Source organism: Xanthomonas nasturtii (genome assembly GCF_001660815.1).
Taxonomy (GTDB): Bacteria; Pseudomonadota; Gammaproteobacteria; order Xanthomonadales; family Xanthomonadaceae; genus Xanthomonas; species Xanthomonas nasturtii.
This window is the reverse complement of sequence record NZ_LYMI01000026.1, coordinates 1-57,546: the sequence shown is the minus strand read 5'-3', so window position 1 is coordinate 57,546 and position 57,546 is coordinate 1. Positions and strand designations below refer to the sequence as shown.

The following is a 57,546-nucleotide window of genomic DNA, read 5'->3' as shown; positions in this document are numbered from 1 at the left end:
GTGGGGGCGCTACCCAGCAAACTGGCGACGTGGAAGCCAAGGATTTCCTCCGCGCGGTCGCCCTGGTCGCTGACGATGTGCGGAACCAACCGCTCCAGTCGTTCCAGCTCCTGCTGCACTTGATACGGGGTTTTCATGACGATCTCCAATGAAAAACAGGTATTGCTCGGTACTGCGTACTCAACTATTGCGCGTGCCCAGACGCTGCCAGCAATCGGTGGCTAGCTGTTCGTAGTTGGACTGGGTGTTGGACGAAATGAAGTGGTGCTCCAAGCGGTCGCGGAACAGGCGCAGACGTTCCTGATCACTCGATCGCGGTGCCTGCAAATAGATATCGCAGGCCATTTTCACCACCGGGGACAACTCGCTGAACTTGCCCGAGCCGAGGTTGCCCTGGGCGTGCCGCGCCTGCCAATGCGCGATTTCGGCTTGTACATCGATGACGGATGGATCTCTGCTCATGACTTGAGGTGTTCCGGGATAAACAAACTTGACGTGCAGGGTAACTGCGGGTATGTCAACGAATGATCATCGAACCCGACCATTGCAGCGCTGTGCGCCGGTGCAGGCTTAATTGGTCAGACTGGTCCGGCGTTTCTACACGCTATGCATGCAGGTGTATCTACGTGATTACATGAAGCACGCGATGACTCCGTGGCCATGGCGTTGATGGCAAGGCGGCCACGTTTTCGCACGCCAGCTCACCGTAACGGATTGCGCCTTGCACGCTGTGAAAGCGCCTCGATGCAAAATCACACGCGCAGTCGCTCACGCAGTGCTGCATTTCACGGAAGATTCTGAACTGCTCCACACCTGTGTAACGTCGCATCCTTAAGCTGTGTGGTGATGTAATGGAAAGAGTACTGAGGATGCAGGACAGCAAAAGCAGTGGTGGTAAGCCGCACCATGCCAGCGGCACTCCCGAAGCGCGGGTGTGGTGGCATGCCTTGGTGGAGCTGCGTGGTGGGCGTGTTGCCATCAGTTTGATCGTGGTGGTGCTGATCGTGCTGGGCCTGTATCTGGCATTGAAATAGCCGTATCGCGCCACTGCGCCGTCCTTTCCGTTCCCCAGCTGCGATGAGGCCAGCAACGACGCGCGGCCTAGCCGCAGGGGGAGAGGTCATGGCTCAGACGCAGTATCGGCAGGTGCGTGGGCACGCTACGCGCCTGGTGGCCGAGCATGGGCATGAACGCGCCACGCATGCATGGGTATGCAGCGAGATCGCCAGGTTGTTGGGCGCGCGCGATGCCGGGGTTGCGGGCGATGGCCTCATCGAGGTTGGAACATTTCATGTGCCCGACGACACGCTCACCACCACGCAAGCACGTGGCCTTGGCATTCGTGGCGCGGGCGATTTGCTTGGTGGGATCGTTCCGCATGCGTTCCTTGCCACCAAGGTGATCGGTCACCCGCTGGTGACCGACGATGCCGCCTGTCTTGCGGGGTGGGATCAGGCGTTGGCTAAAGCATTGATTCCGGCAACGCTACCGGGCTACACCGTGTTTTCGCACCCGGATGCGGTACATGCGTGGCAGGCGTTATCGAGCGGCGGGGAAGTGCGCCTGAAACTGCCCACCGGTGTGGGTGGCAACGACCAGTGGCGCATTGCCGATACAGTACATCTGATGCAGGTGTTGGATAGCCTGCCCGAGGACTATCTGGGCACGCACGGCGCGGTGTTGGAGCGCAATATCCTGCAGCCATTGACCCACAGCGTGGGCGAACTGTGTGTCGCCGGCATCAGGATCGCGTATTACGGCACCCAATGCAGCGTGCGCAATGCAGACGGCGGCGATGTCTATGGCGGCTCGTCGCTGCGCGTGTATCGGGGATCGCTGGAGGCGCTGATGGCGACCGCACTGCCGCCGCTGGAGCAGCGTGTGGTCGAACAGGCCTGCAGATACGATCGATTCATCACTGCTGCTTATCCTGAGCTGCAGATCTCGCGGCGTAACTACGATGTGGTCAGCGGCGAGGATGCCAGCAACACGAGGGTGTGCGGCGTGCTTGAACAATCCTGGCGGATCGGTGGCGCCACGCCCGCCGAGCTCGCTGCAATTGGCGCGTTCCAGCACGATCCTGCATTGCAGTGGGTGAGTGCCTCCACCCATGAGATTTATCAGGGCGAGCCGCCGGCCGACGCGCAGATCTACTACCGCGCAACGCAGCCCGGGCCGGGGCCGCGCTACAAATACAGGAGGGTCGCTACGACGTAATGGAAGCCAAACTTTCCAGCATCGATATCCCGGTCGGCAACGACGCACTCAGTGGCACCTTGCTGACGCCCTCAGGCATGCCTGCGGTCCTGTTCGTACATGGCTGGGGCGGCAGCCAGCACCACAGCCTGGTACGAGCACGCGAGGCCGCGGGCCTGGGGTGCATCTGCATGACCTTCGATCTGCGTGGCCATGAGGGCTATGCATCGATGCGCCAGACCGTCACACGCGCGCAGAACCTGGACGACATCAAGGCCGCTTACGATCAGTTGGCGAGCCTGCCGTACGTGGATGCGCAATCGATCGCGGTGGTCGGCCTGAGTTACGGCGGTTATCTGTCCGCGCTGCTGACGCGCGAGCGCCCGGTGGAATGGCTGGCGTTGCGTTCGCCGGCGCTCTACAAGGATGCGCATTGGGACCAACCCAAGATCAGCCTCAATGCCGACCCGGAGTTGATGGCATATCGCCAGCAGCGCATGGCTCCGCAGGACAACATCGCCCTGGCCGCCTGCGCTGCCTACAAGGGCGATGTGCTGTTGGTGGAAGCCGAACACGATGTGATCGTGCCGCATCCGGTGCTACACAACTATGCGGAGGCCTTCGTGCAGGCACGTTCATTGACCTCACGGGTGATTGCTGGCGCCGATCATGCGCTGAGCATCAAGGAACACCAGCAGCAATACACGCGTGCACTCATCGACTGGCTGACAGAAATGGTGGTCGGCCGTCGCATTGCGCTGGCCAAGGAAGTGGTGGCCACGCGCAAGCAACTGCTCAAGGACCAGCAAGGCGCTGCTGCGACGCCGTCGGGACAGGTCGCTCCCGCATTCCGCGGCAATATCCGTGCGGTGGAAAAGACTTCAGGTTGAGGGTCCGTGACGAGCTGAGGCGCATGCAGTGGCGATGGCCACCGCGCATGCATCGTTCTCGCGGTGTTGCAACGTGCAGCGCGCTTGGCGTTGCCTTGTGCGAATGCGTGGCGTGAGATGCATGCCGGCATCGATTTGCCTTGCCGGCCGCTGATCGCCCTTTTCAACGTGCATAACCCGCGCAACGCAGAACGGGCCCGCTGGGGCCCGTTCTGATTCAACGGAGTGCATTGGTGGCGCTGCGTGTTAGCGCGTGGCTATGCCCAGCGCTTACACCCGCGGATCGGTCGGATTGCGATGGGCCGCTGCATCATGCCGCTCTGAATCGAATGCTTCGCGCACTGCGTGCTTGGCCTTCTCCCAGCTCAGGCGCGAATTGGCCTTGAAACGGTCCCAGCCATCGCCCAGGTCGCGTTCCAGATGGTCGTCCCACTGGCGGCCGGCGTGCTGCTGGCGTGCCTGCATACCGTAGCGGTAAGCCGGGCGATAGTCGTCATAGGAATAGTCGGCATCGCGGTAGCTGGCACTGTCGAAGCGGCCTTCGTAATGCGTGTCGTTGTCGCGATAGACGGTGTGGGTACGGTCTGCACGCTCCCAGGCGTCACGTGCCGCCAGGCGCGCTTGGTCCCATTCCAGCCGCGATTCGCCGCGGTTGCGCGGCCATTCGCCGGCCAGCGTGGCTTCGGTTTCTTCCCAGGTACTGGTGGGGCGGGTTTCGCGTGCCTGCAGACCGAAGCCGTAGACGGTTGCGTAATCGCGATCGTAGTCGGTGCCTTCCTTGTAGTAAGGACGGTTCTGGTGCTCCTGGCGCCAGTATTCGGTTTCCACGGTCGGATCGAGCCGTTCGGCGACGCCCTTGCCGGCTGCGGCGCCTGCGAGTACGCCGGCTGCCGCCCCGATCAAGGTGCCCAATGGGCCGAACACCGTGCCTGCGAGCGCGCCCGCTGCCGCGCCACCGGCGATGCCGCCGACGCCCACACCTACCGGATGCGAACCGGGTGCACCGGAGATCGGGTCGCGGTTCAAATCCTTTGCTTCTTCCTTGCGTTCCTGCTTGTCGAGATTGCTCATACCGCCTCCGGTTGCCTGATGGATGCGTCCTGTGGAATCAGGCCGCGAACGAGGCGCAACGATGGCGTTGGAAGAGTGAAACGTGCGTGCTTTGATGTGAGTGCTGTCGCGACATGACTGAACTGTGCATGCCATCGTGGATGAGCTTGCTGACGCATGCGCGCAACCTGTCTGCGACAAAAAAAGGGCCTCTCATGCGGCCCTTCGCCTATCCCTTGCTGCACACCACCTGGCGCAGGGTGTGCAGGACTTCCACCAGGTCTTGTTGCGCCGCCATTACCGCCTCGATCGACTTGTACGCGGCAGGCGACTCGTCGATCACTGCCTCATCCTTGCGCCATTCCACATGCGCGGTAGCCTGGCGGTGCTGTGCCAGCGTGATCTGCGCGCGTGCAGCGGTCCTGCTCATCACGCGCCCGGCGCCATGGCTGCAGCTATGGAAACTGTCGGTGTTGCCCAGCCCGCGCACGATGTAGCTGCGCGTGCCCATGCTGCCCGGAATGATGCCCAGCTCGCCGGCACGTGCGCTCACTGCGCCCTTGCGGGTGATCAACAGCTCCTCGCCAGCGTGCGTCTCCTTCTGCACATAGTTGTGGTGGCAGTTGACCGCGCGCTTTTCCAGCTGGAACTTGGGCAAGCGGTGACGCATCTCGGCCAGCACGCGCGCCATCATCGCCTCGCGATTCTCGCGGGCATAATCCTGCGCCCACGACACCGCTTCGACGTACTCGTCGAACAAAGGCTCGCCCTGCATGAAGAAGGCCAGGTCCTTGTCGGGCAGATGAAAGCCCAGCACACGTTGCGCCAGTTGCTCACGTGCGCGCTCGATGAAGTAGCTGCCGATCAGGTTGCCGGTGCCACGCGAGCCGCTGTGCAGCATCACCCACACCGCATCGGATTCGTCCAGGCAGAGTTCGATGAAGTGATTGCCGCCGCCCAGCGTGCCGATCTGGCATTCGAGCTTGTCGGTGCGGATGCGCCTGTGCTGCTGTTTGATCGCGTCCAGACGTTGCACCAACCCCGACTGCGCGATGCGGGTTTCGATGCTGTCGGGCAGCGTGCGGTGTTCACCGCCGCGACCGTTGCCCACCGGCACGCTGCGCTCGATGCTGGAGCGCAACTGCGCCAGATTGTCCGGCAGGTCGTTGGCACGCAGCGTGGTACGTACGGCGGCCATGCCGCAGCCGATGTCCACGCCCACCGCTGCCGGGATGATGGCGCCACGGGTCGGGATGACCGAGCCCACGGTTGCACCTTTGCCCAGATGCACGTCGGGCATCACCGCGACCCACGGACCGACGAACGGCACTGCGGCGATGTTGCGCAACTGTGCATGCGCCTGCGCTTCCAGTGGCACGCCGCGCACCCAGCCCTTGATCGGGGTAGTGCTGCCTTCGGCATGCAGAAATTCAAAGTGGTGTGAGGTACTCATTGTCGTCATTCCCTTGCGGCAGTGCGTGGCAGATCCTTCCGCCACGCGCAGCCTTCATTGCCTGATCGTCACCAATTGCTTCAGCACGCCATCCAGGCCGCCGAACACGGTGAGCTTGTCGATCTTTTCGGTGACCTTTTCCAGCGCCTCCAGTTCTTTCAAACGCATCAGCACCGGGCTGTCTTCGATCAGCTTGGCGGTGTTGAGCAACGAACGCGTGGCGTTGGCCTCTTCGCGCCGACGGATGACGTTGGCTTGCGCCTGCTTTTCCGCCTGCACGACCGCATTGAGGATCTCGCGCATTTCGCCCGGCAGGATCACGTCCTTGACGCCGACGCCCAGCACCTCGATACCGAAGCCGCTCACGCTGCCACGCACATACCCGAAGATATCCGCATCCAGGCTGGCCTTGTCGCCCAGCAACTCGTCCAGCGTCTTGGCCGACACCGCACGCCGCAAGCCGTATTGCAACTCGCGGTACAGATAATCGCCGGCCTTGTCCACGCGCGTGCGCATCGCCACGGCATCGGTGACGCGCATGCTGGCGGCCAGGTTGACCCGCAACGACACCTTGTCGCGCGTCAACAGCTCCTGCCCGGACACCTCGACCGACTGCACGCGCAGATCGATCACTTCGGTGGCGATGTTCTTCTGGAAATTCCAGAACGCATACGCCCCCGGGCCGAACGGTGCAACCAGCTTGCCATCGACGAACACCAGCCCTTGCGACCCGGCGGGCACGTCCATGCACACCGCCACCCGCGACAGCGTGCCGAGCTGACGCAACCTGCGCTGCACATCGGTCGGCACCTGCAGCCCATCGCCCAGCGGCAGGGTCTGCACTTCGATCGCTGCCGGGCCACGCCAGTACAGCGCGCGCGTGCCTGGTGGCAGCACCTCCTCAAGCTTGCCGTTGCGGATCAGCAGGCCGACCTGCGCGGTCCCGATATCGGCCAGCACGAAGTGCTGCGCCAGGGTGCTGCCGAGCGTGTCGATCAGCATCTCCGCATCGGGGCCGACATAGATGGCGTGGACGATGATCTCGCTGCGGCCCAGTGGGTCGAACAGGCGATAGACACCGGGGACGAGCACGCGCGCGAACCGACGGTTGCGATACACCAGGCCGCGCTCGCCGTCACCGATCACGACCCTCTTGGTCCAAAACATGGCATTACTCCTGTTAGGTTTGGCTCTGGTGGTCCGATCCAAAGTGACTGCCGTCGCGCCGCCCGGATCGGACTGCTGGCGAAACGTGTGCCGATGCAACGCGGCGTTGAAAGGTGGAAACGCCGGTGACGGCGGCCGTGCGGGGCGCGATGCGCTGTTGGCGCCTGCATGCGCGTTGCTGCCGCTGTGCGATGTAGTGCGTAGCGGTCGCGAACGGGGCAGCACGCGCCTTCAGGGCAAGGGCCCGGCTACGGCGCCGCTGCTGCAGGCAGTCAGGCGATGGGTTGCCTGTTTGCCTGCGGCATGGGCGTTTCCGTAAAGGGACTTGCGTCCCGAGAGATGACCAATAAGGTCATGCATGGAGCGGGATTCGAACCCGCGACAGACAGATTACAAATCTGTTGCTCTACCCGCTGAGCTATCCAGTGGTGAGTATTCCGGAATTGAACCGGGCCTGCGTACTTGCCGCCGCTCCACCAGGAGCCGATACCCATAACGAGAAACATGAGAAAGGCTTCGGTATACGCCACGGCACAGCCGCGCGCACCAGCTGGAATAAACTCCAGGCCGCTGAATCTCTTTCGCAGTGTTTCTGATCACCGTTTTATTCAAACGGTAATTCTAGTGTGTGCATGACCACGCGCCGCCCGTGCCCGACACCTGGGCACAGCGCTTTCGCGCCTGACCGCTTTGCAACGTCCATGTTGTCGGGCAATCCATGCTCGGGTGTCTGGAAGGTCATCCACACGATGCGATGCGAACGCATAACGAAAAACGCCCCCGGATGCAGCATCCGAGGGCGTTCGCTTGCCTCGGAGATCGGGTGACCGATCTCCTTGTCAGGACATCAGTCGAATCGGGTGATGCGCACGGCTGCTTTTTCCGTGCGCACAAACGATGCTGCGCGGTGTGCGCTGGGCAGTCGATTGAATGTGGCGGAATGGAGCAGGCGCATGAGGTCGGTTCGGTAAAAGCGCAGGCGTTCCTGCTGAGGGCGCGAACATTACCTGCGTCTTTTTCATTGCGCAAGCACTTTATTCAATTATTTTTCGGATTATCTTTCTGGCAGTCGAAAGAGAATGCAGTTGTGTAACGACCGCAAGGCGGTATTGGATTTGAATGAGACGGTCGTTGTCTGGCAATGACTTGATGTCAGGTATTGCAGATGACGCACGCCGACAGCATGTAGCGAGCAGTCGTCAGACGGTGTGTATGTCTTGCTCAGAATCGGCGTGCACGCTGTTCCATGCGCCGATGCCACTGCCCCTGCGCACCGACGCCAACGCAGACAATCAACCGCCGTGCGTGCCCAGGGTGCGCGCGCCGGTCAGGATCATGCGCAGCATCTGCGAGATCTGTTCGACCAGCTCGGGGTCTTTCTCTGGCGGGGAGTCCATCGCCACTGCGCCCATGGCAAACACCAGCCGCGTGATCGCCTTGGATACCAGTGCCGGTGCATGCAGCTTGGCGTTGTCGGCGGCGGCCAGGCGGATCAGGTCCACGCGCAGCTCGTCTTCGAAATAGCTGAGCTCGCGCTCCACTGCCTGCTTGAAGGCGTCCGAACCCACCGCGCCTTCGCGCAGCAGCACGTGCAGCAGCTTGTCGTCGGCGCGCAGCTGTTCCATGAACGCCTCGACCGAAACGCGGATCACGCTGCGGTCGGTGGAGGTGGCGCGTTGGCGGGCCTGGCCGATGATGGTGCGCAGCGAACGCCCGGCCAGGTCGATCAAGGCCACGGCGAGCTCGTCCATGTCGCGGAACTGGCGGTAGAAGCTGTTCGGCGCGATGCCGGCCTCGCGTGCCACTTCGCGCAGGCTCAGCGTGGACAGGCTGCGGTGCGGGCCGATCAGCGAGAGCGCCGCGGCGATCAGGTCCTCGCGTGAAATCGCCGGCTTGCGTGACGGCGGCGCGTCGTGGGAAGGCAGGGCGATGGAGGTCATGAGGCGGCAGCCGGGCGTGGGCGTGAATCATAGCCCCTCCAGCCGATATACAAGTGTATACACGGCTGTGCATGCATGCGTATAGTGCACCCCATGAACCTGGCATCTCCTCCCAAGTCCAAGTCCCCGCTGCCGGCACGCCTGGCGCGTCGGTTGGTGTCGCCGCAGTTGTTCGATTTCTGGGCAACCCGGATCAACCCGCTGTGGACGCTGGAGCGCCCGATGGCGCGGCTGGTCGAGCGCAGCCCGGCCAGCCGCGACGCAGTGACCCTGGTGTTGCAGCCCAATGGGCATTGGCAGGGCCTGCAGGCCGGCCAGCATGTGAGCCTGGGGGTGGAGATCGACGGCCGCCGCTTGTTGCGCAGCTATAGCCCGACGGTGCTGGCCGACGGCCGCCTTGCGATCACCGTCAAGGCGATCGAGGGTGGGCAGGTTAGCCGGTACCTGGCGCGCGATGCGACGCTGGGCACGGTGGTGTCGCTGGACCCGGCCTTCGGCGACATGCTGTTGCCGACCACGCCCGCCCCGCTACTGCTGCTGGCCGCCGGCTCGGGCATCACCCCGATGCGCGCGCTGCTGCAGGCCGCCGCGCAAGCCGGCATGCCGATGGACGTGGACCTGCTGTATTGGGTGCGCCAGCGCGACGAAGCCTGCTTTGTCGACGAATTCAACGCGCTGGTGGCCGCGCATCCGCGCCTGCGGGTGCGGTTGCTGACCACCCGCGAAGGCGAGACGCCGGCCGCACGTATCGATACCTATCCGTTGGATCACATTGCCGCGTTGGACCAGCGCCATGTGATGGTCTGCGGCCCGGGCGGCTTCGTGCAGGCGGCGCGCGAGCGCTTGCAAGGGCGCGTGGCCGCATTCCAGGCCGAAGCCTTCAGCGTGCCGGCACTGGACGAAAGCGAGGCCGGGCACGTGCAGGTCCAGCTGTCACGCAGCGGCCGTACGCTCACCCTGGCGCGCGGCCAGTCGCTGCTGGAAGGACTGGAAGCGCAAGGCCTGCGGCCGGCACATGGCTGCCGCATGGGCATTTGCAACAGCTGCGCCTGCGCGCGCCAATCCGGCACCACGCGGCACCTGTTGACCGGTGAGCGCAGCAACGAACCCACCGCACAGGTCCGCCTGTGCATCAGTGCCCCGAGCACTGACCTGATCCTGGATCTGTAAGGAATCTTCATGAGCCGAGTCCATAACCGTGCCCTGTCCGCTGCCGAACTGCAGTCCTTCGGCGACGAACTCGATGCCATCCGCGCCCGCGTGCAGCGCCAGGTGGGCGCCGACGATGCGCGCTACATCCGCCGCATCGTGGCGGCCGTGCGCTGGACCGGCGTGGCCGGCCGCGCGCTGCTGTTCCTGGGCGCGTTCGTGCACAGCGTGCTGATTCCGGCGTGGATTGCCGGTGTGGTGCTGCTGACGCTGTCCAAGATCCTGGAAAACATGGAGCTGGGCCACAACGTCATGCACGGCCAGTACGACTGGATGGGCGACCCGCAGCTCAACGGCAACACCTACGAGTGGGACATCGTTGCCACCGGCGACAACTGGCGCAAGACGCACAACTTCAAGCACCACACCTACACCAATGTGCGCGGCATGGACGATGACATCGGCTACGGCCTGCTGCGCATCTTCCCCGAGCAGCGCTGGCGCCCGTTCTACCTGCTGCAGCCGTTCATCGCGGTGGTGTTTGCGCTGCTGTTCGAATGGGGCGTGGCGATCCAGGACCTGCGTCTGGGCCGCTGGTTTGCCGGCAAGATGAAGGCGGCCGAATTGCGCGCTTCGTTCCTGCCGGTCGGCCGCAAGATGGGCCGCCAGATGCTCAAGGACTACATCGTGTTTCCGCTGCTGGCCGGCCCGTTCTTCCTGACCGTGCTGCTGGGCAATCTTGCCGCCAACGTGCTGCGCAGCATCTGGACCTTCGTGATCATCTTCTGCGGCCACTTCACTGCCGATGCGGAAGTGTTCCCGAAGGAATCGATCCGCAACGAGTCGCGTGGCCACTGGTACCTGCGCCAGCTGCGCGGTTCGTCCAACCTCACCGGCGGCAAGCTGATGAACGTGCTGTCGGGCAACTTGAGCCACCAGATCGAGCATCACTTCTACCCGGACCTGCCGGCCAATCGCTATGCGCAGATCGCCGTGGAAGTGAAGCAGGTCTGTGCGCGCTACGGCCAGCACTACAACACCGGCTCGCTGCCGCGGCAGTTCGGCCAGGTGATGTGGCGGATCGTGCGTCACGCGTTCCCGAGCCGGCCCAAGCCGGTGCGCCAGCGCAGCGGGGCATTGCAGAGCGCGTAACCGCATTGCGCAGCGCGTGATCGCCATCGAAAGGCCGCCCATGGCGGCCTTTTTTTGTTGCTGCGGTCAATGCGTGCCGCTGCGCGCCTGTGCGTGATACGCGATGAAGCCGGTGGCCGGCAATGCGCGCGAGAACAACCAGCCCTGCGCCAGGTCCACGCCGTGGGCGCGCAGATAATCAAGCTGCTCTTGCCGCTCGACCCCTTCGGCGATGGTGCGCAGCCGCAGCGTCTTGGCCATCTCGATGATATGCGCGGTCACCGCGCTGGTGGCCGAGTGGGTGCCGATGGTGTCCACGAACGACTTGTCGATCTTCAACGCATCCAGTGGCAGGCCCTGCAGATACTGCAGGCTCGAATAGCCGGTGCCGAAGTCGTCGATCGACACCGTGTGGCCGGCGCCACGCAGATGGGTGATGGTGGTGCGCGCCGCGTCGATGTCCATCAGGCTGCGTTCGGTCGCCTCCACCCACAGCTGCCCGCTGTCCACGCCGGTACCGCGCAATGCCTGCGCTAGCACGCTTTGCACGCGGCCGCTCTTGATGTCTTCGGCAGAGACATTGATGGCCACATGCAGGTCCGGGTCGGCCGCCAGGGTGAGGCCGAGTTCGCGGATGACTTCGGCCACCACCAGGTCGGTGATCGGCAAGATCAGGCCGCTTTCTTCGGCCAGCGGAATGAAGGCGTCCGGCGGCACCAGCACGCCGTCGGGTTGCTGCCAGCGCACCAGCGCCTCGGCGCCGACGCAGGCACCGCTGTCGAGCGCGATGATCGGCTGGTAGTGCACGATGAACTCGCCGCGCTGCACTGCAATCTCCAGACGCGCCAGCGGTGAAAGCCGACGTCGCGATATCCACAGCACCACCCCGACCAGCAGCAGCGCCACCGCGACGCCGGCCGGCACCACCTGCAGCCGTGCCGCTGCCAGTGGCCCGCGCAGATAGGCTACCGGCTCGGTGACCACCGCGGCCCAATCGCCCCGGCGGTCGCGGCCGGACAGTACCTGCGCTCGCTCAGGGTCTGGCGCGCTGTCTGCCGGCGGCTCGACCAGCAACTGTTCGGCGGCGGTCCCGGTGCTGCTGAGAAGCTGCCCGTCCGGTGTGCCGATCGCCAGTTGCAGGCCTGGCGGGATATTGAGGTCGGCCAGCGTGTTGGGGTTGATCAGGACGTTGTAGTCGTCCAGTTGCAGCGCCATCAGGGGATGCTGCGGGTTGGCCAACGGCAGCAGCCGCGTGGTCACCGCGATGCCGCGCTTGACCACGAAATCGGCAGCGGTCTGCGGAATGCTGTCGGGCAGTTGCCCCCACGAGGTACAGCGCAGACGACCTTGCTGGAAATGCCCAAGCTCGACGATGTAATGGCTGGTCAGCACCAGTGCGCGCATCTGCGCCAGGTGCGCGGGCGAACATGGCGGCGCCTGCGAGGCGGCCATGCTCAGCAATGCGCCATGCGCCTCGTCGAAGGCAGTTTCGGTGCGCCGGATCGACAGTGCGGCCAACTGGCTGAGCCTGCTCTCCTCGCGCGACAACGCCAGCCGCCAGGCCAGGTAGTACGACAGACCGATCGGAAGTGTTGCGCACAGCAGCACCAGCAGCACGGTCACACTGATGATGCGTTGACGCTTCACCTCACCACCCGGATCGACGCTGCGGCCAGTTCACGCACAGCCCCCGGGGCAGTGCGGACAGCGCGGGCGTTGGCGGACGGCCCACACCGGCCCGGAAGGCGAGCGGGCGCGTCGCACGCAGCGATTGGTGACACAGGGCATGGGCTGATGAGGCTGCACGTCGCGAATGTACGACACACGCGTGCATTGCGCGCGTCGGTGGAGCGAAGCGGCTGTGATTTTTTTGCCGATCATCCCGCCGTAGGTCGTGGCAGTCGGGCTCGCCGGTGGATTCACGCGCCTGCACGCGACGCCGCGCTAGGGTCGGCTCGCCTGCGCTGCCGCACGGCAGCGGCGGGACAATCCGGTCCCATGCAAGGCGCTTTCACCTGGAGGAATCACCCATGACAACGCAGAAAGAACGCGTCGGCGGCACCGATGCAGTGCCGATCTTCAAGATGCAGGAAACCACACGCGACGGCGAACTGACCAAGTACGTGGTCGGCGACACCGGCGTGGCTTTCGACAGCCTGGAAGGCGCTCAGGCCGCCGCCAAGGATCTGGGCACGCTCAACGGTTGAGCCGGGCGGCATTCGAGATGCACACCGTCATCCGAACAACCCACGTCTTGCCCTGTTTGCGCCGATGTACAGCGACATCTTGATGGGTCTTTGACTGCCCACTATCGCGCGACCCTACGCGGCATGGATGCCGCATCAGAGCTTTGAGGAATGGATCCACGGCGTGTGCCGCGATGGTGGGCAGGCAGGGGGCCTGCAGCCCGGCAGCGGTTCAGCCGTCTACGGTTGATCTATCCGTGCACCCCAGTTCCCTGTGCGAACGAGACACTCGCCGCGCAAGGGTGCGGGCTCTCGCCGTGAGAGTGCTGGCAGCCTTTGGAGCTGCGCGCAGCCGTCAGGGAAGCGGTTGCTCGGTCAGTCGCCCGGTGTGCGGGGTATGGATCAGCGGGGCCAGGTCGAAGCCCTGTTCGCGTGCGTGCGCCAGATAGGCCTGGGCGATGTTTTCGTCCAGCTTTGGCAGCCTTGCCAGCAGCCACAGGTACTTGCGGTCGGGACCGCCGACCAGCGCAGCGGTGTAGCCCGCATCGATACGCATCACCCAGTAATCGCCTTTGGTGAAAGGAATCCAGCGCAGGCCTTCGGGCAGAAAGGTGACTTCCAGCCGCGCATGGCTGTCGTCGATGGCGCGCGCCTCGCCGATTGCTTCTTCCAACGCGCCTTCGGCGGTCAGGCAGCGGTTCTGCACCCGCACCGTGCCATCGTCCTGCAGCGAATAGTGCGCCGAGACATCGGTGCAGTCCGCATCCTCGAAGCGAATCGGCAACCGTGCAATTTCGTACCAGGTGCCCAGATAGCGATTCAGATCCAGCGAGGGAACGGTAGCGAGTTCGCGGTGGTGGCTCATGCGGGCCTCAGCACAATGGAGTGGCGCCCGTTGTACGTGCATCGCCATGAAATGAATGTTGGGATGCCGGACAGGGCGGGAGCTGGGCGTGCTTGGGTATTGATGCTGCGCCTTGAACACGTTGAACCATCGACCAGCGTGTCCCCCACTGATTGAGCGGGTCAGGAGTTGAACGCCATATGGGCGGCGAACGACGTAGCACCCTTGCGACGAAGTAACACCCTTGGAAGTTACGTAGCGTCCTAACACTGCGCGTGCCATGCATGTGCAGCCCAGTGTGGCCGTGCCTGACCCCAACATCGCACGCCGCTGGATGACCCCACCCAGCGCGCTATGCGGCGCTGGCGGCGCTCAGCGCGCGATCCAGTTTGCGGTAGCCGATGGCTTCGGTGAGATGGCGCGTGGCGATGTCTGCGCTGTCGTCGAGATCGGCGATGGTGCGTGCCACGCGCAGGATGCGGTGCATCGAGCGCGCGGACAGCTGCAGGTGTTCGATCGCGCGCTCCAGCAGCAACTGATCGTCATGCTGCAGGCGGCAATGGCGGTCGGTGTCGGCTTGATCCAGTTGCGCATTGGGCAAGGTGCTGCGCGTCAGTTGTCGCTGCCGTGCGGCGATCACGCGAACACGTACGCTGGCGCTGTCCTCGCCCAGGTTGCCGCTGCGCAGCGCCTGCGGTGGCAGCCGTGGCACTTCGACATGCAGATCGATGCGGTCCAGCAACGGGCCGGAGATGCGGCTGCGATAGCGGCGGATACTGTCGCTGCTGCAGCGGCACCGCCCGCTGCCATCGCCCGCCCAACCGCATGGGCAGGGGTTCATGGCCGCGACCAGCTGGAAACGTGCCGGGAAATCCACGCTGCGCGCCGCGCGCGAGATCGTGACCAGGCCCGATTCCAGCGGCTCGCGCAGCACTTCCAGGGTCTGCCGTTGCCACTCGGGCAATTCGTCCAGAAACAGCACGCCGTTGTGGGCCAGCGAGATCTCGCCGGGGCGCGGATGCGTGCCACCGCCGACCAGGGCAACCGCGCTGGCAGTGTGATGCGGGGCGCGGTAGGGCCGTTGCCGCCAGCGGGCCAGATCCAGTCCGCGGCCGCTGATCGAGGTGATCGCGGCCGTTTCCAGGGCTTCGGCTTCGCTGGCGTCGGGCAACAGGCCGGGCAAGCGCGAAGCCAGCAAGGTCTTGCCGCAGCCGGGGCTGCCGACCAGAAGCAGGTGATGGGCCCCGGCAGCGGCGATCTCCAGCGCGCGGCGGGCGTGCGGTTGCCCGCGGACATCGGCCATGTCGGGCAGGGCGCGCGCGCCGAGTGCCTGCACCGCCAGTTCGGCGGCGGGCGCCCTCTGGCTGCCGTTGAGTGCGGCGCAGACATCCAGCAGGGTGCGTGCAGTGAAGGCTTCGACGTGCCCGGCGATGGCGGCTTCGGCACCGTTGGCCAGCGGCACGATCAGCCCTCGCCCGGCCTGCGCGGCCGCCAGCGCGGCGGGCAGGACGCCGTCGACACCGCGCAGCTCGCCGGTGAGTGCCAGCTCGCCGAGGAATTCGTACTCGGCCAGCGCCTGGCGGTCGATCTGCCCGCTGGCGGCCAGGATGCCCAGTGCGATCGGCAGGTCGAAACGGCCGCCTTCCTTGGGCAGGTCGGCCGGTGCCAGGTTGATGGTGATGCGCCGGGCGGGGAATTCGAACTGTGCGCACAGCAGCGCGGCACGCACGCGTTCGCGTGATTCGCGCACTGCTGCTTCGGGCAGGCCCACGATCTGGGTGGAGGGGAGACCGCCGGAGAGATGCACCTCCACCCGAACTTCAGGCGCATGCACCCCCACGCGGGCACGGCTGTGCACCAGCGCCAGACTCATGATGGAAGGCCTTAACTCAGGGAGTGGTGGGCGGTGCGGCGGGCGGCGTACCGGGCGCGCGCGCTTCCAGTGCGGCGACCGTCTGCTCCAGCGCGTCGAGTTTTTCGCGGGTGCGCAGCAATACCGCACGCTGCACGTCGAACTCTTCGCGGGTGACCAGGTCCAGCTTGCCCAGCCCGGCCTGCAGCGCGCCCTTGAAGGTGCTCTGCAGTTCTTCGCGCGATTGGCGCAGGCCCGGTGGCACCAGGTCGCTGAGGCGGCGGGCGAGGTCGTCGAGCTGATTGAAATCGATCATGGTGTTCTCCGCAGGTCCGTAGGAAGCCTAATGCAGGCCGGGATATGCGGGACATCGGCAAGGCAGTCGGCAGGCAGTAAGGATAGTCCCATTCGGCTGTGGTCCGAGGTGACGGCGCTGCCGCATTGGATGAGTGTTGCCTGCGTCCACGGTATGCTGCGCGGCCGTCATGCCCTGGGATCTGCACCGATGAAAATGATCATGGCCATCGTCAAACCGTTCAAGCTCGACGATGTGCGCGAAGCGCTCGCCGGCTGCGGCGTGGCAGGCATCACGGTGACCGAGGTCAAAGGCTTCGGCCGGCAGAAGGGTCACACCGAGCTGTATCGCGGCGCCGAATACGTGGTCGATTTCCTGCCCAAGGTGAAGATCGAGGTGGCGGTGACCGACGACCAGGCCGAACGCGTGGTGGAGGCGATCGTGGCGGCGGCCGGCACCGGCAAGATCGGCGACGGCAAGGTGTTCGTGTACGACCTGGGCACGGTGGTGCGCATCCGCACCGGCGAGCTGGATAGCGACGCGCTGTAGGTCGCGGCTTAAAGCTGCCCGGCAAGGAGTCGTCAGGTGGGTGTTGGCGACACGCAGGAATGCAGCGTGCGCGTGGCACATGCCGATGCCGGGCACCGGTCGTCTGCGCCCGGCGATTGTCGTTATGGCGATGGCTGACGGGCCGACGAGTGAGTGCATGCCCGAGCCGGCGACAGCGCATGGGGACCATCCCGGCCAACGAAGCTCATACCATTTCAATACCGCACATGGCGCCGCCGGGCTCGCCCTGATCGGCGCTGGCGCTGGGCGGACGCGTAACTAAACCGTGCTAAGTGGTCCGGCCCAGACGCGAATGCGGCCGCGCTTGTCGCCACTGCGCGACTTGCCTACTCTAGGGCGTAATACCATTCCAATACCGGAGTTCGACATGAAGCGACGCAACAGCAAGCCGGGCATGCGCCTGCTTTCGGTATTGGTCGGGCTGGGCGTGGCCGCCCCGACATTCGCGCAGGCGGTGATCGACCCGGTGACCCAGCCGGCGATCTATCCGACGCCGGTGTCGATCACGCTGGACGGCGCGACGGTCAGCTTGGGCCGGTCGGTGGTGCTGGTGGTCGCGCCGGGCGCGGACAAGGCCACAGTCGCGCTGGTGCGCAGCATCCTCACGACGGCCGGCGTCAGCAAAATTGCCACTGCCACGCGTCTGCCTGCCACGCTGGACCGCCCGCACATCGTGCTCGGTACCGGCGATGCCGCAGTGGTGCGCGACGCGCTGACGCGCAGCAGGGCGGTGCAGGACACGCACAAGGAGGGCTACACGCTGGCCAGCATTGCCCTCGATCGCGGCAGCCTGATCACGCTGGCCGGTCACGACGGCGATGGCCTGTTCCACGCGGCGCAGACGCTGCGTCAGCTGCTCGAGCGGCCGGCCATCCCGACGCTGACGATCCAGGATTACCCGGCCATGCCGATCCGCGGCACGATCGAGGGCTTCTACGGCGCGCCGTGGTCGATGAGCGACCGCAGCAAGCACATCGACTTCCTTGCCCGCACCAAGGCCAACACCTTCATCTACAGCCCGAAGGACGACCCCTACGCGCGCGATCGCTGGCGCGAACCGTACCCGAAGGCGACCTTGAAGGCGCTGGGCCAGCTGGCTGCCACTGCCAAGCGCAATCACGTCGATTTCGTCTATGCGATTTCGCCGGGCCCCACCGTGTGCTTCTCCGATCCGGCCGATGCCAAGGCGCTGCTGCGCAAGTTCGATGCGTTCCGTGCATTGGGTGTGCGCAGTTTCTATGTGGCGCTGGACGATATCGAATACACCAAGTGGAACTGCGAGCGCGACAAGACCACCTTCGGTGAGTCCGGCGCGCAGGCGGCGGGCATCGCGCAATCGCATCTGCTCAATCTGGTGCAGGCCGATCTGGTTGCGCGCCACGATGCAGCGTCGGAATTGATCATGGTGCCGACGGAGTATTACGACGCCAAGGAAAGCCCGTACAAGGAGGCGCTGCGCAAGCATCTGGACCCGAAGGTGGTGGTGCAGTGGACCGGCACCGACGTGGTGCCGCCGGCCATTTCCATCCCCGATGCGCGCGCGGCCACCAAGGCGTTCGGCCGCAAGACGCTGCTGTGGGACAACTACCCGGTCAACGATTTCGAGACCTCGGCCGGGCGCCTGCTGATGGCGCCGTATGCGCGGCGCGAGGCCGGCCTGTCGGCCGAATTGTCGGGCATCGTCTCCAACCCGATGAATCAGGAAGTGCCCAGCCGCGTGGCGGTGATGGGCGTGACCGCATTCGCCTGGAACGACAAAGGCTACGACGCACAACGCACCTGGCATGCGGCGGCGCGCGATCTGGCCGGCGGCGATACGCGCGTCACCGCAGCGTTGCTGACCTTCTTCGATACCCAGCACCTGGCGCCCACCTTCGGCAGCCAGCCGTGGCAGGAGCAGGCGCCACGGCTGAAGGCCGTGCTCGACCATGTGCGCGAAGCAATCGCGCTGGGCGATACGGCAGCGCGCACGCAGGCGATCGCCGAACTGGCGCGCACTGCCGACGAGCTGGCGGCCGCGCCGCAGATCATCCGCGACGGCGTGGCCGACAAGGGCTTTGCCGCGCAATCGCGTCCCTGGCTGGAGTCAATGGAAGGCTGGGGCCGCGCGCTGCAGAAGACCGCAGCCGGGCTGGATGCGGCCAGTCGCGGCGACACGCAGGCGCCCGCGTTGTTTGCGCAGGCGGCTGCGCTTGCAGCCAACGCCGCGGCCATCCCATCGATTCCCGGCGCCACCCGCTTCGGGGGCCCGGTCAAGATCGCCGACGGCGTGCTCGACCGGTTCGTCACCGATGCACCGAGCTTGATCGCCTATCGCGCGCCGGCAGTTGCCGCTTCGGCACCGGCAAAGTGATGGGTTGATGCGCAGGCACCGCGACGCGCATGGGTGCCTGTTCGCGTCGCGGTGCAGGCAAACGCGGCAGCGCCACTGCCACTGCATCGCAGCACATGGCGTGGCATAGAGCGCTCGAAGGATGTTGCGCTCTGCAGATCAAACCGATGCAATCAGCGCAGCGGATGACGTAGCAAGTTGGCCAGCCGCTCCAAGAGCGGCTTTCGGTCAGCAACGCTGGTTATGCAGTGCCTTTCAAACGCCGATACAGCCGCTTCCAGCCGCTGCGAATGGCATGCACCCAGCGCGGTTCGGCACTGCGTGCCGCCTCGTCGGCTGTCGGTGCGATGCCGGCCAGGCGCTGGCGCATTTTCTGGAAGTTGGCCACGTCGCTGCGCTGCAGCTGACGCGTCAGCGTGCCGCGACGCAACCAGCGCGGGAATCGCCACGCCGAAGTGAAATCGATCAGCACCGGCACGCCTGCACTGACCACCACATTGGTGCCATGCAGGTCGTTATGGGTGATGCCGAACGCATGCAGCCGGCGTAACGCCTGCTGCAGTTGCTGAAAGACCTCCTGACCCACTACCGCGCTGGCGCTGAGCGTGTCGCCGGGAATGAACTCCATGCCCAGCGCCAGGCCGCCCAGCGTGCCGAGCAGGGCCGGCGCATGCCGCCAGCCCTTCAGCTGCGCCAGCATCCTGGCCTCGTGGCGCACCATCAGCCGCGCGATCGGGGCCAGCAGCGTGCGGCGATAGCGGCCGTAGTCCTTGACCACCGCCAGCTGCCCATCCACTCCCTTCTTGACAGCTGCTGAGACTCCAGACACTGTGCCGGCTGCGGTCAGGGGGCTGCATCACGCGTGAGTACGCGCACGTTCTCAGGGACGGCGCCTGGATTGATGTCGCACGACATCCGGTGATGCGGGGAAAGCCCCCGAATTCGACAGCAACTGCGCCACTTCCAGACGCCGTCAGGTGACCCCTGCGTGCGCAAGGATGCGGGAACGATGGAGTACGACTCATTGGGGGAAGCGATGAAAAGGACCGCAACACTGCTGTTGGCCTGCACGGCCTTCGGCGTCACGGCACAGGCCTCGGCGCAATCGTTGTCGCGCGGCTGGGACAGCTACCGGCAACAGCAAAAGCAGCAGACCGGCACGCAGGACGCGAGTGCGCCGGCAGCGCAGTCGTCGCGCCCCTCGCAAGCCGGCATCGGCGGCGCGCCGGTTGCCGTCGGTGGAAGCGGCACCAGCCAGACCGGTGAGGCTGGCGGGTTCAGTACGGTGGCCGAGCAGGCGTCGACAGTAGCGGCGCCGGTCGCGCCTGCCTACGTACCGCCGCCGCTGCGCGAAGAAGAGCAGCGCCTCAAGAGCGGCCTGTTCCTTGGCGTGCAGAGTGGCAAAGCCAAGGTGTTTGAAAACGGCAAGCAGGATATGCAGGGCTTTAACGTTGGCTACCGCTGGCGCGCAGGTCCGGTCACATTGATCGGCATCGAAGCGGCAACCGGGAAAGTGGACGGTTCCAAGGATGCGGATGGCTTTGTCGTCATTCCCAATGTGGATTTTGGCAGCATCGGTGGAACGGCACGCTTCAACTTTGGCGATGTTCCCCTTTTTGCGCTCGTGCGGCTGGGCTATTGGGGCGGCAAGGCGAAAGGTGAGGACTACAACGAGCGCGTCTACGGCGCCTACGTCGGCGCCGGTCTTGGCGTAGATATCGGCAAGCACGTCAGCTTGAGCGCGCTGTACACGAATTATGTCTACGCTGACGAGTATTACGACGACTACGAAGACCTCACGATCAATCGTGCCGAAGTGATGAGTTTCGGAGCCGAAGTCCGCTTCTGATGCAGGGCGATGGTCACGAAGGGCGGGCGGCAACGTCCGCCCTTTTTCGTGAGCTGGCATTGCATCGGCTGCGCAGTTGAGCGCAGCGAAGGTGACGCCGTGCCGCCGGCGCTCATCGGCATTGCACACCCATCCATGCGGGTTGTTGTAGTGTCGCGCTCAACGCAGTGAATCAGCCGTAGGCGAGGGCAGATGGACGCATTGGCGCAGTTTTTGACAGACGAGCAGGACCCTGTGGCAGTCGGCAAGATCCTGCCCAAGGTCACCGAGTTGCTGACCCGCGACGAGCAGGTCGAGTACATCGCCGTGCAGAAGAAGATGGTGATGAACCTGTCGCCGGATGCGGTGGTACTGACCAACCGCAGGTTCATCGTGGTCTACCCCAAGTTGTTCGGCATGACATTCCGCGATTTTCCCTGGCGCGAGGTGCTGGATGTGCACATGAGCGAACAGATGCTTGGGGCGACCATCATGTGCCGCACCACGCAAGGCGCGTACGCATCCATCGACAGCCTGCCCAAGAAACAGGCGCGGCGCGTCTATGCCTATGCGCAGCAGGTGGAAGAATCCGCCTACGAAAAGCGCCAGCAGCTGGAGATCGACAAGTTGCGTGCGGCGGCCGGCGGTGTGGTGGTGCACGCGCCCACTGCGCAAGGCGCGGTGCCGCCGCAGGCCAATCCCGCACCTGCCGCTGACGACCCGATGCAGGTATTGAGCAAGCTCAAGCAATTGCTCGATGCAGGGCTGGTCACGCAGGACGAATTCGATGCCAAGAAGGCCGAAGTGCTGGCGCGGCTATAGGCCGCTCAGACATCCGCGCAGGTCCTGGCCTTGCAGGGCCAGCGTGCATGGATCTCTGGGGTGATGCGGGCGCAAGGGACGCCACTCACTAGCGCATCCAGCATGCAGCTGTGCCTCGGCTGATTGCCGCTCCCGGGCGTGCAGCGCAGCGGCGTCACCATCGACCACCGTGGCGCAAGCACTGCATGTGCAGGCGGTTGCGCCGCGCTATCAGCTCACGCGCTGTAGATCTGCACGCCGTGTCGTACCGAAAGCAGCAGGCCATGCTTGCGCCCATCACACAGCGGGCGCGGCCGGCGTCTTGCACCGACTGCGCCCGCCCGGCGGTGAGCGCAGTCGTGCTGTCAGCTGCGCTTACTCGCCCAGTGCCTTGGCCACAAACGGCGGGGCGACCAGCACGCCGGTGTGCAGGTGGGCGGTGTAATACAGCGTCTCGAAGCCCTTGGCCTGCGCGGCGTCCTGACGGAACGCGAAATCGGCCTTGGCCTGCTTGCTGGCCATGGTCACGCTCCACCAACCGGTGGGGTAGCACGGCTGCGGGAACGGCAGGGTCTTGAACGACTGGAAGCCGGCCTTGCCCATTTCGGTGCGCATCTGGTTGATCAGGTCCAGCAGCGCCAGCGGCGATTCGGACTGCTGCACCAGGATGCCGTCGCCCTTCAACGCCTTGAAGCAGCTCTCATAGAACGCCTTGTTGAACAGGCCTTCGGCCGGGCCCACCGGGTCGGTGGAATCGACGATCACGATATCCACGCTGCCGGCCGGGCAGTTGGCCATGTAGGCCACGCCGTCGTCGAACAACAGTTCGGCGCGCGCATCGTGGTTGGAGTCGCACAGCTCGGGGAAATAGGTCTCCGACATGCGGGTGACCTGCTCGTCGATATCGCACTGGGTGGCGCGTTCCACGCCCGGGTGCTTGAGCACCTCGCGCAAGGTACCGCAGTCGCCGCCGCCGATGATCACCACGCGCTTGGGCGCGGGATGGGTGAACAGCGCCGGGTGGCTGATCATCTCGTGATAGAAGAAGTTGTCGCGGCTGGTCAGCATCACCGCGCCGTCGATGAGCATCAGCTTGCCCCAATCGGTGGTCTGGTAGATCTCGATCTTCTGGAACGGGGACTGCACCTCGTCCAGCTTGCCGCTGATGCGGAACCCGATCGCCGAGCCGGTCGGCTGGAAGTGTTCGATGTACCAGTTGTCGTTGGCGCTCATGCAAAAAATCCTGAAAAGAAGGGAACTGTTCCTTCTCCCACCGGGAGAAGGTGGCGCAAAGCGCCGGATGAGGGTCGGGCGCAGCCTCGTACAGTCAAACTGCGCGGTGGCTGAACCTGCATTCCACCCGCTCCAATCAGGCGAGGGGCGTGAATCGGCGCGGATTGTAACGGACCCTGCGCATGCCAGGCGTTACACTTCACGCCCTTTTTTATTCCAGCCGAGACAGCGAAATGAGCGATTGGTCCCTCGACCAAGCCCGCAAGACCTATTCGATCCCGCATTGGGCCGACGGGTATTTCGATGTGAATGCTGCCGGCCACGTGGTGGTCAGCCCGACCGTCGACGGCCCGGCGGTGTCGCTGCCCGAGGTGGTGGACGCCGCGCGCGCGGCCGGCGCCAAGCTGCCGCTACTGGTGCGCTTCCCGGACATCCTGGGCCAGCGCCTGGGCAAGTTGCAGGCGGCTTTTGCGCAAGCGCAGTCGGAATGGGATTACGCCGGTGGCTACACCGCGGTGTATCCGATCAAGGTCAATCAGCATCGCGGCGTGGCCGGCACCCTGGCCGGCCACCACGGCGACGGTTTCGGGCTGGAAGCGGGCAGCAAGCCGGAGCTGATGGCGGTGCTGGCACTGTCGCGTCCGGGCGGGCTGATCGTGTGCAACGGCTACAAGGATCGCGAATACATCCGCCTGGCGCTGATCGGGCGCAAGCTCGGCCTGCAGACCTTCATCGTCATTGAAAAGCCTTCCGAGCTGAAGCTGGTGCTGGAAGAGGCGCGCGCGCTGGAGGTCAAGCCGGGCCTGGGTGTGCGCATGCGGCTGGCCTCGCTGGGCGCAGGCAAGTGGCAGAACAGCGGTGGCGACAAGGCCAAGTTCGGGCTCTCGCCGCGCCAGGTGCTGGACCTGTGGAAGACCTTGCGCGACACCGAGTACGCCGATTGCCTGCAGTTGCTGCATTTCCACATGGGCTCGCAGATCTCCAACGTGCGCGACATCGCCAACGGCATGCGCGAGGCCACCCGCTATTTCGTGGAGCTGTCGCGCCTGGGCGCGAAGATCAGCCACGTGGATGTCGGTGGCGGCCTGGGTATCGATTACGAAGGCACCCGCTCGCGTAGCTATTGCTCGATCAATTACGGCCTGCATTCGTATGCCAGCAACATCGTGCAGCCGCTGGCCAGCGCCTGCGAACAACACGGCCTGACCCCGCCGCGCATCGTCACCGAATGCGGGCGCGCGATGACTGCACACCATGCGGTGCTGATCGCCAACGTGTCCGAAGTGGAGCAGGCGCCGGAAGGCCGCGTGCCGGATGCGCACGGCGACGAACCGGCGGCGATCCGCCACCTGCGCGAGATCCACGACGAACTGGATGTGCGCCCGGCGGTGGAACTGTTCCAGGAAGCGCAGCACTTCCATGCCGAAGGCTTGAGCGCGTATGCACTGGGCCAGATCGACCTGACCCACCGTGCGCGCATCGACGACCTGTTCTATGCCATCGCGCACGGCGTGCGCGCGCGCTTGAGCTTCGACGAAAAGAGCCATCGCCCGGTGCTGGACGAGCTCAACGAGCGGCTGGTGGACAAGTACTTCGTCAACTTCAGCGTGTTCGAGTCGATCCCGGATGTGTGGGCGATCGACCAGGTATTTCCGATCGTGCCGATCGAGCGCTTGAACGAGGCGCCGCAGCGGCGCGGCATCATCGCCGACATGACCTGCGATTCGGACGGCATGGTCAAGACCTATGTCGAGAACGAAAGCCTGGACAGCTCGTTGCCGTTGCACACGTTGAACCCGGGCGAAAGCTACCGCATCGGTTTCTTTCTGGTAGGTGCCTACCAGGAAATCCTGGGCGATATCCATAACCTATTCGGCGATACCGATGCGGTGGAAGTGGCCGTGGATGGCGATGGCTATCGCATCGCCCAGCAGCGCCGCGGCGATACCACCGATGTGATGCTGGACTACGTGGGCTATCAGCTGGATACGCTGCGCGCCACCTATGCCGAGCGCATCGCCGCCGCGCAGCTGTCGCCCGAGCGCGCACAGGAGCTCAGCGCGGCGCTGGAAGCCGGCCTCACCGGCTACACCTATCTGTCCGACGAACCGTTGGGCTGATCGTGCACGCGCTGCGGCAGGTGCCGCAGCGCCGAGGGAAGCACAACACGCTGGTGCAGCGGTTGCGGGCGTGTTTGAAGCATCGCCGGATAGGCGTGCCGGTGGGCTACCGGCGCCGCCGAGCTGTCCTGATGCGTTGCTGTGCCCCGTGTCGTATTGCCTTGCGCAGGCCGCTGCGGGCCTGCGCAGCCTGCTGCTACGCAGGCCCGCAGCGAGAAATGCGGCTGGTGCGGACGGCATGCCACGCGTCGCAAGCCATGGCGGTGCACGTTTTCAGTGCGTTGTGCTGCAGACCGATGACAACCGGACGACCGTTGCGTGATCGTTGCCCGCAACGGGCACTGACGCCGTAAAACGCACTTCTCTCTCAAAGTGATTTACCGAATAACGTAATTGCAGCAACGTCGATGCATCACTGGTCTTATTCAAACGCTCATCGGATATACCAAGCAAAGCGCGAATTCCGCTTGAAAGCAGCATTTATCGCCCACGACGCATAAGGCGAGCTGTCGTTGTGGTCCATCTGGACTTTGGTGCCGGAGTTGAACGTATGTATGCATCCAGAACACTAGTTGAAATCACACTTCGGTAAAAATATTTCGTGCACCACGTGTGTTTCGTGATTTTTTGCACGGTTTCAGACCTGCGCGAATTGTTAGTGTTCGTTTTACTTGTAGGAATGTAAGCGCTGCAAATAAGACAGTTGCGCATCGTGGTTTCGATGGTGTGCGTTGCTTCGCTGGGCATCTTTAATTGTGCGTTTCCATCGTGTATTGCCGGCACTCGCTGGTAGTCGGCGGTGTTTCTTACCTCTCATTTTCTTAGGCCAGGTGCTGATTCGGCGTTCATTGACCGCATGACGGTCAAGGTGCATCGACGGACTGCGCGCCACACCAGAAGGATGCACGCAATGCACGCTGACGCCTCTCCTGTTTTTCCTTTGACCAAAGCGCAACGCGGCCTGTGGGTGGCCAGTAAATTGCACACCGACAACACGCTGATGTTGTCCGAGGCGCTGGAAATGTTCGGCCCGCTGGATCCCGCGTTGCTGATCCGCGCCACCTTGCAGCTGGCGCGCGAGTTCGACACCTTGCGGCTGTGCATCGTCGAAGAAGACGGGGCGCCGCGGCAGGTGGTACTGCCCGAGTACACCGCCCCGGTGCCGTATTTCAACGTCAGCGAAGATCCTTCGCCGCGCAATGCTGCCGAGCATTGGGTGGATGAAGAGATCCGCAAGCCGGAGGACCTGCACAACGGGCCGTTGTGGCATTGCGCGGTGTTCCGCCTGGGCGAGGATCACCACATGTGGGTGCAGTGCGTCAGCCATCTGGTGATGGATGGCTATTGCGCATCGATCATGATGCAGCGCATGTCGGTGCTCTATAACGCCTACGTGACCAACGTGGAGCCCGAGCCTGCGCAATACGGCAGCGCGCTGTCGCTGATCGAACTGGAGCAGCAGTACCGCGAGTCCGATCGCTTCCAGCGCGATCGCACCTACTGGATGCAGCAATTGGCCGATCTGCCGCCGCCGGCCACGCTGGCGCGGCCGGGCAATCATCTGTCCACCGGGTTGTTGCGCGGCACCGGGCAGTTTTCGCCGCAGCAGGTGGTGCGTTTGCGCGCGTTGGGCAAGGAGCACGGCGCCAGCCTGCCGCAGATGCTGATCTCGCTGATTGCCGCGTACTACTACCGCTGCACCGGTGCCGAGGATCTGGTGCTGGCCATGCCGGTGACCGGCCGCATCAATGCGCGCTACCGGCAAACCGCAGGCCTGGTCGCCAATGTGGTTTCGCTGCGCCTGAAAATGGATCCGCAACAGCCGATCCACAGCCTGTTCGCGCAGGTCTCCTCGGTGGTGCGGCATGCCTTGCGCCATCAGCAGTATCGTTTCGAAGATGTGCGCCGCGACCTGGGCATGTTCGGCATCGAGCAGAAATTCGCGCGGCTGGCAGTGAACATCGAGGCCTTCGATTACACCTTGCGTTTCGGCGAGGCGTACGCGGTGCCGCACAACCTCTCCAACGGCCCGGCCGACGACCTGACCATCTTCTGCTACGAGCGTGGCGATGGCGCGGCACTGCGGTTCGATCTGGATGCCAACCCGGCGTTGTACGACAGCGATGAGCTGGCCGAACATTGCCGCCGTCTGACCCATCTGGCCGAGGCGGTGCTGGCCGACCCGGAATGTGCGCTGGGCCAGGTCGATGTGCTCGGCGACAGTGAGCGCCGACGCCTGCTGCACACCTGGAACAACACCGCAGCGCCGCTGCCGGAACCGGCCACGCTGTTGCATGGCATGCTGCAACGTGCCGAGGTGATGCCCGCCGCGGTGGTGGTGCAATACGACAACCGCACGCTGGATTACGCCACGCTGTGCGAACTCGCTTCGCGTATCGCTGCGCAATGGGTGGCCGATGGCGTGGGCCCTGGCGATGTGGTTGCGGTGGCCTTGCCGCGTAGCGAGCAACTGCTGGTTGCGTTGCTGGCGGTGATGTGGAGCGGTGCGGCGTACCTGCCGCTGGATCCGGAAAGCCCGGCCGCGCGCAACCGCCAGATGCTCAACGATTCCGGTGCGATCGCCCTGGTGTGCGAACCGGCCTTGTGCGAGCGCTACCTGCTCGGCGGCATGGTCTGGCTGGATCCGCGCCCGGCCGTGTTGCCGGAAGCGATCGCACCGCTCGCCACACCGGACGGCACCGCCTACGTGCTGTACACCTCCGGCTCGACCGGCGCGCCCAAGGGCGTGGAAATCAGCCACCGCAACCTGTTCAATTTCCTGCATGCGATGGAGCACGAGCTGGCATTGCGTCCGCGCGATCGTGTGCTGGCAGTCACCACCATCACCTTCGACATCGCCGGGCTGGAGTTGTATCTGCCGTTGCTGGTGGGCGCGCGGGTGGTCATCGCACCGGCCGGCATCACCCACGACCCGCGCAGCCTCGCGCGCCTGATCGCGCACGAACAGATCAGCGTGGTGCAGGCCACGCCATCGCTGTGGCGCATCCTGCTGGCCAACCAGGATCTGGCGCTGGATCGCATCCACGCGTTGATCGGTGGCGAAGCGCTGGTGCCGGAGCTGGCCACGCACTTGCTGAGCCGGGTGGGGCGCCTGACCCAGTTGTACGGCCCCACCGAAACCACCATCTGGTCCACCATCATGCCGTTGCAGCTGAGCGATGCCGGCGCACCGCCGATCGGCAGGCCGCTGCTCAATACGCGCGTCTATGTGCTGGACGCGCAGCGGCAACCGCTGCCGACCGGTGCGATCGGCGAGTTGTACATCGGTGGCGCCGGCGTGGCCAAGGGCTATCGCGGCAAACGCCAGCTGACCAGCGAGCGCTTCATGCGCGATCCGTTCGCCGACGATGGCAGCAGCATGTACCGCACCGGCGACCGCGTACGTCAGCGGTGCGATGGTCTGCTGGAATTCATCGGGCGCGCCGATGCGCAATTGAAGATCCGCGGCCATCGGGTGGAGCCGGCCGAAATCGAAAACGCGTTGCTGCTGCATTCGCAGGTGGCGCAGGCGGTGGTGGTAGGCCACAGCGATGGCGATCACGCCTTGCAGTTGCTGGCCTATGTGGTGGGCAAGCACGGCAGCACGCCATCGACCGAACTGCTGCGCGCGCATCTGCAGCAGCGGTTGCCCGCATCGATGATTCCCACCCTGTGGGTGCCGCTGGCGGCATTGCCGCTGACCTCCAACGGCAAGCTGGATCGGCGCGCATTGCCGGCGCCCGGTGCGCTGCCGCAACGCGCGCACCTGGCGCCGCGCGATGCGCTCGAACGCCAGCTGGCGGCAGTGTTGCAGGACGTGCTGGGGATCGAAGTGGTGGGCGTGGACGACAACTTCTTCGAACTCGGCGGCGACTCGCTGCGTGCGGCGGAAATGGCTGCGCGTTTCCCGCAGCTGTTCGGGGTGGAATTGCCGCTGGGTACGCTGTTCCATGCGCCGACGATCGCCGGCCTGGCCGAGGTGATCAAGCGCAGCGCGCACACGCCCAACGACCCGTTGAGCGTGCTGCTGCCGCTGCGTGCGGGCACGGACGGCATCACGCCGCTGTTCTGCATCCACCCGGTGGTCGGGCTGGGCTGGTCGTATCTGACCTTGCTCGGTCAGCTGGATCCGCAGTGGCCGGTGTATGCACTGCAATCGCCGGCATTGAGCGACCCGCAGCATCGCCCGGAAAGTATCGAGGCGATCGCGCGCGACTACCTGGCGCGGCTGCGCAGCGTGCAGCCGGCCGGGCCGTACCGGTTGCTGGGGTGGTCGTTGGGCGGGCTGATCGCGCACGCCATGACCGCCGAGTTGCATGCGCTTGGAGAAGAAGTCGAGTTGCTGGCCATGCTCGACAGTTACCCGCATCTGGAGCAGGCCGCATCGCTGCCGGAATCGGAGAACGTGCGCGCCTCGGTGCACGCGCTGGGCCTGCATCCGGCACCGGGCCAGCCGATGCCGACCACGGTGGCCGAACTGGCCAGCCTGCTGTGCGCGCACTACGGGCTGGACGATCTGCCCGCGGTGCGCCAGCTGCTCGAACAACGCCCCACGCTGCTGGACGATATGGGCGGTATGACCCAGCATCACCTGCAGCTGGCGCGGCGTCATCGGCCCAAGCCGCTGGACCAGGACGTGCTGTTCGTCGAAGCCAGCGTGCGCATGAGTTCCGGCGGCGATGAGGCGGTGTGGGTGGATTACCGCCCGCAGGCCTGGCGCCCATACGTGCGCAACCTGCACCTGCACGCGCTGGACAGCGATCACCATTCGATGCTGTCGTCGGCGCATTCGGCCACGCTCAGTGGTTTGCTGCATGCAGCCACCGCGCAAGCCGCGCAACGCAGCGGCAGCATCGCCACCGCCAGCGACGGGGTGGCCGAATATGCCTGAGTCTCTTGCTGGCATCACGCCCACCCGTCCGGTGGTGATCGCCACCCTGGGCACCCACGGCGATGTGCGGCCGATCATCGCGTTGGGCCGCGGCCTGCAGGCGCGCGGCTACCCGGTGCGGGTCCTGACCAGCAGCAATTTCGAAGCGATGATCCGGGCCAACGGGCTGGAATTCTTCCCGCTCAGCGGCGATCACCAGAAGCTGCTGCAGGGCAACCCGGAGGTGGCCGAGATGCGTGGTGGCTGGCGCGGCATCTGGGGCACCTTGCGCGCGCAGCTGCTGAGCTGGGCACGCGACTGGGCCGAGCAGGGCCGCGCGGCCTGCGCCGATGCCGGTTTGATCCTAGGCGTGGGCAGTGCGAGTTTTCTGGCGCATAGCCTGGGCCAGGCGTACGGCGTGCCGGTGGTGTTCGCGCAACTGCAGCCGCTCACCGCGTCGCGCCATCTGCCGTTGATGGTGATGCCCAGCGTGCGTCTGCCGGGGCGGGTGAGCGTGGCGCTGCATCACCTGGTGCGCTTTGCCGGCTGGCAGCTGCTGCGGCCGGCGCTCAACGACATCGTGCGCCCGGCACTGGGGTTGCCGGCGTATCCCTGGACCGGCCCGGATCGCAGTGCGCTGCGGGTGATCTATGGCTACAGCGCGCAGCTGTGCCCGCGCCCGCCGGATTGGCCGCCCAGCGCGCAGGTTTGCGGGTTCTGGCAACTGCCGCAGCCGCAGTGGCAACCACCGGCGGCGCTGCAGGCGTTTCTGCAGGCCGGCCCGCCGCCGCTGTACATCGGCTTCGGCAGCATGACCAGCAGCGATGCGGCGCAGCTCACTGCCACGGTCAAGGCGGCAGTGCGGCTGACCGGGCAACGCGCCTTGCTGGCCAGCGGCTGGGGCGGGCTGGCGGCCGGGGAGAGCGCTGCCGACGAGGATGCCGAGCGCTTTTTCAATCTGGAACAGGCCCCGCACGATTGGCTATTCCCGCGCGTGGCGGTGGCGGTGCATCACGGCGGCGCCGGTACCACCGGCGCGGCGCTGACGGCCGGGGTGCCGTCGGTGGTGTTGCCGTTCGGCTACGACCAACCGTTCTGGGCGCATTGCCTGGCCCAGCGCGGCATTGCGCCGCCGGCGCTGGCGCGGGTCGGGTTGCAGCCGGAAACCCTGGCCGCCGCCATCCAGCAGGCGAGCGCGCCGGCCATGCGTGCGGCTGCGCGCGCGCTCGGTCAACGCATCCGCGACGAAGACGGTGTACGCAATGCGGTCGATCAGCTGGAAGCCTGGCAACTGCTTGCACCGGCTGCAGCGCTGCCAGCAGCGATCGCACGCACTGAACAGCACGCTGTCGCGTAACGGATCGAGCAATATGCCGTTGCGTAAGCGTGGGGACGCTGCGGATCAGGCCGCAGCGTTCGCAACGTGCAGTGCAGCGTCTAGCGCGGCACTGCGTGGTTGGCGGCGGCATGCGAGTCGGCGTGCGCGCGTCGCAATCGCCGCCGTTGTAATGCGCCAGCAGCCAGGCACAGGGAGGGGACGCAGCTGCGGTAGCAGTGCGGCATGCTGGTGATTGGCCGCATCGGTTTCGATGTCGGTTTTAATCGCGATCGCAATCGCGCTGCTACGCAGGCCCAGCAACGCGCTGCGCGCCATCGGCATACGGCACAATCGGGCTCCCTCGGCTGCTCGCGCCCGCATGCACTATCGCGCTCTGGACCTGTTGCGTGGGATCGCCATCGTCTGGGTGATGCTGTTCCATTCGTTCGTGGTCGGCGGGCTGGGGCCGGACTGGGCGTGGCTGTCGCGCTACGGCTGGATGGGCGTGGACCTGTTCTTCGTGCTGAGCGGTTTTTTGATCGGCACACAGGTGCTGACTCCGCTGTCGCGCGGCAAGCAGTTGGACTTTGCCGATTTCTACCTGCGCCGTGCCTTCCGCATCCTGCCGGCGTTTTTGGTGGTGCTGGCGATATATATGGCATGGCCGGGTTTCCGCGAGTCGCCCGGGCTGGCGCCATGGTGGATGTTCGTCACCTTCAGCTTGAACCTGTTCGTCGATTACGGCGAGCAGGCCGCGTTTTCGCACGCCTGGTCGTTATGTGTGGAAGAGCATTTCTATCTGGTGTTTCCACTGCTGGCGACGTTGCTGTTGCGGCGCCCATCGGCCAAGCGCGTGGTCGCGGTGTGCGTTGCGGTAGTTCTTGCCGGCATCGCCTTGCGCACCAGCGTCTGGCTGCACAACACGGCGCTGGATCAACTCGGCGGCGGGCAGCAGCGCAACTGGTTTGTCGAAGACATCTATTACCCCACCTGGAACCGGCTGGATGGTTTGCTGGCGGGTGTGGTGCTGGCGGTATTGAAGGTCTTTCGCCAGCATAGCTGGCAGTGGCTGCAGCAGCGCGGCAACACCTGGGCGCTTGCCGGCGTGGCCGTCCTGGCGCTGGCGATGTGGTTGTTTCGCGAACGCACCGGTCTGCTCGGCAACGCGGTGGGCTGGCCGGTGCTCTCGCTCGGGCTGGCGTTGCTGGTATTGGCGGGCACTGCGACCGGCAGCGCACTTGGCCGGCTGCGCGTGCCGGGCGCTGCGTGGCTGGCGGCGATGTCCTACAGCGTGTATCTGACCCACAAGGCGATGTTCCATGTGACCCAGAGCTGGTTTGGCGCCACGCTGGACGGCCGCGGCATCCTGGCATTTGTGGTGTATGGCGTGGTGGCGCTGGCGGCGGGTGCGTTGCTGCATTACGCGGTGGAGCGCCCGTTTCTCCAGCTGCGCGGTGTGCTGCTACGGCGACGTGCAGCTGCGCGCAGTGATGCCGAGCTGGCGTGATGCGGTCAGTGGCTGGTGAGTTCACTCAAGTCTTCGGTGCGCTAGTGGCCACACTGCCCGGGTCGTGGGCGTAGCTCGACGACGCGTTGTACGTGCTGGTTGCAGTCCATCCATCTGACGGGCGGAACCGAAAAAGAAAAAGCCGCGCAGTGCGCGGCTTTTCGATGTTCCGTTGGATGCGGCGTATGGCTTGCGCGGTGCATCACACCGCGTAGCTCGCAGGTTGCGCGCTGACCGTTTGCAGCCGCCTGTCAGGCGTACTGCCTCATTGCGCGTCGCGCGCCACCTGGAACCCGGCGAACGATTGCGTCACCGGCATGATTTCCAGCCGGTTGATGTTCAAGTGCGCCGGCAGGCTGGCGACGTAGAAGATCTGCTCGGCAATGTCGTCGGCCGTCATCGGGGTGGCGCCGCGGTACAGCGTGTCCGACGCGACCTGGTTGCCACCGGTGCGCACCAGGGTGAATTCGGTTTCGGCCATGCCGGGTTCGATCGAGGTCACGCGCACGCCGGTGCCATGCAGGTCCGCGCGCAGGCCCAGCGAAAACTGCTGCACGAAGGCCTTGGTACCGCCGTAGACGTTGCCGCCGGTGTACGGGTAGGTCGCCGCGACCGACGCGATGTTGATGATCGCGCCGCGGCGCGCGATCAATGCCGGCAGCAGGCGGTGGGTGAGCGTGACCAACGCAGTGACATTGGTGTCGATCATCTGCTGCCACTGGCTCAGGTCGGCCTGCTGCGCGGGCGCGGTGCCCAGTGCCAGGCCGGCGTTGTTGACCAGCACGTCGATGTCGGCGAATGCGGCCGGCAATGCATCGATCGCGGCGGACAAGGCCTGCGCGTCGCGCATGTCGAACGCGGCAGTGTGCACCTGCCCGGCAGGCAGTTCAGCAGCCAGCGCCTGCAGGCGCTCGGCGCGCCGGCCGGTGGCGATGACCTTCCAGCCGGCGGCGGCGAAGCGGCGCACGGCGGCGCTGCCGAAACCGGAGGTGGCACCAGTGATCAGGACGGTCTTGGACATGCGGAACTCCAGGGGGACGGGGGCATTCAGGGTTCAATGCAAGGCGGTTTCAGAGCGCAGGGGGGGCGGACTTGCCATTGCGGCACGCCGCGTACGCAGCATCTCTTCGGTCAAGCTCTCGCGCGAGACGACATGGCCACGGCGCAGCCGCAGCACCACGTAGGCGCCTGCTGCGTGCGTGGCAGTCGTCGCGGTGGACGGCAGCTCGACGATGACTTCGCCATCCATCCACACGGCCGGCACTGGCGCTGGCTGGCCGGGGAACAGGACGTCCAACGGCAAGGTCGGTGGCGTATCGGCGCAGGCGCCCAGCACGACGCGATCGAGCACCAGCTGCTGTGCGTCCAGCCGCCAGTCCGCGCGATAGCCGCGCCAGTTGGCGCTGCAGCTGCCCATCGCACTGCGTGCGTGCGCCGCGAAGCGCTTCCAGGTGGCCGGGTCGTCCAGGGGCCCGGACAGCGGTTCGGCCAGCAACGTCGCCTGCTGGCCGTCGATCTGGATGCGGTCGGGAATCTGGTCGGTGGCCTGCGCCGGGCCGGCCCACGCCAGCACGCCCAGCAACACGCCAGCGCAGGGGCGCATCACGCGCGCTTACTGCGCCTTGATCGCAATGGCGGGCAGGCCACTGCCGGTGAGCTTCTGCTTGGCTTCGGCCAGTTCGCCGGCGCTGCCGTAGGGCCCCATGCGCACGCGGTAGACCGTCTTGCCGCTGATTTCGGCCGATTCCACGCGTGCGGCCAGGCCCATCATCGCCAGCTTGGCCTTGGTCGATTCGGCATCGCCGGAGGCGCCGAACGAGCCAGCCTGCAGGATGTAGCGGGTGTTGTCGGTCACCGCCGCTGCAGCGGGCGAGGGCGCAGCAGCCGAAGGCGTTGTCGCAGGCTTTGGCGCCGTGGCCGCTGGCGTGGTGATGGCCGCAGTACCGGCCTGCGCCGGGGTCGCAACTGGCCGTGCCGGAGCGGTTTCCGGCAGCGGCTTGGGCGCGCTGGCGGCAGATTCGTTCAAGGGTACCGGCACGCTTGCGGCCGGCGTCGCAGCGGCGACGCTTGCGGCCGCACCGGGTGCCGGTGGCACCGGCTTGCCTTCCAATGCCGCGCGCGCACGCGCAGCCTCTTCGGCGCGCGCGCTGGCAGCCAGTTCGGCGTCGGACATCTGCACTTCCTTGCCGGGCAGCAAGGTGTAGAAGTCGTACTGGGTCTGCGCATTGCCGGGTTTGCCCTGCGGCTTGGGCGGCTGCGCGCTGGGCTTGGGCAATTCGGCCGGCGTATCCACGTCGGCATCGGCCACCGGCTCGGGCTGCGCATCCGGGTTGGCACGCGGGCCCACACGCAGGAAACCGTCGCCGTCCTTTTTGAACAGGTTGGGTGCCGCCAGGAAGATCACTGCTGCAATCGCGGCGCCAGCCACCAGCCACACCCAACCTGGGGTGCCATTGCTGGTGTTGCGTCGGGCCTGACTTTTACCGCGTCGTGCTGCCATCTACCACTTCTCCGAATCGTGTCGTTGCGAGCCAGCTGGCCCGACTTGCTGCGGCGATCAGCGCTGCTGCACTGATCGCCCGGTGAGCGCCGGCAGCGCCCCAGGTGGCGCTCACCGGGCATTCGCCACGGCGCCATGCACTGTGCCAGCTGCCTGCGTTGGCTCCCTGACGCTGCCGCGCGATTACATCTTTTCCGGAGCGCTGACGCCGAGCAGTTCCAGGCCATTGGCAAGCACCTGCTGGGTGGCGACGGCCAGGGTGAGCTTGGCGTCGCGCTCGGCGGCATCGTCCACCAGCACCTTGCTGTTGTGATACCACGTGTGGAAGGCATGCGCCAATTCACGCAGGTATTGCGCGATCTGGTACGGCTCCAGCGCCTGGCCGGCGATTTCCACAACCTCCGGGTAGCGCGACAGCTCCAGCATCACGGCGAGCGAATGCTCGTCGTCCAGGCGTGCGAGCTCGGCCAGGCCATGGGTCTGATCGTACTTGTAGCCTTTTTCCTGCGCCTGGCGCAGCACGCTGCACACCCGTGCATGCGCGTACTGCACGTAGAACACCGGGTTGTCGTTGCTCTGCGCGCGCGCCAGATCGATGTCGAAGGTGAGCTGCGAATCGGGCTTGCGTGCGATCAGGAACCAGCGCACCGCATCGGCGCTGGTTTCTTCGATGAGGTCGCGCAGGGTGACGTAGCTGCCGGCACGCTTGGACAGCTTCACTTCCTCACCGCCACGCATCACCGTGACCATCTGGTGCAGCACGTATTCCGGCCAGCCCTGCGGGATGCCCAGCTCCATCGCCTGCAGGCCGGCGCGCACGCGCGTCAGCGAGCCGTGGTGGTCGGCGCCCAGCTCGGTGATGGCGCGCTCGTAGCCGCGCTGCCACTTGGTCAGGTGATAGGCCACGTCCGGCACGAAGTAGGTGTAGGTGCCGTCGGACTTGCGCATGACGCGGTCCTTGTCGTCGCCGAAGTCGGTGGACTTGAGCCACAACGCGCCGCCTTCCTCGTACGTATGCCCGGAAGCGATCAGCTTTTGCACCGCTTCTTCGACCTTGCCGTCCTTGTACAGCGAGCTTTCCAGGAAGTAGATATCGAAATCGACCCGGAACGCGGCCAGGTCGTGGTTCTGCTCGTTACGCAGATACGCCACCGCGAAGCGGCGGATCGATTCGAGATCGGCTGGATCCTTGGTGCCAGTGACCAGATGGCCTTCCAGGTCGACGCTGTCGCCGGCCAGGTAGGCGTTGGCCACATCGGCGATGTAGTCGCCCCGATAGCCGTTTTCCGGCCAGCCGTCGCTGTCGGGGGTGAGCCCCTGCGCGCGCGCCTGCACCGACAACGCCAGGTTTTCGATCTGCACGCCGGCATCGTTGTAGTAGAACTCGCGCTTGACGTTCCAGCCATTGGCATCGAGCACGCGCGCCAGGCTGTCGCCGATCGCCGCGGCGCGGCCGTGGCCGACATGCAGCGGGCCGGTCGGGTTGGCCGAGACGTATTCCACGCCCACCGAGCGACCATTGCCGGCGAGCCCGCGGCCGTAGTCGTGGCCCTGCTTGATCACATGCGCCACTTCGCGCTGATACGCGGTGGCGGCCAAGTGGAAGTTGATGAAGCCGGGGCCGGCGATTTCCACCTTGGCCACGTCCTCGCTGGCCGGCAGCGCGGCAACCAGCGCCTGCGCCAGCGCGCGCGGATTGCTGCGCGCGGCTTTGGCCAGCAGCATCGCGGCGTTGGTGGCGAAGTCGCCGTGCTCACGGGTCTTGGGTCGCTCGACCACAAAGTCCGGCGGCAGGGTGTCGGCAGGCAGGGTGCCGTTGGCGCGCAAGGCTTCGATGCCTTGGCCGATCAGTGCGCGGAGTAGGGCTTTCACGTGGGATCTGCTTGGAACCAAACCCGCGATTTTACCCGACCACGCGGCCCGGGGTCCGGCCGATGGTTCAGGTCAGCGCGACGCCGGTCATTCCAGCCAGCCGCGCTCGGCCAGCGAGACGGGGCGTCCATCGCCGATGACGAAATGGTCCAGCAGGCGGATGTCCACCAGATCCAGGCCGTCCAGCAGCCGTTTGGTGACCGCACGGTCGGCCTCGGACGGCTCTGGATTGCCGGACGGATGGTTGTGCCCGACGATCACCGCCGCCGCGTTGTGCAGTAGCGCCCGCCGCACCACTTCGCGCGGGTGGATGTCGGCGCCGTCGATGGTGCCGGTGAACACCTCTTCGAAGGCGATGGCGCGGTGGCGGTTGTCCAGGAACAGCACCGCGAACACTTCGTAGGCCCGCGCGCGCAGCCGCTGCGAGAAATAGCGGCCCACGCTTGGCGGGTCGCTGAGCGCTTCGCCGCGTTCCAGCGCGCTCATCAGGTGGCGGTGGGCCAGTTCCATGGCCGCAGCGAGCTTGCAGGCCGAGGCCGGGCCCAGCCCGGGCAGGCGCGAAAGGGTCTTGGCCGGGCGGTCCAGCAGCAGGCGCAGCGGGCCGTGCCGGTGCAGCAGGTCGCGCGCGGTCTGCACCGCGTCCTGGCCGCGCAGGCCCGAGCCGACGAAGATCGCCAGCAGCTCGGCATCGGAGAGGGCAGTGGCCCCGCGCGCCAGAAGTTTCTCGCGCGGGCGTTCGTGGGTGGGCCAGTCGTGTATGTGCATATGGCCAGATTGCCGGTGCTCATCGCGCACGCCCATCAGGCCAAGCGGGGGCATCGGCTAATCTAGTTGTCCTTGTAACCGTAGGACGACCCCGACGTGATCGGCTCCACTCAGGCCCGCCCCCTGGACGGACAGCGTTTGCTGCTGTGCGTCGGCGGAGGCATCGCCGCTTACAAATCGCTCGAACTGGTCCGTCGCCTGCGCGACGCCGGTGCGCAGGTGCAGGTCGCCATGACCAGCGGCGCGCAACAATTCGTCACCCCGCTGAGCTTCCAGGCGCTGTCCGGGCAACCCACCCGCACCACCCTGTGGGACAGCGCCGCCGAGCAGGCGATGGGCCATATCGAACTGGCGCGCTGGGCCGACCGGGTGATCGTGGCCCCGGCCACCGCCGACCTGCTGGCGCGCCTGGCGCACGGGCTGGCCGACGACCTGGTCACCACGTTGTGCCTGGCCACGACTGCGCCGCTGACCGTGGCCCCGGCCATGAACCATCGCATGTGGCTGCATCCGGCCACGCAGGCGAACGTGGCGACATTGCGCGCGCGCGCGGTTGCCGTGGTGGGCCCGGACGATGGCCCGCTGGCCGAAGGCGAGTCCGGCCCCGGGCGGCTGGCCGAGCCGGCGGAGATCATTGCCGCGTTGGCTGGCGGCGCCCCCGTGAGCGCCGCTCCAATCGGCGCCAGCGGCACGGCTGCGCCGGCGTTCGTGCCCAGCAGCGCGCAGTTGGATGGCCTGCGCATCGTGATCAGCGCCGGCCCCACCTTCGAAGACCTGGATCCGGTGCGTTACGTCGGCAACCGCAGCAGCGGCAAGATGGGCTACGCCCTGGCCGCCGCAGCCGCCCGGCAGGGCGCCGAGGTGGTGCTGGTCAGCGGGCCGGTGCACCAGACCACGCCGGCCGGCGTGCAGCGCATCGACGTGCGTTCGGCTGCGCAGATGCGCGATGCGGTGCTGGGCGCATTCCCGGCCGACATCTACATCGGTGCCGCCGCGGTGGCCGACTACACCCCCAAGCGGGTGGTCGCGCAGAAGATCAAGAAGACCGGTGAGACGCTGACCCTGGAACTGGTGCGCACCCCGGACATCCTGTCCGAGGTCGCCACGCAGACCGGCGCCTTGAAACTGGTGGTCGGTTTTGCTGCCGAAACGCACGACGTGGAGCACTACGCGCGTGGCAAGCTGGCGGCCAAGCGGCTGGATCTGATCATCGCCAACCAGGTGGGCATCGAAGGCGGCGGCTTCGAAAGCGACAACAACGCGGCAACGGCCTATTGGCAGGGCGGCGAGCGCGCGTTTCCCAGTAGCAGCAAAACCGAACTGGCCGACCAACTGCTGGCCCTGATCGCGGAGAGATTGCAGGCATGAGCACCCCAACCCAGTCCTTGCAGGTGAAGTTGCTCGACCCGCGCTTTGGCGATCTGTGGCCGTTGCCGGCCTATGCCACCGAATCCAGTGCGGGCATGGACCTGCGCGCCGCGCTGGAAGCGCCGATGACGCTGGAGCCGGGCGATGCGGCGCTGATCCCCAGCGGGATCGCGATCCATCTTGCCGACCCGCAGCTGTGCGCAGTGATCCTGCCGCGCTCGGGCCTGGGCCACCGGCACGGCATCGTGCTGGGCAACGGCACCGGCCTGATCGATGCCGATTACCAGGGGCCGCTGCTGATCAGCACCTGGAATCGCGGCCGCGCCGCCTTCACCATCGAGCCGGGCGACCGCATCGCGCAGTTGGTGATCCTGCCGATCGTGCGCGTGGGCTTGCAAGTGGTGGATACTTTCGTCGACAGCGCGCGGGGAGCGGGTGGATTCGGCCACACCGGCGTGCGCTGACGGGGGGAAGTCACATGAGCAAGGCGAACGAGCGCAGGCAGTCGATGTCCAGCGTGCGTACGAGTGGTCCGGTGTTGGGGGGCATAGTACTGCTGCTGGCCGCCTGGTTCGGCTGGAGCAGTTATGCGCAATGGCGCGAAGACGTGGTGGCGCATGACCTGGAGCAGGCGCGCGACCGCGCGGTGCAGGACGTGGGCCAGGCGATGGCCGCACAGGCCAGCCAGCTCGACGCCGTGCTCAAACAGCCGCCGGTCGTCGCTGCGCTGGCCGGTGGCGACGCGCTGGCGGCCGCATCGGCCATCCGCGAGCGCTTCAAGGGCGCCGAGGATGTGCAGGTTTTGCCTGGCGACCTTGCCGCCGCGTATGAAAACCCCAAGGATTTCGGCTACGCGCGTCTGGGCCTGCTCGAGTCGGCGCTGGTGGCCGAACGCGCGCAGGTGCACGTGGTGCGCGACACCAAGCAGGTACGCCTGGGCGTTGCGGCGGCGGTGCGCCTGGGTGCGCAGCCGGCGGTGGCGTATGCCCGGCTGCCGTTGTTGCGGCTGACCGGCCCGCTGGATGCGATCGCGGTCCCTGGCAGCGCGTATCTGGCGTTGCGTCAGGGCAGCTACAACGTGGCCCAGCAGGGCGATGCGGGCCTGGCCGATGCGGCGGAGACGCTGGCCAAGCCCTTGGCCAGCAGCGGCCTGCGCGTGGCTGCCGCAGTACCGCAGAACGACAGTGGCCCATTGGGCCTTGGCGCGCTCGGTTGCGCCATCGTGGCGGCGCTGCTGGTCAGCATCGCGGTGCTGCTGGTGCTGGCCAGCCGCGGCCGTGTGGCCTTGCCGCGGCGCCGGGTCGTTGGCGAGTCGAGCGCCGACGAGCCTACCTTCAGTCAGAGCCTGCAACACGACGCCAGCGTCGCCAGCGAAGCACGCGCGCTGGACGCCGACACGTCGCCAGCAGCGCCAGCGCTGGTGCCGGCGGTGCAGGTCGCCACCGGGATGTTCCGCGCTTACGACATCCGTGGCGTGGTCGGCAAAGACCTCAATCCCGGCGTTGCCGCCTTGATCGGCCAGGCCATCGGCAGCGTGATGCAGGCGCAGGGCCTGCGCGATGTGGTGGTGGGGCGCGACGGCCGGCTGTCCGGGCCAGAGCTGACCAATGGCCTGATCGAAGGCCTGCGCCGCGCCGGCTGCAACGTCACCGACATCGGTCTGGCGCCCACGCCGGTGGTGTACTTCGGCGCCTATGAGCTGCGCGCCGGCAGCTGCGTGGCGGTGACCGGCAGCCATAATCCGCCGGACTACAACGGCTTCAAGATCGTGATTGGCGGCGAGACGCTGTCTGGCACCGCCATCGCCGAACTGCACCAGCGCATCAACGAAGGCCGCCTGCATACCGCCGCCACGCCCGGCGAACTGGAGCAGCGCGACATCAGCGACGCCTACATCCAGCGCATTGCCGACGACGTGCAGCTGGACCGCCCGATCAAGGTGGTGGTGGATGCCGGCAATGGCGCGGCCGGCGACATCGCGCCGCGGTTGCTGGAAGCCATCGGCGCCGAGGTGATTCCGCTGTATTGCGACATCGACGGCACCTTCCCCAACCATCACCCCGACCCCAGCGAGCCGCACAACCTCGACGATCTGGTGAAGATGGTGCAGCGCTTCGATGCGGATATCGGCGTGGCCTTCGACGGCGATGCCGACCGCCTGGGCGTGGTCACCAAGGAAGGCGCCGTCGTGTTCCCGGACCGCCTGCTGATGCTGTTTGCCGCCGATGTGCTGCAGCGCAATCCCGGCGCGCTGGTCATCTACGACGTGAAGTGCACCGGCAAGCTGTCCGACTACGTGCTGCGCAATGGCGGTAGTCCGCTGATGTGGAAGACCGGGCATTCGCTCATCAAATCCAAGATGCGCGAGACCGACGCCGAACTGGCTGGCGAGATGAGCGGGCACTTTTTCTTCAAGGGACGCTGGTACGGCTTCGACGACGGCATCTATGCCGCCGCTCGCCTGCTGGAAATCCTGGCCCAGCGCGAAGAAACCCCGTCCGAGGTGCTGGACGCCTTGCCCGAAAGCGTCTCCACGCCGGAGATCAAGGTGCCGGTGGAGGGCGACGCGCACGCGTTGGTGGCGCGCTTTGTCGAGCGTGCGCAGGCTGGGGACGAGTCGCCGTTCGAATCGGCACGCCTGTCCACGATCGATGGGTTGCGCGCCGACTTCGTCGATGGCTGGGGCCTGGTGCGCGCCTCCAACACCACGCCGATCCTGGTGCTGCGCTTCGAAGCCGACAGCGAGGCTGCGCTGGAGCGCATCCGCGCGTTGTTCCGCAGCGAGCTGCAGGCCCTGTTGCCGGAGCAGCCCTTGGCGTTTTGATCGCCAGGTGCCTGAAGCAGCAGCTGTCCAGCAGCTGTGCTGCCTGTTGAGCGGCAGTGCAGCTGAGCGGGTACAGGCGGCGGCGCGACATGCGATACCGGCCATGCAGACACGGTCACCACCGTGCTCTGCTCGTCGCGGTCACCTGAGCAAGATCATCTGCCGCGGCGATCGGTGCGGCATCGTGATCACCCTGCACCAACCACACCGCGTCCCAATACGGATACCCGCCGATCTGCTCGGCCAGCCCTGCACGCAGGGGCTGCGCGACCAGGGCACGGGCGAACTGCCGATGATCGGCATGCACCGGCAACTCGGTTGCCTGCATCTGCGGCTGCCACACCGTTCCGCCACGCCCGCGTGCGCGATTGACCGCATCGGCAGCCAGCTGTCGCGCCGTCGCAGCCGCCTGCAGCAGACCTGCCTTGCCGGGTGCCTGCAGCAGCCCGCACCACGCATCCGGCAGCAATACCCAGCACAGCAACTGCGCATCTTGCCAATGCCTTGGCAGCGCCAAACTTGCCGCTGCCGCGCGGGCGCAGCGCCAGTCCGCGAACAAGGGCACGCTCTGATGCGTGGGCAGCTGTAGATGCCAATACGCCGCAGTGAGCGTTGGCATGGATGTGGGGCAATGGCGGAGCGTGCTGGACATGACCACAGCCTGCACGCAACCGGACAGGGGCAACATCGGCTGGTCATCCGTCATCGCGTCGGCCACTTGCGCGGTGGCGTGTCCGAAAAGCGGGCGTCAACCCTCAGCGCTATCGCCGCGTGTCCGACGATAAGCGGTGCATCGGTTGACGTCCGCGGATCACGTCAATGCGCTCAGGCGCTCATCGATCAGATGAATCGCTGCACAAAGAAACGCGTGAGGGGATGCGATGCAGCCGCAATGCACTCGGCTCGCATCGGTACGCCGAGGCATCGCCACCAACGATCGATCAGCAAAAATCTGCGGCAACAGTCTGCTTTGCATCGACACACGCCAGGACCGCATCACGCGGCCAGGTACTCACCCACTCGGTTCGACCTCAACCAAATATCCGGCCCACACCCTTCAAATCCCCAATCCCCAATCCCAACCTCAATGGCCCGCCCGATCCCGCTTCCAGCCCCGATGTTTCACATCCAGATACAGGCTGTAAAACGCGGTAAACGCCGGGAACAGGTTCTGCAGCACGCCCACCGAATCCTGCTTGGCGGAGAACACGAAATAGCTCAGCGTCATCAGGCTGCCCACTACGCTCATGTACCAGAACAGGCGCGGGATCACCGGCTTGCCGGCGCGCTTGGAAGCGACGAACTGCACCAGCCAGCGGCCGCCGAACATCAGCGCGCCCACGTAGCCGATCAGCTTCCAGCCGGTGACATGGATGCCGGTCCAGTACAGCCAGGTCAGCTGTTGATCGAGGAAGGACGGTTCCATCAATGCTCCTGCACCGCGGTGCGCTTGCTGCGAGTGATCAGCCAGGCCACTCCGCGCAGGTCGCGGATACCCACCAGGGCGCGATTGAGGTTGTTGTACTTGGACACGCCGGCGGTGCGATGGCGGTGATTCACCGGCACGCTCACCGTGCGCCAGCCGGCGCGCTGCATCAGCGCCGGCAGGTAGCGATGCATGTGATCGAAATAGGGCAGGTCCAGAAACGCCTCGCGCTCGAACAGCTTGATGCCGCAGCCGGTATCTGGCGTGTTGTCGTGCAGCATGCGCGAGCGGATCGCGTTGGCCCACTTGCTGGCCCAGCGCTTGGAGCCGGAATCCTGCCGGTTGACCCGCCAGCCGGCAAACAGCTTGACCTGCGCTTGCGCCTGGCTGCGTGCGATCAGCAATTTGGGGATGTCGGCCGGGTCGTTCTGGCCGTCGCCATCGAGCGTGGCGATCCAGCTGGCGCGTGCGGCCTTGACCCCGCTGCGCACCGCGGTGCTCTGGCCGCTTTGGGTGACGTGATGCAGCACCCGCAGTTCCGGCGTGGTGGCCTTCAGGCCTTGCAGCACCGCCAGCGTATCGTCGCGCGAATGGTCGTCGACATAGACGATTTCGAAGGCCACCACGCCGCGCAATGCGCTGACGATTTCGCCCACCAGCGTGGCGACGTTATCGCGCTCGTTGAACACCGGGACGACGACGGACAGCTGAGGTTGGCTCATGGATGCGGGGTGGCCAGATGAAGGCTGAGCGAAAAAGATCGCGCATTGTGCCCTGACTGTCTGAGTCAGGCATGAAGCGAGCACGCGTTATGCGCATTGCAGTAACGAAAAAGCGGCCTGTAGCGTGTGGTGCGGGCGCATGACGACCGCAAAAGACCTGGGTTGGCTAGCAGATCATGTGTTTGGCGCAGCAGTGCAGGGGGGTTGTACTGCAGGCTGCTCTGCCCGCTGCCCGCTGCCACGCGATCAGATGCTGCGAGGGCGACGAGGCGTCAAGGGCCACGCCACAGCGCCTCGCAGCCCGTGCCCTGCAGCCACTCACTCCCATCCACGCCGCGCACGTCCATCAGCCGCCACCCGCCTATCCAGGCCGCCGCTAGACGCGCTCGCCGAAATACTGCCGGCACCATTCCACCACCTGCGGCAATCCGCGCTCGACCGGCGTGGCTGGGTCGAACCCGAAGGCGGCCTGCGCGCGTTGCGTATCGGCCATGGTGCGGATCATGTCGCCCGGCTGCATCGGCCGGTAGACCTTCTCTGCCGGGCGGCCGGCAGCCTGGGCGATCACGTCGATGAAATATTCCAGCTCCACCGGCGTGTGGTTGCCCAGGTTGAAGACCCGGTGCGGGATCGCCTCGCCGCTGGGGGTGTCCAGCGCGCCCAGCACGCCGGCCACGATGTCGGCCACGAAGGTGAAATCGCGCTGCATCTTGCCGTGGTTGAACACCTCGATCGGCCGCCCCGCCAGCACCGCGCGGCTGAAGATCAGCGGCGCCATGTCCGGCCGGCCCCACGGCCCGTACACCGTGAAAAAGCGCAGCCCGGTCGCGCGCAGACCGTACAGTTGCGCGTAGGTATAACCCATCAGCTCGTTGGCCGCCTTGGTCGCCGCATACAGCGAGCGTGGCTGGTCCACGCGCTGGTCTTCGGAAAATGGCGGGGTGGCCGAATCCCCGTACACCGAGCTGCTCGACGCGTACACCAGATGCTGCACGCCGCGGTGCCGGCACAGCTCGAGCATGTTGACGAAGCCGACCAGGTTGCTGTCGACGTAGGCGGCGGGGTTTTCCAGCGAATACCGTACCCCCGCCTGCGCAGCCAGATGCACCACGCGGGTGGGCTGGATCTGCTCGAATAACGTAGCCAGACCCTCGCGATCGGTCAGATCCAGCGTGCGGATATCGATGCCGGGGCACAGCGCCGCCACCCGGTCGCGCTTGAGCTGCGGGTCGTAGTAGCTGTTGTAGTTGTCCAGCCCAACCACCGCCTCGCCCCGCGCAGCCAGGGCGCGGCAGGTGTAGGCGCCGATGAAACCGGCGGCGCCGGTAACGAGGATGGTCATGGCAGTAATCCTGAAAACAGCGAAAGGGAAGGCGGGGAGAACGGCGCTCAGAACAGCCCGAAGAAACGCTTCTTTGCCACGTTGCGGCGGCGCAGGTCGATGCTGTCGCGGATGTTGCAGGCATCGAAGCGGTCCAGCAGCACATCGCTGCCCTGGCTAAGTTTCAGCGCCATTTCTTCCGGATACAACGGCACCACGGTCATGAAAGCGATGGTTTTTTCGGCATCGATGCGCAACCGCGCAAATGCCTCCGGGGTGCTCACCGGCGGCAGCACGATCGCGCCGTCGAAGGCCACGCCCGGCGCATACGGCTCGGCCGGATTGCCATTGGGAAGGGTATGGCCGAACCCCAGCCAGGTGTCGAACTTGTGCGGCATCCGCGCCAGGTTCTTGAGCAGGCGGATCGGCCAGTAATGGCGCTCGTCGTCGAAGTCGCGCTGGTCCATCGGCCAATCGCCGGGCAGGCTCAGCATCAGCTCCATGTAACGCGGCGCCTCCACACCGTCGGGCAGCGTCATCGGCAGATCGCTCATGCCCGAAGTGACCAGACGCAGGTGCGGGCAGTGCGCGTTGGGCGGCACGATGTGCACGTCCAGATGCACGGTGTCGGAGACGAGCTCATGAAATACGCTGGAAATCGGCCCCAGATGCTGTTCGATATGCGCGCTGATCTGCTCGATGCATTCTTCGCCGCGCGCCGGCGCGAAGCCCTTGGCCTGCGCGTGATGCAGGATCGGGCTGCCGGAGGGGCTGAACGCGTCGTCGTCGTGGCTCATGCGCCGTGTCCACCGTCGTTGCCGGTGCGAGTGCTGTTGCTGGCTACCCGGCGCCGCGATAGCGCTGCGGTGGCTGGTGCACCTGCACGCTCGGCCGCCAGCGTTGCCTTGCGCTCGGCGCTGAAGTCCCACCAGTTGCGCGCCGGTTCGCCCTGCATGACGCGCGGCAGCGACAGGAACACATCGATCACGCATGGGTCATGGGTGACGCCGGTGCGCAGGCACAGCTGCGCGTACATGTCGTAGGCATCGCGCCCGTGCAGCTGCGCCGGCATGCCAATGCCGATCAGCTGCAGGTCCTTTTCGCAGGCCGGCCCGACATTGGGCAGGTCGGTCAGGCGCAACAGATGCGCGCGGTCCACTTTGGCGGGATGCATCGCTGATCCTCCTGCGCCGGGGGCATCAGCCCTGGCGGGCGCGCAAGCGTTCCAGCACGCCTTCCAGGGTGTCCAGGTCGGTGTAATGGATCACCAGCTTGCCCTTGCCGCCGCGGCCATGATTGAACACCACCTTGGTGCCCAGCGATTCGGACAGCTCGGTCTGCAGCGAGGCGATATCGGCTTGCGGCGCCACGGTCACCGGCTTGCCCTTGCGCAATGAGCCGGGCACCTTGCCGGCGGCGAACTGCTGCGCACGGTGTTCGACTTCGCGCACCGACCAGCCCTGGTCGGCCGCTTCCTGTGCCAGCTTGCTGGCCAGTTCCGGCGCCAGGGTGAGCAGCGCGCGTGCGTGGCCCATTTCCAGGCGGCGGGTTTCCAGCAGCACCCGGATCGCCACCGGCAATTCCAGTAACCGCAGCAGGTTGGAGACCGAGGCACGCGAACGGCCCACCGCGCCGGCGGCTTCGGCATGGGTCAGCGAAAATTCGTCGATCAGCCGCTGCAGCGCCTGCGCTTCTTCCAGCGGGTTGAGATCTTCGCGCTGGATGTTCTCGATCAACGCCATCGCGATGACGGTGCGGTCGTCCAGCTCGCGTACCACCACCGGCACCTCGGCCAGCCCGGCCAGCTGCGAGGCGCGCCAGCGGCGTTCGCCGGCCACGATCTCGAACTGCCCCGGCGCCAGCGCGCGCGCCACGATCGGCTGGATCACGCCCTGCGCCTTGATCGACTCCGCCAGCTCGGCCAGCTTGACTTCGTCCATCTCCCGGCGCGGCTGGTACTTGCCCGGCTGCAGTTGGTCCACCGGCAACTGGCGCAGCGTATCGCCCGGCTGTAGCGCATCCTCGCTGCTTGCCTGAGGTGCCGCTGCCGCTGCTGCGCCCTTCGGACCCAACAGCGCTTCCAGGCCACGGCCCAGGCCGCGCTTTTTTGCGGGGATCGGCTTGTTCATCAGACGGTCTCCACGGGCCGATAGGCCTTGTTGCGCTCGTTCTGCCGGCGCACGATCTCGCCGGCCAGGCCCAGGTAGGCCACCCCACCGCGCGAGGTGCGGTCGTAACCGACGATGCTCTGGCCATGGCTGGGCGCCTCGGCCAGGCGCACGTTGCGCGGCACGATGGTGCGGAACACCTTGTCGCCAAAATGCTCGGTCAGCTCCGCCGACACTGCGTTGGCCAGGTTGTTGCGGATATCGAACATCGTGCGCAGCACGCCTTCGATTTCCAGCGCCGGGTTGAGGTTGGCGCGCAGCGCTTCGATGGTTTCCAGCAGCGCGGTCAGCCCTTCCAGCGCGTAGTACTCGCACTGCATCGGCACGATGATCGAATCGGCGGCGGTCAGCGCATTGAGCGTCAGCAGCGACAGCGCCGGTGGGCAGTCGATCAAAATGAAATCGTACTCGTCGCGGATCGGCGCCAGCGCGCGCTTGAGCCGCTGCTCGCGCTCGCCCTGGTCCATCAGCTGGATCTCGGCGGCGGTCAGGTCGATGTTGCCCGGCAGCAGGTCGAAGCCTTCCGGCGCAGTCACCCGGATCTCGGCGGCGGTGTTTTCGCCCAGTAGCAGGTCGCAGGTGGAGGCGGCCACATCGCGCTTGTCGATGCCGCTGCCCATGGTGGCGTTGCCCTGCGAGTCCAGATCCACCAGCAACACACGCTTGGGCGCGCGCGCCAGGCCGGCCGCCAGATTGACTGCCGTCGTGGTCTTGCCGACGCCGCCTTTCTGGTTGGCAATGGCGATGATCCGGGCCATGCGGGAGAGCCTCGTGGGCAGGGAGTAAGACCGGCCATTATGCGGGCAGGGCGTCGGATCGGGAAATGCCGCCCGCGGCGGGGCATCGGGCGAGCGGGAATGACGCCGTGCGGTTCAGCCTGCGGGCGAGGCGGCGCCGGGCGGTTCCTTCATGGCCCGGTAGCGCTGCAGGATGTCGGCGATTTCGCCGTCCAGCGCGGTGCGCTGTTGCTCGAAGCTGGTCTGTAGTCGCAACTGCGCCATCAATTCGCGGTGGCGTTGCTGGATGTCGCCGGCCAGCTTGTCGGCCACTGCCTGGCCCGCCAGCTCGCGGTCGCCGGCGGCGCGCAACATGCTGGCCAGGCCTTCGCGCAGGCTGGTCACATTGAAGCGCGCGGTGTGGATGTTGTTGTCGACGATGGCGATGCGCTCGTTGAATACCCGGCGCAGGTCGTCTTCGCTTTGATACGACATCAGCATCGCCTGGTCGGTGCGCTGGCGCATCTGCTCGGCGGCCAGGTCGGCCTGGCGTTGCTGCTCGCTGGCCGCGGCGGCGGCGCGCTCGTCGCTGCTCATCGCGCGCTGCACCTCGGCGCTGCGCATGCCGCTTTTGACGTTGAACTCGTCGCGCGCCTGGTTCACTGCCTCCGGCGGCAGCGTATCGCTGCAGACGCGGGCGCCGTTCTGGTTCCAGCAATACAGCTTCTTGGCCGCCGGCTTGTCTTGCGCGCCGGCGGGTGCGGCCACGGCAAATGTCGCAGCAACAGCCGTAGCAACGGCGGCCAATAACGCCAAACGTGTGTGTCTCGGCATCATCGCAGCCCCCTGTCGCCTGCCGTCAGCCTGTAGTGTCGGTGCCGTAGCGGCCACGATAGGCCAGCAGCGGTTCCCGGAAGCCCACAAGGTCGGCGTTTCCTGCCGCAAAAGCAAGCAGGTCGGCAAGGTTGGCCACCGCGATCACCGGGATGCCGGCCTCGGCGGCCACTGCCTGCGCAGCGGAACGGCGATCCTGCTCGGAGGCGATTTCCTGGCGGTCCAGCGCCACGACAATACCCGACGGGATGCCACCGGCAGCGCGGATGATGCCCAGCGCCTCGCGGATCGCGGTGCCGGCGGTGATCACGTCATCGACGATCAACACCTTGCGCCCGGCCAGCGGCGCGCCGATCAGGCTGCCGCCCTCGCCATGGTCCTTGGCTTCCTTGCGGTTGAACGCCAACGGCAGGTCGCGCCCGCGTCCGGCGTAGGCACAGGCCAACGCCGTCGCCAGCGGGATGCCCTTGTAGGCCGGCCCGAACAGCAGGTCGAACTCCACTCCGGCCGCATCGATCGCATCGGCATAGCACTGCGCCAGCTGCGCAGTCTTGGCGCCGGAATCGAAGCGCCCGGCGTTGAAGAAGTACGGGCTGAGCCGCCCGGACTTGAGCGTGAACTCGCCAAAGCGCAGGGCATCGGCGCCCAGGGCCAGCTGCAGGAAACGGGTGCGGTGGTCGGTCATTGGACGGGAATGGAGAATCGGGAATCGGGAATGGTAAACGCATCGCGCCTCGGCAGCCTTCGCGGCCGCGCTGGGGTAGGCTTTACGATTCCCCATTCCCGACTCCCCATTCCCGGCCTATGCGCATCATCAGTTTCAACGCCAACGGCCTGCGCTCGGCCGCCAGCAAAGGCTTCTTCGATTGGTTCGCCACCCAGGACGCCGATGTGCTGTGCGTGCAGGAGACCAAGGCGCAGGAACATCAGCTGGCCGGACCGGAGTTCCTGCCCACCGGCTACAAGGCCTGGTTTCGCGACGCCAGCACCAAGAAGGGCTACAGCGGCGTGGCGATCTATAGCCGGCACGAGCCCGACGAGGTACGCACCGCGCTGGGCTGGCCCGAGTTCGACGAAGAGGGCCGTTACATCGAAGCGCGCTTCGGCAACCTCAGCGTGGTCTCCTTCTATATCCCGTCCGGTTCTTCGGGCGAATTGCGCCAGGGCTACAAGTTCCAGGTGATGGAATGGCTGCGGCCGATTCTGGACGAGTGGCTGGCCAGTGGCCGCCAGTACGTGCTGTGTGGCGACTGGAACATCGTGCGCACCGCGCTGGACATCAAGAACTGGAAGTCCAACCAGAAGAACTCCGGTTGCCTGCCGCCCGAGCGCGACTGGCTCAACGGACTGTGCGCCGATGCGCTGGAAGACACCAACGCCGCCGAAGGCCGCGGCTGGGTCGACAGCTACCGCGTCCTGCATCCGCAAGGCCAGGACTACACCTGGTGGAGCAACCGCGGCGCCGCGCGCGCCAACAACGTCGGTTGGCGCATCGACTACCAACTGGTCACCCCCGGCCTGCGCGACACCTTGCGGGCCTGCTCGATCTACCGCGAAGAGCGCTTCTCCGACCACGCGCCTTACATTGTGGATTACGCGCAGTGAGTGATCGCCTGCAGCTGGTCGGCGCACTGCGGAAAGGACATGCCAGTGCAACCGGTTCGGCGCCCGCGGCCAACAGGCGCATGACCGTGAAAAGGAGCGGCATGCCGGCTGCACGCCGCCGCAGGATGGTCGGCGCTGGTAGTGCGCATCTTTCTATGACCGGAATGTTCGCCTCCGGCGGCGCTGCCCGCGCGCCGGCCGGTGATACTGGCGTCTTTGTTTTGGCCAACCGCGTCCATCGGCTGCACGCATGACCACGTCCGCACCACGATACAAAGGCCTGCGCGGTATCCAGCAGGCATTCGCCACGCCATCGGCGGCGACCATGGCACTGCTCGGCTTCGGCAGCGGGCTGCCGTTCCTGCTGATCGCCTCGCAGACCTTGTCGACCCGCTTGCGTGATGTGGGGCTGGACCTGGGCAGCATCGGCTTGATCAGCCTGGCCAGCTTCTTTTATCTGCTCAAATTCCTGTGGGCGCCGCTGATCGACCGTTATGCGTTTCCGCTGACCGCGTTCCTGGGGCGCCGTCGGTCCTGGCTGCTGGTGGCGCAGATCGGCGTCACGATCGGGCTGTTTGCTCTGGCATTTTCGCGTCCGGATCTGAGCGTTACCGGTCTGGTGAGCTGGGTGCTGTTCGCCTCGTTCTGGGGCGCCACCCAGGACTCGGTCGTGGATGCCTATCGCATCGAAATCGCCCCGGAGACCGCACAGGCCGCGCTGGCGGCAACCTACACCTTGGGCTACCGCATCGGCCTGATCCTGGGCGGTGCGGGCGCCTTGTACATGGCCGAATACCTCGGTTGGACGTGGGCGTATGTGGGCATGGCCGCACTGATGCTGGTGCCGATCCTCACCACCCTGCTATGCCGCGAGCCCGACCGTCCCGAGGCGACCGTGGTGCGCCGCGTTGATGTCGCCGGTGCATTCTGGCAACCGATTTCCAGTTTCTTCTCCAGCAACGGGCTGGCGCTGGGCATCGTGCTGTTGCTGTTCGTGGGCCTGTACAAGTTCCCCGACCAGGTGATCGGCGTCATGGCCGGGCCGTTCTATCTGGATTCGGGCTACACCAAGGCCGATATCGCCACCGTGTCCAAACTGTTCGGTGTCTGGATGGGCATTGTCGGTGCCTTCGCTGGCGGCGCGGCAGTCGCCGCATTCGGGTTCCGGCGCATGTTGCTGGTCGCCGCGCTGGGTGTGGCGTTGTCCAACCTGGCGTTCCTGCTGATGGCGCACAACCCGGGCAAGCTGTGGGCGTTCTATGCCGCACTCAGCGCCGACAACCTGTTCCAGGGCTTTGCCGCAACGGTGCTGGTAGCTTTCATGTCATCGCTGACCGACCGCAACTTCACTGCAACCCAATATGCATTGCTGGTGTCGCTGGCCAATCTGCCGGGCAAGTTCGCTGGTGGTGTTTCCGGCTTTCTGGTCCAGGCTACCTCCTACAGCACCTTCTTCATCCTCAGCGCGCTGACCGTTATTCCCACCTTGCTGCTGCTGGCCTGGCTGTGGCCGCGGCTATTGGCGCACGACAGGCAGCCGGATTGAAACGTCCACCAAGGTTGCCGATGATGCCGGCGGGGCAAACCATCGCGCGAGGAAGGGCATGACCGATCTGGTATTGCGTGACATCGACCCGGTGCTGGTAGACCGCATTCGCCGCATTTCCGTCGCACGCGGCTGGACCCAGCACCAGACCGTCATGCATCTGCTCGAACAAGGTCTGTTCGCCAGCGAATACGAAGTCACCGGCGGCCTGCAGCACCCGGAAGTCGACGCCCTGGCCGAAGCGATCGCCGCGCTCAAGGCGCTGCCGGCGGGGAATAGCCCGTAGCCGCAAACGGTCAGCCAGCGCTGCTTTGCGTGCGCATCCATTCGGCGCGAGAATGCTGCGACTGCGGGCGCTCGCAACTGATCCAGGCCTGTCACGCCGGATGGATCGCTCCCAGCAACCGCGGCCCGGCTGCCCCGGTCACCGACGGCAGATTGGCCGCACGGCCTGCGAGCAGCTCCGCGGCCAACCATGCGAACCCCATCGCCTCCAGATAGTCCGGATCCAGCCCATGCCGCGCGCTGGATTCCACCACCACGCCCGGCAATCGTGCCGCCAGTCGTGCCATCAATACCGGATTGCGCACCCCGCCACCGCATACCAGCACCCGGCGGGTATCGGGCTGCAGCTGCAGCAACGCGTCGGCGACACTGGCCGCGGTCAGTTCGAGCAGGGTCGCCTGCACATCGGCCGCAGACAGCGCCACGTCTCCCAGCGAACGCATCGCCTGCATCGCCCAGTCCAGATGGAATTGCTCGCGTCCGGTGCTCTTGGGCGGCGCCAGCGCAAACCACGGGTCGGCCAGCAACGCCTGCAGCAGTGGGGTATCGGCGCGCCCGCTGGCGGCAAACGCACCTTCGGCATCGAACGCCGTGCCGCGATGCTGCTGGCACCAGCTGTCCAGCAATGCATTGGCCGGGCCGGTATCGAAGCCCAGCACCGCACCATCGCGCGGGATCAGCGTCAGGTTGCCGATCCCGCCCAGATTGAGCACGGCGCGGTCTTCGTCGCCCGCCCCCAGCATGGCCAGATGGAAGGCCGGCATCAGCGGCGCGCCCTGGCCACCGGCGGCCACGTCGCGGCGGCGGAAATCTGCCACCGTGGTGATACCGGTGTGCTCGGCAATCCGGCTGGCATCGCCGATCTGCCAGGTGAACGCCGGCTCGGCCTTGGGCCGGTGGCGGATGGTCTGCCCATGCGAGCCGATCGCGCGAATCTGCTGGCGCTCCACGCCACTGTCGCGGATCAACTGATTGGCGGCTGCCGCGAACGCCAACCCCACCTGCGCGTCCAGCTGCCCCAGCGCATCGATGGCCACCGTCTCGGCGCCCTGGCCGAGCGCCACCAAGGTCTCGCGTAACTGCGGCTCCCACGCCATCGTCGTCGCGGCCACCAAGTCGCAGCGGCGATGAGTGGTGTCGGCAAAGCGCACCAGCGCCGCATCGATCCCATCGGCGCTGGTGCCCGACATCAGGCCCAGATACAGCGGAGAGTCAACGTGTTCCAAGACAGGCATGCCGAAACCAGAAAGACACGGCCGGCCAGCTTGTGCAGCCGGGCCGGGTCCGTCAACTGGTCTTTAGGCTCTTATCGGCTGCATAGCAGGGGAATCACTGCCGGGTCGCAGGCTCGCCTCCCGTGTCGCGAACGACCAACTGTGCGTCGAAGGCTCCCTGCATGCCGCGTTGCCAACGCTCGCACTCACGTCAGCTAGGGTGACCGGCAAGGGCAGGCGCCAAGCGCCGGAAATGGCAGCGTCCACTAAATGGCTGCAAGACCGCGATTGCTTGCGGCGTGGCTAGAGACGCTGGTCTGGGTTTTCTATGTCGTCCACCCCGCGCAGCCGCCACAGCGGCAGCGCAGTCACCTGGCCGCAGGCGGTCAACCGCGCGACTTACCCTTGGCAGGCTCGGCGGCATCGGCATAGATCAACTTTTCCATGCCCTCGATGCGGGCCATGGCCGGCGCCGTCTGTGCACGGAAAGCCGCCAGTTCGGCGCCCTGCAGCGGCTCCGGCGGCGGCATCGTCACCGACATCGGGTTGCGCTGCTGCCCGGCCACGCGGAATTCATAATGCAGATGCGGGCCGGTGGCCAGGCCGGTCATGCCGACATAGCCGATCACGGTGCCCTGGTTGATGCGCTGGCCGGCCTTGATCTTGCCGAAGCGCGACATATGCCCGTACAGCGTGCTGTAGTTCTTGCCGTGATCCAGGATCACCACATTGCCGTAGCCGCGCTGGGTGCCGACAAACACCACCCGCGCATCGCCGGCCGCCATGATCGGCGTGCCCGAAGCGGCCGCATAGTCCACGCCCTTGTGCATGCGCATCGTGCCCAGCACCGGGTGCTTGCGCGCGCCGAAGGTGGAACTGATCCGGCTATAGGCCACCGGCATGCGGATGAAGCTTTTCTTCAACGGCCGGCCGGTGATGTCGTAATACTCGGCCGGCTTGCCGGCGCGCTCGAAGCGGAAGCCGGTGTAGGTCTTGCCACCGGTGGTGAAGGTCGCCGCCAGGATGTCGCCGGTACTGATCCGCTCGCCCTCGCGCCAGGTCTCGTCCATCACCACACTGAAACGGTCGCCCGGCTGCAGGTCTTTATCGAAGTCGATGTCGTACTTGAAGATGTCGTCGGTCATGACCGCTACCGCCGCCGGCGACAGCCCGGATTTCCCGGCGGAGGCATACAAGGAGCTGCTGATCTCCCCGCTGGCCACCACCGTGCGCGTGGTGGTCGCCCGCTCGGTTACATTCTCGCGCACGCTGTCGCCCAGCAGGCGCAGCTCCACCCGATGACTGTCATCGCGATCGAAGCGCAATGCGCGCAGCTGGCCCGGCGTCGGCATGTCAAACGCAATTTCCGCACCAGGGCGCAGCTTGGTCAGCGCCTCCTTGGTGCCCGGGTGCGCCAGCACCTGGTACATCACCGCCGTCGGGATGCCCAACTCGCCGAACAAGGTGCTCAGCGTCTGGCCCGACTTGACCTGCAGAATCTCCCAATCGGTGCTCGGCGCCAGCTGCTTGCGGCTGGGCACCAGTGGCGGCAACGGCAATGCCAGCGTGGAATGGCTGGAAAGCGGTGTGTCGATGGCGTTGGAAAAACCCGGCACGATCGTGGCAACCAACGCACCGATGGTGGCGAACAGGCTGGCGTGGATCCAATGGCGGCGTGTCCAACGGTCGTTGAAGGCTGCCGGAAGATGCGCCTTGAGCTTGCGATGCAGTGCAGTGTCGTGGAGGACGTGGAGGCGTTCTTGAAAGCGCCGCTTGCGTGCACGGCCCTGCTCTGAGTTCTGCATCGTTCAAATTCCTCGTTGGCTCGAAGTGCGAGCCCAATCGCCGGTACCATAGACAGCCTGTAACAGCGCGTCAAACCATTGAGTCTGTTCATTATTTTCACTTGGCGCGAAATTAACCCGCGTTTAACATCATTTACGTTTTTGACGGCAAGCGCCGCTGGAGTCTGTGGTTGGCCACTATCGAAGAATCCCTCGCACTCATCGGCCGTGGCGCCGAAGAGATCCTCAAGCTCGATCAGCTCGAAGCGCGACTGAAATCCGGCGTGCCGCTGCGGGTGAAGGCCGGCTTCGATCCCACCGCGCCGGACCTGCATCTGGGCCACACCGTGCTGCTCAACAAGATGCGGCAGTTCCAGCAGCTCGGGCATCAGGTGATCTTCCTGATCGGCGACTTCACCGGCATGATCGGCGATCCGAGCGGCAAGAACGTCACCCGCAAGCCGCTCAGTCGTGAGGACGTGCTGGCCAACGCACGTACCTATGAAGAGCAGGTCTTCAAGATCCTGGACCGCGAACGCACCGAAGTGCGCTTCAACTCCGAGTGGTTCGGCCAGATGAGCGCGGCAGACATGATCAAGCTGTCCGCGCAGCACACGGTGGCGCGCATGCTCGAGCGCGATGACTTCGCCAAACGCTTCACTGGCCAGCAGCCGATCGCCATCCACGAATTCCTGTATCCGCTGGTGCAGGGCTACGACTCGGTCGCCTTGAAAGCCGATGTCGAGCTGGGCGGCACCGATCAGAAGTTCAACCTGCTGATGGGCCGTGGCCTGCAGGAGCACTACGGCCAGGCGCCGCAGATCGTGATCACCATGCCGTTGCTGGAGGGCCTGGACGGCGTGGCCAAGATGTCCAAGTCGCTGGGCAACTACATCGGCATCAACGAACCGGCCATCGACATCGTCACCAAGACCATGAAGATCGGCGATGAGCTGACCTGGCGCTGGATCGATCTGCTATCCTTCGATATCGGCCTTGCCGAAGCCGTGCGCCTGAAAGAACAGGTCGCCTCCGGCGAGCTGCACCCGCGTGAGGTCAAATTGCGTCTGGCGCGCGAACTGGCCACGCGCTTCCACGACGCCGCAACCGCAGAGCAGGCCATTGCCGGCTGGCATGCCGTCGTGACAGGGCAGGGCGACACCAGTCTGCTGCCGCTGCAGGAAGTCGTGGTGCCGGCCGAGGGCCTGCGCATCGCCAGTTTGCTGACAGCCGCCGGCCTGACGCCCAGCAATTCCGAAGCTACCCGCAAGCTCAAGGAGCGCGCGGTCAAGATCGATGGCGAGGTGGTCGAAGATGCCAGTCGCGTCTTCGCTCACGGCTTCGAAGGTGTCATCCAGGTGGGCAAACGCAACTTCGCTCGTGTGTCGCTCGTGAGTGCTTGACGCGTAACTGGTTGAAGTGCCTCGAGGTTGCTGCAGGGCGGCAACCTCCCCGCACGTACGAACCACACTATTAGATAGAGAGAATGCATTCGTGGACGTACAGGGCGCCGATGCACGGCGGAGTGCGCCATAGCGCAAGTTTTTGGCAGTGTCGTGAAAAATTTTTCACAAAACCCTTCCCAAATCCATTCGCCGGGCATATAGTTCGCCTCCCCAGACGCAACAGACCCGCAAACGCGGAACCAGAGCAGAAAGGGTTCGAAACTCCTTGAAATTAAGGTGTTGACGAAACGGAAAAGCCGGCTATGATGGGCGGCTCGCTACACGGAAAGATGCTACGGCGGATTGAGGTGCAGCGGCGGCAACTTCCTCTTCACGAGGGGTTGACGAGGATGAAAAGCCTGCTAATATGGCCGGCTCGCTTCGCAGAAAACCTTCGGGTCGAAACGAAGCGGCGTCAA

General features: G+C 65.7%; 49 protein-coding genes and 2 pseudogenes (1 of these 51 only partly in view). 22 read left to right on the top strand and 29 right to left on the bottom strand.

Annotation, left to right across the window (positions count from 1 at the left end; all coding sequences use genetic code 11):
- Positions 1-137 carry the 5' end (the start) of a hypothetical protein gene (locus tag A7D16_RS11325; RefSeq protein WP_064632729.1) on the bottom strand. The gene continues 139 nt to the left of window position 1, outside the view, so 137 of the gene's 276 nt are visible here — the first part of the coding sequence; its start codon is at positions 135-137; the stop codon falls past the left edge of the window.
- 43 nt (positions 138-180) lie between these two features.
- On the bottom strand, positions 181-462 hold the full coding sequence (locus A7D16_RS11320) for a hypothetical protein (RefSeq protein ID WP_064632716.1): 282 nt from the start codon (positions 460-462) through the stop codon (positions 181-183).
- A 407-nt stretch (positions 463-869) separates the two neighbouring features.
- On the opposite strand from A7D16_RS11320, the gene A7D16_RS23745 reads away from it, so the two are divergent.
- The 3 genes from A7D16_RS23745 (at position 870) to A7D16_RS11305 (ending at position 3,086) form a co-directional block, all read left to right on the top strand.
- The gene (locus A7D16_RS23745) at positions 870-1,034 is read left to right on the top strand and encodes a hypothetical protein (protein ID WP_064632714.1); all 165 of its coding nucleotides are present in this window, start codon (positions 870-872) and stop codon (positions 1,032-1,034) included.
- A gap of 88 nt (positions 1,035-1,122) precedes the next feature.
- Positions 1,123-2,217: a DUF3182 family protein gene (locus A7D16_RS11310; protein WP_064632711.1), complete on the top strand. Its 1,095-nt coding sequence runs from the start codon at positions 1,123-1,125 to the stop codon at positions 2,215-2,217.
- Positions 2,217-3,086, top strand: a complete 870-nt coding sequence (locus A7D16_RS11305) for an alpha/beta hydrolase family protein (protein ID WP_064632709.1) — start codon at positions 2,217-2,219, stop codon at positions 3,084-3,086. Before A7D16_RS11310 ends, A7D16_RS11305 begins: the two co-directional genes overlap by 1 nt.
- 270 nt (positions 3,087-3,356) lie before the next feature.
- Here the strand turns inward: A7D16_RS11305 and A7D16_RS11300 are convergent, their stop codons facing one another.
- The 3 genes from A7D16_RS11300 to A7D16_RS11290 form a co-directional block, all read right to left on the bottom strand.
- Positions 3,357-4,157 carry a hypothetical protein gene (locus A7D16_RS11300; protein ID WP_064632706.1) on the bottom strand — a complete coding sequence of 267 codons (801 nt, stop codon included), beginning with the start codon at positions 4,155-4,157 and terminating at the stop codon, positions 3,357-3,359.
- Between the two features lie 208 nt (positions 4,158-4,365).
- Positions 4,366-5,589 (bottom strand): RtcB family protein, encoded by a 1,224-nt coding sequence (locus A7D16_RS11295; protein ID WP_064632703.1) that lies wholly within the window; start codon positions 5,587-5,589, stop codon positions 4,366-4,368.
- A 54-nt stretch (positions 5,590-5,643) separates the two neighbouring features.
- On the bottom strand, positions 5,644-6,756 hold the full coding sequence (locus A7D16_RS11290; protein WP_064632702.1) for a slipin family protein: 1,113 nt from the start codon (positions 6,754-6,756) through the stop codon (positions 5,644-5,646).
- An 823-nt stretch (positions 6,757-7,579) separates the two neighbouring features.
- Here A7D16_RS11290 and A7D16_RS23625 point away from each other — a divergent pair.
- Positions 7,580-7,849 (top strand): hypothetical protein, encoded by a 270-nt coding sequence (locus A7D16_RS23625; protein ID WP_162577196.1) that lies wholly within the window; start codon positions 7,580-7,582, stop codon positions 7,847-7,849.
- A gap of 199 nt (positions 7,850-8,048) precedes the next feature.
- Here the strand turns inward: A7D16_RS23625 and fabR are convergent, their stop codons facing one another.
- Positions 8,049-8,696: an HTH-type transcriptional repressor FabR gene (gene fabR / locus A7D16_RS11275; protein WP_006449004.1), complete on the bottom strand. Its 648-nt coding sequence runs from the start codon at positions 8,694-8,696 to the stop codon at positions 8,049-8,051.
- Between the two features lie 93 nt (positions 8,697-8,789).
- Here fabR and A7D16_RS11270 point away from each other — a divergent pair, with 93 nt between their 5' ends.
- Positions 8,790-9,866, top strand: coding sequence for a ferredoxin reductase (locus A7D16_RS11270; protein ID WP_064632698.1), 1,077 nt, complete (start codon positions 8,790-8,792; stop codon positions 9,864-9,866).
- A 9-nt stretch (positions 9,867-9,875) separates the two neighbouring features.
- On the top strand, positions 9,876-10,997 hold the full coding sequence (locus A7D16_RS11265; protein ID WP_064632695.1) for a fatty acid desaturase family protein: 1,122 nt from the start codon (positions 9,876-9,878) through the stop codon (positions 10,995-10,997).
- A 66-nt stretch (positions 10,998-11,063) separates the two neighbouring features.
- On the opposite strand, the gene A7D16_RS11260 is transcribed toward A7D16_RS11265, so the two are convergent.
- On the bottom strand, positions 11,064-12,623 hold the full coding sequence (locus tag A7D16_RS11260) for an EAL domain-containing protein (RefSeq protein ID WP_064632693.1): 1,560 nt from the start codon (positions 12,621-12,623) through the stop codon (positions 11,064-11,066).
- 383 nt (positions 12,624-13,006) lie between these two features.
- Between A7D16_RS11260 and A7D16_RS23740 the strand changes: the two genes are divergently transcribed.
- Entirely contained in the window at positions 13,007-13,183 is a 177-nt protein-coding gene (locus A7D16_RS23740; RefSeq protein WP_010374782.1) for a hypothetical protein, read from the top strand.
- 334 nt (positions 13,184-13,517) lie between these two features.
- Here the strand turns inward: A7D16_RS23740 and A7D16_RS11250 are convergent, their stop codons facing one another.
- The 3 genes from A7D16_RS11250 to ubiK form a co-directional block, all read right to left on the bottom strand.
- Positions 13,518-14,027 (bottom strand): lipocalin family protein, encoded by a 510-nt coding sequence (locus A7D16_RS11250; RefSeq protein WP_064632690.1) that lies wholly within the window; start codon positions 14,025-14,027, stop codon positions 13,518-13,520.
- 331 nt (positions 14,028-14,358) lie between these two features.
- Complete coding sequence (locus tag A7D16_RS11245; protein WP_064632688.1) at positions 14,359-15,879, bottom strand: YifB family Mg chelatase-like AAA ATPase; 1,521 nt, start codon at positions 15,877-15,879, stop codon at positions 14,359-14,361.
- A gap of 16 nt (positions 15,880-15,895) precedes the next feature.
- On the bottom strand, positions 15,896-16,174 hold the full coding sequence (ubiK, locus tag A7D16_RS11240; protein WP_064632685.1) for a ubiquinone biosynthesis accessory factor UbiK: 279 nt from the start codon (positions 16,172-16,174) through the stop codon (positions 15,896-15,898).
- A gap of 153 nt (positions 16,175-16,327) precedes the next feature.
- On the opposite strand from ubiK, the gene A7D16_RS11235 reads away from it, so the two are divergent.
- Both A7D16_RS11235 and A7D16_RS11230 read left to right on the top strand, forming a co-directional pair.
- Entirely contained in the window at positions 16,328-16,702 is a 375-nt protein-coding gene (locus tag A7D16_RS11235) for a P-II family nitrogen regulator (protein ID WP_199680230.1), read from the top strand.
- A gap of 388 nt (positions 16,703-17,090) precedes the next feature.
- Complete coding sequence (locus A7D16_RS11230; RefSeq protein WP_064632683.1) at positions 17,091-19,076, top strand: beta-N-acetylglucosaminidase domain-containing protein; 1,986 nt, start codon at positions 17,091-17,093, stop codon at positions 19,074-19,076.
- Between the two features lie 220 nt (positions 19,077-19,296).
- Here the strand turns inward: A7D16_RS11230 and A7D16_RS11225 are convergent.
- Positions 19,297-19,851 (bottom strand): annotated as a pseudogene (locus A7D16_RS11225) (RIO1 family regulatory kinase/ATPase domain-containing protein); the annotation flags it as partial.
- Between the two features lie 240 nt (positions 19,852-20,091).
- On the opposite strand from A7D16_RS11225, the gene A7D16_RS11220 reads away from it, so the two are divergent.
- Positions 20,092-20,904: an outer membrane beta-barrel protein gene (locus A7D16_RS11220; protein WP_064632678.1), complete on the top strand. Its 813-nt coding sequence runs from the start codon at positions 20,092-20,094 to the stop codon at positions 20,902-20,904.
- Positions 20,905-21,096: 192 nt separating this feature from the next.
- Positions 21,097-21,705, top strand: a complete 609-nt coding sequence (locus A7D16_RS11215) for a PH domain-containing protein (protein WP_064632676.1) — start codon at positions 21,097-21,099, stop codon at positions 21,703-21,705.
- A gap of 354 nt (positions 21,706-22,059) precedes the next feature.
- Here the strand turns inward: A7D16_RS11215 and speE are convergent, their stop codons facing one another.
- The gene (gene speE, locus A7D16_RS11210; RefSeq protein WP_064632674.1) at positions 22,060-22,917 is read right to left on the bottom strand and encodes a polyamine aminopropyltransferase; all 858 of its coding nucleotides are present in this window, start codon (positions 22,915-22,917) and stop codon (positions 22,060-22,062) included.
- Between the two features lie 233 nt (positions 22,918-23,150).
- Between speE and speA the strand changes: the two genes are divergently transcribed.
- From speA to A7D16_RS11185, 4 genes are all read left to right on the top strand, one after another.
- Entirely contained in the window at positions 23,151-25,037 is a 1,887-nt protein-coding gene (speA, locus tag A7D16_RS11205) for an arginine decarboxylase (protein WP_064632672.1), read from the top strand.
- Positions 25,038-25,947: 910 nt separating this feature from the next.
- Positions 25,948-29,928, top strand: coding sequence for a non-ribosomal peptide synthetase (locus tag A7D16_RS11200; protein WP_064632670.1), 3,981 nt, complete (start codon positions 25,948-25,950; stop codon positions 29,926-29,928).
- Positions 29,921-31,264 (top strand): glycosyltransferase, encoded by a 1,344-nt coding sequence (locus tag A7D16_RS11195; protein WP_064632668.1) that lies wholly within the window; start codon positions 29,921-29,923, stop codon positions 31,262-31,264. The genes A7D16_RS11200 and A7D16_RS11195 overlap by 8 nt, the downstream gene beginning before the upstream one ends.
- Positions 31,265-31,604: 340 nt before the next feature.
- Complete coding sequence (locus A7D16_RS11185) at positions 31,605-32,732, top strand: acyltransferase family protein (protein WP_064632664.1); 1,128 nt, start codon at positions 31,605-31,607, stop codon at positions 32,730-32,732.
- Between the two features lie 265 nt (positions 32,733-32,997).
- Here the strand turns inward: A7D16_RS11185 and A7D16_RS11180 are convergent, their stop codons facing one another.
- The 5 genes from A7D16_RS11180 to radC form a co-directional block, all read right to left on the bottom strand.
- Entirely contained in the window at positions 32,998-33,753 is a 756-nt protein-coding gene (locus tag A7D16_RS11180) for an SDR family NAD(P)-dependent oxidoreductase (protein ID WP_064632662.1), read from the bottom strand.
- A gap of 33 nt (positions 33,754-33,786) precedes the next feature.
- Positions 33,787-34,338 (bottom strand): hypothetical protein, encoded by a 552-nt coding sequence (locus tag A7D16_RS11175; protein WP_064632660.1) that lies wholly within the window; start codon positions 34,336-34,338, stop codon positions 33,787-33,789.
- 6 nt (positions 34,339-34,344) lie between these two features.
- A complete protein-coding gene (locus tag A7D16_RS11170; protein WP_064632657.1) occupies positions 34,345-35,232 on the bottom strand; it encodes an SPOR domain-containing protein in 888 nt (295 codons plus the stop codon).
- 183 nt (positions 35,233-35,415) lie between these two features.
- Positions 35,416-37,104 (bottom strand): arginine--tRNA ligase, encoded by a 1,689-nt coding sequence (gene argS, locus A7D16_RS11165; RefSeq protein ID WP_064632655.1) that lies wholly within the window; start codon positions 37,102-37,104, stop codon positions 35,416-35,418.
- An 87-nt stretch (positions 37,105-37,191) separates the two neighbouring features.
- Positions 37,192-37,869 (bottom strand): RadC family protein, encoded by a 678-nt coding sequence (gene radC, locus A7D16_RS11160; protein ID WP_064632727.1) that lies wholly within the window; start codon positions 37,867-37,869, stop codon positions 37,192-37,194.
- Between the two features lie 96 nt (positions 37,870-37,965).
- Here radC and coaBC point away from each other — a divergent pair, with 96 nt between their 5' ends.
- From coaBC to A7D16_RS11145, 3 genes are read left to right on the top strand one after another with little or no spacing between them, the layout of a single operon-like run.
- Entirely contained in the window at positions 37,966-39,237 is a 1,272-nt protein-coding gene (coaBC, locus tag A7D16_RS11155) for a bifunctional phosphopantothenoylcysteine decarboxylase/phosphopantothenate--cysteine ligase CoaBC (protein ID WP_064632653.1), read from the top strand.
- On the top strand, positions 39,234-39,701 hold the full coding sequence (dut, locus tag A7D16_RS11150) for a dUTP diphosphatase (protein ID WP_064632651.1): 468 nt from the start codon (positions 39,234-39,236) through the stop codon (positions 39,699-39,701). The genes coaBC and dut overlap by 4 nt, the downstream gene beginning before the upstream one ends.
- 14 nt (positions 39,702-39,715) lie before the next feature.
- Positions 39,716-42,061: a phosphomannomutase/phosphoglucomutase gene (locus tag A7D16_RS11145; RefSeq protein ID WP_064632650.1), complete on the top strand. Its 2,346-nt coding sequence runs from the start codon at positions 39,716-39,718 to the stop codon at positions 42,059-42,061.
- A gap of 115 nt (positions 42,062-42,176) precedes the next feature.
- Here the strand turns inward: A7D16_RS11145 and A7D16_RS11140 are convergent, their stop codons facing one another.
- The 10 genes and pseudogenes from A7D16_RS11140 to pyrE form a co-directional block, all read right to left on the bottom strand.
- The gene (locus tag A7D16_RS11140; RefSeq protein ID WP_064632724.1) at positions 42,177-42,749 is read right to left on the bottom strand and encodes a hypothetical protein; all 573 of its coding nucleotides are present in this window, start codon (positions 42,747-42,749) and stop codon (positions 42,177-42,179) included.
- 396 nt (positions 42,750-43,145) lie between these two features.
- Positions 43,146-43,487, bottom strand: a complete 342-nt coding sequence (locus A7D16_RS11135) for a lipid-A-disaccharide synthase N-terminal domain-containing protein (RefSeq protein ID WP_064632647.1) — start codon at positions 43,485-43,487, stop codon at positions 43,146-43,148.
- The gene (locus A7D16_RS11130) at positions 43,487-44,209 is read right to left on the bottom strand and encodes a glycosyltransferase family 2 protein (protein ID WP_064632645.1); all 723 of its coding nucleotides are present in this window, start codon (positions 44,207-44,209) and stop codon (positions 43,487-43,489) included. The genes A7D16_RS11135 and A7D16_RS11130 overlap by 1 nt, the downstream gene beginning before the upstream one ends.
- A 376-nt stretch (positions 44,210-44,585) precedes the next feature.
- Entirely contained in the window at positions 44,586-45,551 is a 966-nt protein-coding gene (locus A7D16_RS11125) for an SDR family NAD(P)-dependent oxidoreductase (RefSeq protein WP_064632643.1), read from the bottom strand.
- 47 nt (positions 45,552-45,598) lie between these two features.
- Positions 45,599-46,327 (bottom strand): suppressor of fused domain protein, encoded by a 729-nt coding sequence (locus tag A7D16_RS11120; protein ID WP_064632641.1) that lies wholly within the window; start codon positions 46,325-46,327, stop codon positions 45,599-45,601.
- An 89-nt stretch (positions 46,328-46,416) separates the two neighbouring features.
- Positions 46,417-46,704: pseudogene (locus A7D16_RS11115) on the bottom strand (helix-hairpin-helix domain-containing protein); the annotation flags it as partial.
- A gap of 25 nt (positions 46,705-46,729) precedes the next feature.
- Entirely contained in the window at positions 46,730-47,659 is a 930-nt protein-coding gene (locus A7D16_RS11110; RefSeq protein ID WP_064632637.1) for a ParB/RepB/Spo0J family partition protein, read from the bottom strand.
- Positions 47,659-48,456: a ParA family protein gene (locus A7D16_RS11105; protein ID WP_064632635.1), complete on the bottom strand. Its 798-nt coding sequence runs from the start codon at positions 48,454-48,456 to the stop codon at positions 47,659-47,661. Before A7D16_RS11105 ends, A7D16_RS11110 begins: the two co-directional genes overlap by 1 nt.
- Positions 48,457-48,570: 114 nt before the next feature.
- The gene (locus A7D16_RS11100) at positions 48,571-49,221 is read right to left on the bottom strand and encodes a hypothetical protein (RefSeq protein WP_064632722.1); all 651 of its coding nucleotides are present in this window, start codon (positions 49,219-49,221) and stop codon (positions 48,571-48,573) included.
- A gap of 52 nt (positions 49,222-49,273) precedes the next feature.
- Entirely contained in the window at positions 49,274-49,933 is a 660-nt protein-coding gene (gene pyrE, locus A7D16_RS11095; RefSeq protein WP_064632632.1) for an orotate phosphoribosyltransferase, read from the bottom strand.
- 119 nt (positions 49,934-50,052) lie between these two features.
- Between pyrE and A7D16_RS11090 the strand changes: the two genes are divergently transcribed.
- The 3 genes from A7D16_RS11090 to A7D16_RS11080 all read left to right on the top strand — a co-directional run bounded on the left by A7D16_RS11090 (position 50,053) and on the right by A7D16_RS11080 (position 52,685).
- Positions 50,053-50,853, top strand: a complete 801-nt coding sequence (locus A7D16_RS11090) for an exodeoxyribonuclease III (protein WP_064632631.1) — start codon at positions 50,053-50,055, stop codon at positions 50,851-50,853.
- Positions 50,854-51,103: 250 nt separating this feature from the next.
- A complete protein-coding gene (locus A7D16_RS11085) occupies positions 51,104-52,399 on the top strand; it encodes an AmpG family muropeptide MFS transporter (protein ID WP_064632629.1) in 1,296 nt (431 codons plus the stop codon).
- 58 nt (positions 52,400-52,457) lie between these two features.
- Positions 52,458-52,685: a hypothetical protein gene (locus tag A7D16_RS11080; protein WP_064632627.1), complete on the top strand. Its 228-nt coding sequence runs from the start codon at positions 52,458-52,460 to the stop codon at positions 52,683-52,685.
- 91 nt (positions 52,686-52,776) lie between these two features.
- On the opposite strand, the gene A7D16_RS11075 is transcribed toward A7D16_RS11080, so the two are convergent.
- Positions 52,777-53,919, bottom strand: a complete 1,143-nt coding sequence (locus A7D16_RS11075) for an anhydro-N-acetylmuramic acid kinase (protein ID WP_064632625.1) — start codon at positions 53,917-53,919, stop codon at positions 52,777-52,779.
- Positions 53,920-54,284: 365 nt separating this feature from the next.
- Entirely contained in the window at positions 54,285-55,703 is a 1,419-nt protein-coding gene (locus A7D16_RS11070; RefSeq protein ID WP_064632623.1) for a M23 family metallopeptidase, read from the bottom strand.
- A gap of 170 nt (positions 55,704-55,873) precedes the next feature.
- Here A7D16_RS11070 and tyrS point away from each other — a divergent pair, with 170 nt between their 5' ends.
- Complete coding sequence (gene tyrS, locus A7D16_RS11065) at positions 55,874-57,085, top strand: tyrosine--tRNA ligase (RefSeq protein WP_064632620.1); 1,212 nt, start codon at positions 55,874-55,876, stop codon at positions 57,083-57,085.
- Positions 57,086-57,546 lie beyond the last annotated feature (461 nt).

Bases quoted from the DNA above. Each gene is read 5' to 3' on its own strand.
- fabR (WP_006449004.1), bottom strand. From the start codon at position 8,696: ATGACCTCCATCGCCCTGCCTTCCCACGACGCGCCGCCGTCACGCAAG.
- A7D16_RS11170 (WP_064632657.1), bottom strand. From the start codon at position 35,232: ATGGCAGCACGACGCGGTAAAAGTCAGGCCCGACGCAACACCAGCAAT.
- A7D16_RS11305 (WP_064632709.1), top strand. From the start codon at position 2,217: ATGGAAGCCAAACTTTCCAGCATCGATATCCCGGTCGGCAACGACGCA.
- A7D16_RS11270 (WP_064632698.1), top strand. From the start codon at position 8,790: ATGAACCTGGCATCTCCTCCCAAGTCCAAGTCCCCGCTGCCGGCACGC.
- A7D16_RS11075 (WP_064632625.1), bottom strand. From the start codon at position 53,919: ATGCCTGTCTTGGAACACGTTGACTCTCCGCTGTATCTGGGCCTGATG.
- A7D16_RS11200 (WP_064632670.1), top strand. From the start codon at position 25,948: ATGCACGCTGACGCCTCTCCTGTTTTTCCTTTGACCAAAGCGCAACGC.
- A7D16_RS11135 (WP_064632647.1), bottom strand. From the start codon at position 43,487: ATGGAACCGTCCTTCCTCGATCAACAGCTGACCTGGCTGTACTGGACC.
- radC (WP_064632727.1), bottom strand. From the start codon at position 37,869: ATGCACATACACGACTGGCCCACCCACGAACGCCCGCGCGAGAAACTT.
- A7D16_RS11080 (WP_064632627.1), top strand. From the start codon at position 52,458: ATGACCGATCTGGTATTGCGTGACATCGACCCGGTGCTGGTAGACCGC.
- A7D16_RS11230 (WP_064632683.1), top strand. From the start codon at position 17,091: ATGAAGCGACGCAACAGCAAGCCGGGCATGCGCCTGCTTTCGGTATTG.
- A7D16_RS11185 (WP_064632664.1), top strand. From the start codon at position 31,605: ATGCACTATCGCGCTCTGGACCTGTTGCGTGGGATCGCCATCGTCTGG.
- A7D16_RS23740 (WP_010374782.1), top strand. From the start codon at position 13,007: ATGACAACGCAGAAAGAACGCGTCGGCGGCACCGATGCAGTGCCGATC.
- A7D16_RS11085 (WP_064632629.1), top strand. From the start codon at position 51,104: ATGACCACGTCCGCACCACGATACAAAGGCCTGCGCGGTATCCAGCAG.
- A7D16_RS11120 (WP_064632641.1), bottom strand. From the start codon at position 46,327: ATGAGCCACGACGACGACGCGTTCAGCCCCTCCGGCAGCCCGATCCTG.
- A7D16_RS11070 (WP_064632623.1), bottom strand. From the start codon at position 55,703: ATGCAGAACTCAGAGCAGGGCCGTGCACGCAAGCGGCGCTTTCAAGAA.
- A7D16_RS11300 (WP_064632706.1), bottom strand. From the start codon at position 4,157: ATGAGCAATCTCGACAAGCAGGAACGCAAGGAAGAAGCAAAGGATTTG.
- A7D16_RS11215 (WP_064632676.1), top strand. From the start codon at position 21,097: ATGGACGCATTGGCGCAGTTTTTGACAGACGAGCAGGACCCTGTGGCA.
- A7D16_RS11220 (WP_064632678.1), top strand. From the start codon at position 20,092: ATGAAAAGGACCGCAACACTGCTGTTGGCCTGCACGGCCTTCGGCGTC.
- A7D16_RS11290 (WP_064632702.1), bottom strand. From the start codon at position 6,756: ATGTTTTGGACCAAGAGGGTCGTGATCGGTGACGGCGAGCGCGGCCTG.
- A7D16_RS11295 (WP_064632703.1), bottom strand. From the start codon at position 5,589: ATGAGTACCTCACACCACTTTGAATTTCTGCATGCCGAAGGCAGCACT.
- A7D16_RS11125 (WP_064632643.1), bottom strand. From the start codon at position 45,551: ATGACCATCCTCGTTACCGGCGCCGCCGGTTTCATCGGCGCCTACACC.
- A7D16_RS11090 (WP_064632631.1), top strand. From the start codon at position 50,053: ATGCGCATCATCAGTTTCAACGCCAACGGCCTGCGCTCGGCCGCCAGC.
- A7D16_RS11310 (WP_064632711.1), top strand. From the start codon at position 1,123: ATGGCTCAGACGCAGTATCGGCAGGTGCGTGGGCACGCTACGCGCCTG.
- pyrE (WP_064632632.1), bottom strand. From the start codon at position 49,933: ATGACCGACCACCGCACCCGTTTCCTGCAGCTGGCCCTGGGCGCCGAT.
- A7D16_RS23745 (WP_064632714.1), top strand. From the start codon at position 870: ATGCAGGACAGCAAAAGCAGTGGTGGTAAGCCGCACCATGCCAGCGGC.
- A7D16_RS11145 (WP_064632650.1), top strand. From the start codon at position 39,716: ATGAGCAAGGCGAACGAGCGCAGGCAGTCGATGTCCAGCGTGCGTACG.
- A7D16_RS11265 (WP_064632695.1), top strand. From the start codon at position 9,876: ATGAGCCGAGTCCATAACCGTGCCCTGTCCGCTGCCGAACTGCAGTCC.
- A7D16_RS11180 (WP_064632662.1), bottom strand. From the start codon at position 33,753: ATGTCCAAGACCGTCCTGATCACTGGTGCCACCTCCGGTTTCGGCAGC.
- dut (WP_064632651.1), top strand. From the start codon at position 39,234: ATGAGCACCCCAACCCAGTCCTTGCAGGTGAAGTTGCTCGACCCGCGC.
- A7D16_RS11130 (WP_064632645.1), bottom strand. From the start codon at position 44,209: ATGAGCCAACCTCAGCTGTCCGTCGTCGTCCCGGTGTTCAACGAGCGC.
- A7D16_RS11250 (WP_064632690.1), bottom strand. From the start codon at position 14,027: ATGAGCCACCACCGCGAACTCGCTACCGTTCCCTCGCTGGATCTGAAT.
- speA (WP_064632672.1), top strand. From the start codon at position 23,151: ATGAGCGATTGGTCCCTCGACCAAGCCCGCAAGACCTATTCGATCCCG.
- A7D16_RS11320 (WP_064632716.1), bottom strand. From the start codon at position 462: ATGAGCAGAGATCCATCCGTCATCGATGTACAAGCCGAAATCGCGCAT.
- A7D16_RS11110 (WP_064632637.1), bottom strand. From the start codon at position 47,659: ATGAACAAGCCGATCCCCGCAAAAAAGCGCGGCCTGGGCCGTGGCCTG.
- A7D16_RS11195 (WP_064632668.1), top strand. From the start codon at position 29,921: ATGCCTGAGTCTCTTGCTGGCATCACGCCCACCCGTCCGGTGGTGATC.
- speE (WP_064632674.1), bottom strand. From the start codon at position 22,917: ATGAGCGCCAACGACAACTGGTACATCGAACACTTCCAGCCGACCGGC.
- A7D16_RS11235 (WP_199680230.1), top strand. From the start codon at position 16,328: ATGCTGCGCGGCCGTCATGCCCTGGGATCTGCACCGATGAAAATGATC.
- ubiK (WP_064632685.1), bottom strand. From the start codon at position 16,174: ATGATCGATTTCAATCAGCTCGACGACCTCGCCCGCCGCCTCAGCGAC.
- A7D16_RS11105 (WP_064632635.1), bottom strand. From the start codon at position 48,456: ATGGCCCGGATCATCGCCATTGCCAACCAGAAAGGCGGCGTCGGCAAG.
- A7D16_RS11140 (WP_064632724.1), bottom strand. From the start codon at position 42,749: ATGTTGCCCCTGTCCGGTTGCGTGCAGGCTGTGGTCATGTCCAGCACG.
- A7D16_RS11245 (WP_064632688.1), bottom strand. From the start codon at position 15,879: ATGAGTCTGGCGCTGGTGCACAGCCGTGCCCGCGTGGGGGTGCATGCG.